55 protein-coding genes (1 of these 55 running past the window's edge) are annotated in these 54,979 nt (G+C 71.0%); 22 read left to right on the top strand and 33 right to left on the bottom strand.

The genetic code is table 11. The features are described from left to right. Positions 1-3: 3 nt before the first annotated feature. Positions 4-2,409: a DNA helicase PcrA gene (gene pcrA / locus ACQEUX_RS23290; protein WP_433052128.1), complete on the top strand. Its 2,406-nt coding sequence runs from the start codon at positions 4-6 to the stop codon at positions 2,407-2,409. Between the two features lie 139 nt (positions 2,410-2,548). Here pcrA and ACQEUX_RS23285 read toward each other — a convergent pair whose 3' ends face one another. Both ACQEUX_RS23285 and ACQEUX_RS23280 read right to left on the bottom strand, forming a co-directional pair. Further along, on the bottom strand, positions 2,549-3,319 hold the full coding sequence (locus ACQEUX_RS23285; RefSeq protein ID WP_433052125.1) for a M23 family metallopeptidase: 771 nt from the start codon (positions 3,317-3,319) through the stop codon (positions 2,549-2,551). A gap of 273 nt (positions 3,320-3,592) precedes the next feature. After that, positions 3,593-4,300, bottom strand: coding sequence for a M23 family metallopeptidase (locus tag ACQEUX_RS23280; RefSeq protein ID WP_433052122.1), 708 nt, complete (start codon positions 4,298-4,300; stop codon positions 3,593-3,595). A 478-nt stretch (positions 4,301-4,778) separates the two neighbouring features. Between ACQEUX_RS23280 and ACQEUX_RS23275 the strand changes: the two genes are divergently transcribed. From ACQEUX_RS23275 to sucD, 3 genes are all read left to right on the top strand, one after another. After that, positions 4,779-5,183 carry a cobalamin B12-binding domain-containing protein gene (locus tag ACQEUX_RS23275; protein ID WP_030491849.1) on the top strand — a complete coding sequence of 135 codons (405 nt, stop codon included), beginning with the start codon at positions 4,779-4,781 and terminating at the stop codon, positions 5,181-5,183. A 456-nt stretch (positions 5,184-5,639) separates the two neighbouring features. After that, entirely contained in the window at positions 5,640-6,818 is a 1,179-nt protein-coding gene (gene sucC, locus ACQEUX_RS23270; protein WP_433052118.1) for an ADP-forming succinate--CoA ligase subunit beta, read from the top strand. Between the two features lie 2 nt (positions 6,819-6,820). Further along, on the top strand, positions 6,821-7,708 hold the full coding sequence (gene sucD / locus ACQEUX_RS23265) for a succinate--CoA ligase subunit alpha (RefSeq protein ID WP_393140653.1): 888 nt from the start codon (positions 6,821-6,823) through the stop codon (positions 7,706-7,708). Between the two features lie 75 nt (positions 7,709-7,783). Here sucD and ACQEUX_RS23260 read toward each other — a convergent pair whose 3' ends face one another. After that, the gene (locus ACQEUX_RS23260) at positions 7,784-8,050 is read right to left on the bottom strand and encodes a DUF4190 domain-containing protein (RefSeq protein ID WP_433052114.1); all 267 of its coding nucleotides are present in this window, start codon (positions 8,048-8,050) and stop codon (positions 7,784-7,786) included. A gap of 198 nt (positions 8,051-8,248) precedes the next feature. Here ACQEUX_RS23260 and ACQEUX_RS23255 point away from each other — a divergent pair, with 198 nt between their 5' ends. Beyond that, positions 8,249-9,538 carry a cell division protein PerM gene (locus ACQEUX_RS23255; protein ID WP_433052111.1) on the top strand — a complete coding sequence of 430 codons (1,290 nt, stop codon included), beginning with the start codon at positions 8,249-8,251 and terminating at the stop codon, positions 9,536-9,538. A 107-nt stretch (positions 9,539-9,645) separates the two neighbouring features. On the opposite strand, the gene ACQEUX_RS23250 is transcribed toward ACQEUX_RS23255, so the two are convergent. Continuing rightward, entirely contained in the window at positions 9,646-10,251 is a 606-nt protein-coding gene (locus ACQEUX_RS23250; RefSeq protein WP_433052108.1) for a DUF4190 domain-containing protein, read from the bottom strand. A 26-nt stretch (positions 10,252-10,277) separates the two neighbouring features. Continuing rightward, complete coding sequence (locus ACQEUX_RS23245; RefSeq protein ID WP_433052105.1) at positions 10,278-10,574, bottom strand: CD225/dispanin family protein; 297 nt, start codon at positions 10,572-10,574, stop codon at positions 10,278-10,280. Between the two features lie 180 nt (positions 10,575-10,754). Here ACQEUX_RS23245 and purN point away from each other — a divergent pair, with 180 nt between their 5' ends. Further along, on the top strand, positions 10,755-11,375 hold the full coding sequence (purN, locus tag ACQEUX_RS23240; RefSeq protein WP_433052102.1) for a phosphoribosylglycinamide formyltransferase: 621 nt from the start codon (positions 10,755-10,757) through the stop codon (positions 11,373-11,375). Further along, the gene (purH, locus tag ACQEUX_RS23235; protein ID WP_433052099.1) at positions 11,372-12,943 is read left to right on the top strand and encodes a bifunctional phosphoribosylaminoimidazolecarboxamide formyltransferase/IMP cyclohydrolase; all 1,572 of its coding nucleotides are present in this window, start codon (positions 11,372-11,374) and stop codon (positions 12,941-12,943) included. Before purN ends, purH begins: the two co-directional genes overlap by 4 nt. Before the next feature lie 89 nt (positions 12,944-13,032). Here purH and ACQEUX_RS23230 read toward each other — a convergent pair whose 3' ends face one another. From ACQEUX_RS23230 to ACQEUX_RS23210, 5 genes are all read right to left on the bottom strand, one after another. Further along, positions 13,033-14,070: an ABC transporter ATP-binding protein gene (locus tag ACQEUX_RS23230; RefSeq protein WP_433052096.1), complete on the bottom strand. Its 1,038-nt coding sequence runs from the start codon at positions 14,068-14,070 to the stop codon at positions 13,033-13,035. Further along, positions 14,051-15,091 carry an ABC transporter ATP-binding protein gene (locus ACQEUX_RS23225; protein WP_433052093.1) on the bottom strand — a complete coding sequence of 347 codons (1,041 nt, stop codon included), beginning with the start codon at positions 15,089-15,091 and terminating at the stop codon, positions 14,051-14,053. The genes ACQEUX_RS23230 and ACQEUX_RS23225 overlap by 20 nt, the downstream gene beginning before the upstream one ends. Positions 15,092-15,156: 65 nt before the next feature. Next, positions 15,157-16,113 carry an ABC transporter permease gene (locus ACQEUX_RS23220; RefSeq protein WP_433052090.1) on the bottom strand — a complete coding sequence of 319 codons (957 nt, stop codon included), beginning with the start codon at positions 16,111-16,113 and terminating at the stop codon, positions 15,157-15,159. A 72-nt stretch (positions 16,114-16,185) separates the two neighbouring features. After that, entirely contained in the window at positions 16,186-17,124 is a 939-nt protein-coding gene (locus ACQEUX_RS23215) for an ABC transporter permease (protein WP_433052087.1), read from the bottom strand. Between the two features lie 194 nt (positions 17,125-17,318). Beyond that, complete coding sequence (locus ACQEUX_RS23210; RefSeq protein WP_433052084.1) at positions 17,319-18,920, bottom strand: peptide ABC transporter substrate-binding protein; 1,602 nt, start codon at positions 18,918-18,920, stop codon at positions 17,319-17,321. A gap of 447 nt (positions 18,921-19,367) precedes the next feature. On the opposite strand from ACQEUX_RS23210, the gene ACQEUX_RS23205 reads away from it, so the two are divergent. Together ACQEUX_RS23205 and ACQEUX_RS23200 are read left to right on the top strand one after the other, a co-directional pair. Next, positions 19,368-20,228, top strand: coding sequence for a bifunctional methylenetetrahydrofolate dehydrogenase/methenyltetrahydrofolate cyclohydrolase (locus tag ACQEUX_RS23205; protein WP_433052081.1), 861 nt, complete (start codon positions 19,368-19,370; stop codon positions 20,226-20,228). Positions 20,229-20,323: 95 nt separating this feature from the next. Next, positions 20,324-21,274: a malate dehydrogenase gene (locus ACQEUX_RS23200; RefSeq protein WP_433052078.1), complete on the top strand. Its 951-nt coding sequence runs from the start codon at positions 20,324-20,326 to the stop codon at positions 21,272-21,274. Between the two features lie 169 nt (positions 21,275-21,443). Here ACQEUX_RS23200 and ACQEUX_RS23195 read toward each other — a convergent pair whose 3' ends face one another. Beyond that, positions 21,444-22,241 (bottom strand): MBL fold metallo-hydrolase, encoded by a 798-nt coding sequence (locus ACQEUX_RS23195; protein ID WP_433052075.1) that lies wholly within the window; start codon positions 22,239-22,241, stop codon positions 21,444-21,446. A 138-nt stretch (positions 22,242-22,379) separates the two neighbouring features. Here ACQEUX_RS23195 and ACQEUX_RS23190 point away from each other — a divergent pair, with 138 nt between their 5' ends. Further along, the gene (locus tag ACQEUX_RS23190) at positions 22,380-23,597 is read left to right on the top strand and encodes an NADP-dependent isocitrate dehydrogenase (protein ID WP_433052072.1); all 1,218 of its coding nucleotides are present in this window, start codon (positions 22,380-22,382) and stop codon (positions 23,595-23,597) included. Between the two features lie 296 nt (positions 23,598-23,893). Here the strand turns inward: ACQEUX_RS23190 and galT are convergent, their stop codons facing one another. From galT to ACQEUX_RS23170, 4 genes are all read right to left on the bottom strand, one after another. Continuing rightward, on the bottom strand, positions 23,894-24,967 hold the full coding sequence (gene galT / locus ACQEUX_RS23185) for a galactose-1-phosphate uridylyltransferase (protein WP_433052069.1): 1,074 nt from the start codon (positions 24,965-24,967) through the stop codon (positions 23,894-23,896). After that, the gene (locus ACQEUX_RS23180) at positions 24,964-25,788 is read right to left on the bottom strand and encodes a DeoR/GlpR family DNA-binding transcription regulator (protein ID WP_433052066.1); all 825 of its coding nucleotides are present in this window, start codon (positions 25,786-25,788) and stop codon (positions 24,964-24,966) included. The genes galT and ACQEUX_RS23180 overlap by 4 nt, the downstream gene beginning before the upstream one ends. Positions 25,789-25,901: 113 nt before the next feature. Beyond that, the gene (gene cysC / locus ACQEUX_RS23175; protein ID WP_433052063.1) at positions 25,902-27,431 is read right to left on the bottom strand and encodes an adenylyl-sulfate kinase; all 1,530 of its coding nucleotides are present in this window, start codon (positions 27,429-27,431) and stop codon (positions 25,902-25,904) included. An 88-nt stretch (positions 27,432-27,519) separates the two neighbouring features. Beyond that, positions 27,520-29,025 (bottom strand): glycosyltransferase family 2 protein, encoded by a 1,506-nt coding sequence (locus tag ACQEUX_RS23170; protein ID WP_433057083.1) that lies wholly within the window; start codon positions 29,023-29,025, stop codon positions 27,520-27,522. 240 nt (positions 29,026-29,265) lie between these two features. Here ACQEUX_RS23170 and ACQEUX_RS23165 point away from each other — a divergent pair, with 240 nt between their 5' ends. From ACQEUX_RS23165 to ACQEUX_RS23145, 5 genes are all read left to right on the top strand, one after another. After that, positions 29,266-30,180: an ABC transporter ATP-binding protein gene (locus ACQEUX_RS23165; RefSeq protein WP_433052060.1), complete on the top strand. Its 915-nt coding sequence runs from the start codon at positions 29,266-29,268 to the stop codon at positions 30,178-30,180. Continuing rightward, the gene (locus tag ACQEUX_RS23160) at positions 30,173-31,078 is read left to right on the top strand and encodes an ABC transporter permease (protein ID WP_433052057.1); all 906 of its coding nucleotides are present in this window, start codon (positions 30,173-30,175) and stop codon (positions 31,076-31,078) included. The genes ACQEUX_RS23165 and ACQEUX_RS23160 overlap by 8 nt, the downstream gene beginning before the upstream one ends. After that, the gene (locus ACQEUX_RS23155; RefSeq protein ID WP_433052054.1) at positions 31,078-31,989 is read left to right on the top strand and encodes an ABC transporter ATP-binding protein; all 912 of its coding nucleotides are present in this window, start codon (positions 31,078-31,080) and stop codon (positions 31,987-31,989) included. Before ACQEUX_RS23160 ends, ACQEUX_RS23155 begins: the two co-directional genes overlap by 1 nt. Before the next feature lies 1 nt (position 31,990). Beyond that, a complete protein-coding gene (locus tag ACQEUX_RS23150) occupies positions 31,991-32,701 on the top strand; it encodes an ABC transporter permease subunit (RefSeq protein WP_433052051.1) in 711 nt (236 codons plus the stop codon). A 93-nt stretch (positions 32,702-32,794) separates the two neighbouring features. Then, positions 32,795-33,439 (top strand): hypothetical protein, encoded by a 645-nt coding sequence (locus tag ACQEUX_RS23145; RefSeq protein WP_433052048.1) that lies wholly within the window; start codon positions 32,795-32,797, stop codon positions 33,437-33,439. Between the two features lie 43 nt (positions 33,440-33,482). Here the strand turns inward: ACQEUX_RS23145 and valS are convergent, their stop codons facing one another. The 7 genes from valS to ACQEUX_RS23110 all read right to left on the bottom strand — a co-directional run bounded on the left by valS (position 33,483) and on the right by ACQEUX_RS23110 (position 44,330). Further along, positions 33,483-36,047, bottom strand: a complete 2,565-nt coding sequence (gene valS / locus ACQEUX_RS23140) for a valine--tRNA ligase (RefSeq protein ID WP_433052045.1) — start codon at positions 36,045-36,047, stop codon at positions 33,483-33,485. Positions 36,048-36,140: 93 nt separating this feature from the next. Next, positions 36,141-38,021: an ABC transporter ATP-binding protein gene (locus ACQEUX_RS23135; protein WP_433052042.1), complete on the bottom strand. Its 1,881-nt coding sequence runs from the start codon at positions 38,019-38,021 to the stop codon at positions 36,141-36,143. Next, positions 38,018-39,874 carry an ABC transporter ATP-binding protein gene (locus tag ACQEUX_RS23130; RefSeq protein ID WP_433052039.1) on the bottom strand — a complete coding sequence of 619 codons (1,857 nt, stop codon included), beginning with the start codon at positions 39,872-39,874 and terminating at the stop codon, positions 38,018-38,020. The genes ACQEUX_RS23135 and ACQEUX_RS23130 overlap by 4 nt, the downstream gene beginning before the upstream one ends. Before the next feature lie 37 nt (positions 39,875-39,911). Beyond that, the gene (locus ACQEUX_RS23125) at positions 39,912-40,421 is read right to left on the bottom strand and encodes a methylated-DNA--[protein]-cysteine S-methyltransferase (RefSeq protein ID WP_433052036.1); all 510 of its coding nucleotides are present in this window, start codon (positions 40,419-40,421) and stop codon (positions 39,912-39,914) included. Next, complete coding sequence (locus ACQEUX_RS23120; RefSeq protein WP_433052033.1) at positions 40,418-41,932, bottom strand: DNA-3-methyladenine glycosylase 2 family protein; 1,515 nt, start codon at positions 41,930-41,932, stop codon at positions 40,418-40,420. The genes ACQEUX_RS23125 and ACQEUX_RS23120 overlap by 4 nt, the downstream gene beginning before the upstream one ends. A gap of 95 nt (positions 41,933-42,027) precedes the next feature. Beyond that, positions 42,028-43,434 carry an FAD-binding protein gene (locus ACQEUX_RS23115; protein ID WP_433052030.1) on the bottom strand — a complete coding sequence of 469 codons (1,407 nt, stop codon included), beginning with the start codon at positions 43,432-43,434 and terminating at the stop codon, positions 42,028-42,030. Beyond that, entirely contained in the window at positions 43,431-44,330 is a 900-nt protein-coding gene (locus tag ACQEUX_RS23110; RefSeq protein ID WP_433052027.1) for an LLM class flavin-dependent oxidoreductase, read from the bottom strand. Before ACQEUX_RS23110 ends, ACQEUX_RS23115 begins: the two co-directional genes overlap by 4 nt. Positions 44,331-44,394: 64 nt before the next feature. On the opposite strand from ACQEUX_RS23110, the gene ACQEUX_RS23105 reads away from it, so the two are divergent. After that, a complete protein-coding gene (locus ACQEUX_RS23105; protein ID WP_433052024.1) occupies positions 44,395-44,790 on the top strand; it encodes a winged helix-turn-helix transcriptional regulator in 396 nt (131 codons plus the stop codon). A gap of 195 nt (positions 44,791-44,985) precedes the next feature. Here the strand turns inward: ACQEUX_RS23105 and ACQEUX_RS23100 are convergent, their stop codons facing one another. Continuing rightward, positions 44,986-45,477 carry a hypothetical protein gene (locus ACQEUX_RS23100; RefSeq protein ID WP_433052021.1) on the bottom strand — a complete coding sequence of 164 codons (492 nt, stop codon included), beginning with the start codon at positions 45,475-45,477 and terminating at the stop codon, positions 44,986-44,988. Then, positions 45,474-45,983 (bottom strand): SigE family RNA polymerase sigma factor, encoded by a 510-nt coding sequence (locus tag ACQEUX_RS23095; protein ID WP_433052018.1) that lies wholly within the window; start codon positions 45,981-45,983, stop codon positions 45,474-45,476. The genes ACQEUX_RS23100 and ACQEUX_RS23095 overlap by 4 nt, the downstream gene beginning before the upstream one ends. Positions 45,984-46,122: 139 nt before the next feature. On the opposite strand from ACQEUX_RS23095, the gene ACQEUX_RS23090 reads away from it, so the two are divergent. Together ACQEUX_RS23090 and ACQEUX_RS23085 are read left to right on the top strand one after the other, a co-directional pair. Then, positions 46,123-46,626, top strand: coding sequence for a hypothetical protein (locus ACQEUX_RS23090; protein WP_433052015.1), 504 nt, complete (start codon positions 46,123-46,125; stop codon positions 46,624-46,626). Between the two features lie 135 nt (positions 46,627-46,761). Next, positions 46,762-47,496, top strand: a complete 735-nt coding sequence (locus tag ACQEUX_RS23085) for a Type 1 glutamine amidotransferase-like domain-containing protein (RefSeq protein WP_433052012.1) — start codon at positions 46,762-46,764, stop codon at positions 47,494-47,496. Positions 47,497-47,503: 7 nt separating this feature from the next. Here ACQEUX_RS23085 and ACQEUX_RS23080 read toward each other — a convergent pair whose 3' ends face one another. Genes ACQEUX_RS23080 through ACQEUX_RS23055 form a run of 6 tightly spaced genes read right to left on the bottom strand, consistent with a single transcriptional unit; the run spans position 47,504 to position 50,239 of the window. Continuing rightward, positions 47,504-47,851, bottom strand: coding sequence for a hypothetical protein (locus tag ACQEUX_RS23080; protein ID WP_433052009.1), 348 nt, complete (start codon positions 47,849-47,851; stop codon positions 47,504-47,506). Between the two features lie 29 nt (positions 47,852-47,880). Further along, positions 47,881-48,378 carry a nucleotidyltransferase domain-containing protein gene (locus tag ACQEUX_RS23075; protein WP_433052006.1) on the bottom strand — a complete coding sequence of 166 codons (498 nt, stop codon included), beginning with the start codon at positions 48,376-48,378 and terminating at the stop codon, positions 47,881-47,883. Positions 48,379-48,431: 53 nt separating this feature from the next. After that, positions 48,432-49,001 carry an exonuclease gene (locus ACQEUX_RS23070; protein WP_433052003.1) on the bottom strand — a complete coding sequence of 190 codons (570 nt, stop codon included), beginning with the start codon at positions 48,999-49,001 and terminating at the stop codon, positions 48,432-48,434. Then, a complete protein-coding gene (locus ACQEUX_RS23065) occupies positions 48,998-49,489 on the bottom strand; it encodes a hypothetical protein (RefSeq protein ID WP_433051999.1) in 492 nt (163 codons plus the stop codon). The genes ACQEUX_RS23070 and ACQEUX_RS23065 overlap by 4 nt, the downstream gene beginning before the upstream one ends. An 8-nt stretch (positions 49,490-49,497) precedes the next feature. Then, entirely contained in the window at positions 49,498-49,815 is a 318-nt protein-coding gene (locus ACQEUX_RS23060; protein WP_433051997.1) for a hypothetical protein, read from the bottom strand. A 4-nt stretch (positions 49,816-49,819) separates the two neighbouring features. Then, a complete protein-coding gene (locus tag ACQEUX_RS23055) occupies positions 49,820-50,239 on the bottom strand; it encodes a YbaB/EbfC family nucleoid-associated protein (protein ID WP_433051994.1) in 420 nt (139 codons plus the stop codon). 161 nt (positions 50,240-50,400) lie between these two features. Here ACQEUX_RS23055 and ychF point away from each other — a divergent pair, with 161 nt between their 5' ends. Beyond that, positions 50,401-51,486 carry a redox-regulated ATPase YchF gene (gene ychF / locus ACQEUX_RS23050; protein ID WP_433051991.1) on the top strand — a complete coding sequence of 362 codons (1,086 nt, stop codon included), beginning with the start codon at positions 50,401-50,403 and terminating at the stop codon, positions 51,484-51,486. 137 nt (positions 51,487-51,623) lie between these two features. On the opposite strand, the gene ACQEUX_RS23045 is transcribed toward ychF, so the two are convergent. After that, positions 51,624-52,430 carry a hypothetical protein gene (locus ACQEUX_RS23045; RefSeq protein ID WP_433051988.1) on the bottom strand — a complete coding sequence of 269 codons (807 nt, stop codon included), beginning with the start codon at positions 52,428-52,430 and terminating at the stop codon, positions 51,624-51,626. A gap of 438 nt (positions 52,431-52,868) precedes the next feature. Between ACQEUX_RS23045 and ACQEUX_RS23040 the strand changes: the two genes are divergently transcribed. The 3 genes from ACQEUX_RS23040 to ACQEUX_RS23030 are packed head-to-tail and all read left to right on the top strand — an operon-like array spanning position 52,869 to position 54,120. Further along, on the top strand, positions 52,869-53,327 hold the full coding sequence (locus ACQEUX_RS23040) for an SRPBCC domain-containing protein (RefSeq protein WP_433051985.1): 459 nt from the start codon (positions 52,869-52,871) through the stop codon (positions 53,325-53,327). Then, positions 53,324-53,674, top strand: coding sequence for an ArsR/SmtB family transcription factor (locus ACQEUX_RS23035; RefSeq protein ID WP_433051982.1), 351 nt, complete (start codon positions 53,324-53,326; stop codon positions 53,672-53,674). Before ACQEUX_RS23040 ends, ACQEUX_RS23035 begins: the two co-directional genes overlap by 4 nt. A gap of 2 nt (positions 53,675-53,676) precedes the next feature. Continuing rightward, complete coding sequence (locus ACQEUX_RS23030; RefSeq protein WP_433051979.1) at positions 53,677-54,120, top strand: SRPBCC family protein; 444 nt, start codon at positions 53,677-53,679, stop codon at positions 54,118-54,120. Positions 54,121-54,409: 289 nt separating this feature from the next. On the opposite strand, the gene ACQEUX_RS23025 is transcribed toward ACQEUX_RS23030, so the two are convergent. Together ACQEUX_RS23025 and ACQEUX_RS23020 are read right to left on the bottom strand one after the other, a co-directional pair. Further along, complete coding sequence (locus tag ACQEUX_RS23025) at positions 54,410-54,784, bottom strand: VOC family protein (protein ID WP_433051976.1); 375 nt, start codon at positions 54,782-54,784, stop codon at positions 54,410-54,412. Between the two features lie 36 nt (positions 54,785-54,820). Continuing rightward, positions 54,821-54,979, bottom strand: partial view of a hypothetical protein gene (locus ACQEUX_RS23020; protein ID WP_433051973.1) — the 3' portion only. 420 nt of this gene lie beyond the right edge of the window; 159 of the gene's 579 nt are visible here — the last part of the coding sequence; its start codon lies beyond the right edge, outside the window — the gene reads right to left on this strand; the stop codon is at positions 54,821-54,823.

Here is a 54,979-nt window from a genome sequence, read left to right as displayed (position 1 = left end):
GCGATGCATCCTCTCTTCGACATCCCCGCGTCCCCGCCTGCGCCGGAGTCCGCGCCGGCCCGCCCGCACCGACCCGGGCCGGCCGCTGCCCGACTCGATCCGCAGCAGCTGCTCGCCGGGCTGAACGGGCCACAGCGCGACGCGGTCAGTCACGCCGGCTCGCCGCTGCTGATCGTGGCCGGCGCCGGGTCCGGCAAGACCCGGGTGCTCACGCACCGGATCGCCTACCTGCTCGCCGCACGGGACGTCCATCCCGGGGAGATCATCGCGATCACCTTCACCAACAAGGCCGCCGGCGAGATGAAGGAGCGCGTCGCCGCGCTGGTGGGGCCCCGAGCCCGCCTGATGTGGGTGTCGACGTTCCACTCCGCCTGTGTCCGGATCCTGCGCGCCGAGCACCAGCACGCAGGCCTCAAGTCGACGTTCTCGATCTACGACGCGGACGACTCCCGCCGGCTGATGCAGCTGGTCACCCGCGAGCTCGATCTCGACCCGAAGCGCTACCCGGCGCGCGGGCTGGCCGCCCAGGTCTCCAACCTCAAGAACGAGCTGGTCGACCCGGAGCAGTTCGCGGCGCGGGCCACGGGGCCCAACGAGCGGGCGCTGGCCGAGGCGTACACGCTCTACCAGCGCCGGCTGCGTGAGGCGCACGCGCTCGACTTCGACGACCTGATCATGACCACGGTGCACCTGCTCCAGTCCCACCCGCACGTCGCGGAGAGCTACCGCCGGCGGTTCCGGCACGTGCTGGTGGACGAATACCAGGACACCAACCACGCCCAGTACGTCCTGATCAAGGAGCTGGTCTCCGGCACCGACGGGCTGGAGCCCGCCGAGCTGTGCGTGGTCGGCGACGCCGACCAGTCGATCTACGCGTTCCGGGGTGCGACGATCCGCAACATCCTGGAGTTCGAACGGGACTTCACCGACGCGCGGACGATCCTGCTGGAGCAGAACTACCGCTCCACCCAGACCATCCTCAACGCGGCCAACGCGGTGATCGACCGGAACACCTCCCGCAAGCCCAAGCGGCTGTGGAGCGAGGCCGGCGCCGGCGAGCGGATCGTCGGCTACGTGGCCGACACCGAGCACGCCGAGGCCGACTGGGTGGCCCGGGAGATCGACCGGTTGGTCGACGCCGACGAGACCCGCCCCGGCGACGTCGCGGTCTTCTACCGCACCAACGCCCAGTCCCGCGTCTTCGAAGAGGTGTTCATCCGCGTCGGCCTGCCCTACAAGGTGGTCGGCGGGGTGCGCTTCTACGAGCGCAAGGAGGTCCGCGACGCACTCGCGTACCTGCGTTCGGTGGTCAACGACGACGACACGGTGAGCCTGCGGCGGGTGCTCAACACCCCCCGCCGGGGGATCGGCGACCGTGCGGAGGCGTGTGTCGAGGCGCTCTCCAGCCGGGACCGGATCTCGTTCGGCGCGGCGCTGCGCCGGGCCCGGGAGGCGCCAGGCATCTCCAGCCGGGCGGCCAACGGCATCGCCGACTTCGTGGCGCTGCTCGACGGCGCCCGGGAGCTGGCCGAGACCGGCACCCCGGAGGAGGTGTTGGAGGCGCTGCTGACCCGCTCGGGCTACCTCACCGAGCTGGAGGAGAGCCTGGACCCGCAGGACGCGGGCCGCGTGGACAACCTCCAGGAGCTGGTCAGCGTCGCCCGGGAGTACACCGAGCGGATCGAGGCGCTGGGCGAGGAGGGGGAGCGGGCCACCCTGGCCGGTTTCCTGGAGCAGGTGGCGCTGGTCGCCGACGCCGACCAGATCCCGTCCGACGACCCCGACCACCAGGGCGTGGTCACGCTGATGACGTTGCACACCGCCAAGGGGCTGGAGTTCCCGGTGGTCTTCCTGACCGGGCTGGAGGACGGCGTCTTCCCGCACCTGCGCTCACTGGGCGACACCCGCGAGTTGGAGGAGGAGCGCCGGCTGGCGTACGTCGGCATCACCCGGGCCCGGCAGCGGCTCTACCTCTCCCGGGCGGTGACCCGCTCGGCCTGGGGGCAGCCGTCCTACAACCCGCCGTCGCGTTTCCTGGAGGAGCTGCCGTCGGAGTTGGTGCACTGGGAGCGCACCGAAGGGTCGTACACCTCGTGGGCCGGCGGGGGCGGCGGCGTCGGCGGTCGTGCCGACCGCGCACCCGGCGGTCGGGGCACCTTCACCGGGGGCACGCCGAAGGCGGCGCAACTGGCCCAGCGGCTCGGCGTGGACGCCAGCCGGCTGACCACGGCCAGCGAGTTGCCGCAGGGGCCGAAGGTGTCCGCCGGCGACCGGGTCAATCACCAGCGGTACGGGCTGGGGCGGGTGCTCGCCGTCGAGGGGCACGGCCCGGGCGCCCGTGCGCAGATCGACTTCGGCGACCAGACCATGTGGCTGGTGCTCCGGCACGCCCCGGTCGACAAGCTCTGACACCGCCGGTCCGGGTGGCTTCCGCCGCCCGCCAGCGGGCTGATGTACGAAGAGAGTGGCCTCCGGCAGTACGGAGGCCACTCTCTTCGTTGACGTCGCGCGGATCAAGCGGAATACGCGGATCGACAGACGCGCCGGCTCAGCAGCCCAGATCCACGCCACGTGCCCGCATGAACGGGGCCGGGTCGATCTGGTTCCACATGCCCTGGTGCACCTCGAAGTGCAGGTGCGGGCCGGTGGCGTCGCCGGTGGCGCCCTCGTAGCCGATGACCTGGCCGGCCTTGACCTTCTGACCGACCGTCACCGCGATGCGGCTCTGGTGGGCGTAGTGGGTCAGGTACCCGTTGCCGTGGTCGATGAAGACGGAGTTGCCGTACCCGTCGGAGGCGTCACCGGCCTGGGTCACGGTGCCGGCGGCGGCGGCGCGGATCGGCGTACCGGAGGGCAGCGCCAGGTCGATACCGGCGTGCAGGGTGCCCCAGCGCGGCCCGTAGCAGGAGGTGACCGCGGCGCCCGGCATCGGGTCGACCCAGGCGGGCGCGGGCTTGGTGGTCTTCGTGGGCTTCGGCTTGGCCTTCGCGGTGGCCGTCTTCGTCGGTGTCGGGCTGGCGCTGGCCGCCGACGGGCTCGGCGTCGGGCTGGCCGCGGGGACGACCGGAGCGCTCGACTCGCGGGCGGAGCGGTCCGCCCGACTGGCGTCCTCGGCCCGGGACTGCGCGTCGAAGGAGACGGCGGCGGGTGCCGGGCGGTCGGTGCCGGTGGCGGCGACGGCGGCACCACCGAGGCCGAGAGCGACCAGGGCGGCGGCGCCGAGCACGATGAGGCGGTTCCGCCGGCCGGCGCGCTGCGGCTGCTCGGTCTGGGCGGCGTCGGGGGTGTTCTCGTTCTGGACGGGGCTGTCTTCCTGCACGGCGGACCTTCACAGTCGAGGGGCACTTGACCTCGAAATACTGGGGTCGGGCCGAGCCGGGGCCGGTACGGGGACCGCGTGGCCCGGCGCTGCGGGGTGGGCCACGTGCCCGGATATGACCCGCTGTGCGGCGCTACATCCGGAAAAGTGATCATGCGGTCTGGTGTCGCCGGTCACAATCCCCGGTGTGACCCGGCAGACATCGGCCGGAACCGCGCAACGAAAAACCGCCCGGATCGACAGATCCGGGCGGTCAACGGTCGGTACGCAGCGTCAGGAGGCCGCTACCTCGCTGTAAATTGCCTCGACTTGCAGCTTGATGTCCACTCCGCGCTCCTGGAGGAAGGGCACCGGGTCGATCGGCTTGCCCTTGACATGGATCTCCAGGTGCAGGTGGGTGCCGTAGGCGTGGCCGGTCTGGCCCACCAGGCCGAGCTGGTCGCCCGCCTTGACCTGCTGGCCTTCCTTGACGCTCACCGCGGAGGAGTGGCCGTAGATGGCCTCACTGCCGTCGGCGTGCTGAACGATCACGGCGTTGCCGTACCCGCCGAACCAGCCGGCCTTGGTGACCAGCCCGTCGTGGATCGCCACATAGGGCGTGCCCTCGCCGGCGACCAGGTCCACGCCGGTGTGCATCTTGCCCCAGCGCATCCCGTACGGGGAGTTGAAGTCGTAGCCCTGCAGCGGCAGCAGCCAGACCTCGGGCTCGGCGCTGTCCTTGGTGCGGCTGTCCCGGGAGGCCCGGTCGGCGTTGTCCGCGCGGGCCGCGACGTCCTGGCTGGTGACCGACGCCTGCTTGAGCTCGTCGAGCACCGTCGGGCTGACGTCCTTGGCGTCCGGCAGGGCGCTCGCACCGAGTGCGACGATGCCCGCCCCGACGAACGCGGTGGTGACCACAGCGGCGTAACGGCTACGCGGTGGGGTGGGTACGCGGCGGCGACCGCGATATCGATCGGGCTCAGACGACAGGCGCTGGCGCACGCACACCCTCCGTTGTCGGGGTTCCGAAGCGGCCGGTGGACGTTCGTGAAGCTCGAATGAACGTCCGCTGACCGCGTCGTCACCCGTCCATGGACCTGATGACAACCGTGGACACGTTAGCCAACCACCAGGCGAGTCACAAGCTAGACCGCGAAATTGGCGTGTCGATGTGTCCGTTTGCGTCCATGATTGTCATGCATCGAGACGCCGAACGGTGCCCTCGTTGCTGCCCGTTCGTCGCCGAGCGTGACCGGTCCGGCGGAGTCGTCCGGCTTGACTGCGGGCAGTGCCTCGGGGCGCTACCGGAGCCTCGGCAGGCATCCCCGGGCTGCCCGGCGTGTCGTACGGCGGTGCTCGGTGGCCGCGCGGGGTTGACTGGCGGTGGAACCAGGTTCCCGGCCCGGATTTCCCGGGCTGGCTCCGGCGGGTTACCGTTCGTTCAGGTGAAGGCCGTGGAGCCGGTGAAAGGTGTGCGCTGATGAGCTCTCGTATTCGGGTCGTCGTCGCCAAGCCCGGCCTGGACGGCCACGACCGGGGCGCGAAGGTGGTCGCGCGCGCCCTGCGGGATGCCGGTATGGAGGTCGTCTACACCGGCCTGCACCAGACTCCCGAGCAGATCGTCGAGACCGCCATCCAGGAGGACGCCGACGCGGTCGGCCTGTCCGTCCTCTCCGGGGCGCACATGACGCTCTTCCGCCGGGTGCTGGAACTGCTCGGTGAGCGGGACGCCCGCGACATCGTCGTGTTCGGTGGCGGCATCATTCCGAACGGCGACATTCCCGAGTTGGAAAAGCTGGGCGTCGCGAAGATCTTCACGCCGGGCGCCACGACTCAGGCGATTGTCGAGTGGGTCCGACAGAACGTCGCGCAGCCGGTTTCCTGAGGCACGCCGCGAAGGTTTCGCCGGGCAGGCCGCGACGGGTCGGCAACCGGGCCTGGGCACGGGGGAGGGGCCGGACGCACCCCTCACACGTCCGGCCCCTCTATGCACGATGCCCCGCCGCCACCCCTCGACCGACAGGGCATCGGCCGTCTCCCGTCATCGCGCTGTTCAGCGCTCCGACACCTGACTCAACGACGCCCCCACCAGCGGGTTACGCACCCCGGGCAACATCGCCCGGACGGTGGATGCCGCCCGTGTCCTGGACGGAATCCGGCCGTGCCCGATGTCCGGTTGTGCATTACCGCACACCGTGCACCCGCTCGGTTGCCGGTGGTGCCGGCCTCGCTAGGCTGCGGCCAATGGCCTGTTTCAACTGATGACAGGCGTCAAACTGTTTTTCTGAACGCTGGTGGCGGCGCGACGGCGCGCCGCGGAGACGGGACGGGACGCGCAATCGTGGACCTGTACGAGTACCAGGGGCGGGACCTGTTCGAGCGGCACGGTTTGCCCGTGCTGGCCGGCGGCGTCGCCACTACCCCCGAAGAGGCCCGCGCGATCGCCGAACGCCTCGGCGGTCGGGTGGTCGTCAAGGCGCAGGTGAAGGTCGGCGGCCGAGGCAAGGCCGGCGGCGTCAAGCTGGCCGAGGGTCCGGATGAGGCGGTGGCCAGGGCCACGGACATCCTCGGCATGGACATCAAGGGTCACACCGTCCACAAGGTCATGATCACGGTGACCGCGGACGTGGTCGAGGAGTTCTACTTCTCGTACCTGCTCGACCGGGCGAACCGCACCTTCCTCTGCATCGCCAGCGTCGCCGGCGGCATGGACATCGAGCAGGTCGCCGCCGAGACCCCCGACAAGGTCGTGAAGGCCCCGATCGACGCGGTGAAGGGCGTGGACGAGGCCAAGGCCCGCGAGATCGTGACCGCCGCCGGGTTCCCCGCCGAGGTCGCCGACCAGGTCGTCGAGATTGCGGTCGGCCTGTGGCAGGCGTTCGTCGCCGAGGACGCCACGCTGGTCGAGGTCAACCCGCTGGCCAAGAACGGCGACGGTCGGCTGCTGCTGCTCGACGCCAAGATCAGCCTGGACGAGAACGCGGCGTTCCGGCACCCGGACCACGAGGCGCTGGTCGACCAGGCCGCGGTGGACCCGCTGGAGCAGGCCGCCAAGGCCAAGGACCTCAACTACGTCAAGCTCGACGGCGAGGTCGGCATCATCGGCAACGGTGCGGGTCTGGTCATGTCGACCCTCGACGTGGTCGCGTACGCCGGTGAGCGGCACGGCAACGTCAAGCCGGCCAACTTCCTCGACATCGGTGGCGGCGCGAGCGCCGCGGTGATGGCGAACGGGCTGGAGATCGTGCTCTCCGACCCGGCCGTGAAGAGCGTCTTCGTCAACGTCTTCGGCGGCATCACCGCCTGCGACGAGGTCGCCAACGGCATCATCCAGGCGCTGGCCCTGCTGGAGCAGCGCGGCGAGCAGGTCACCAAGCCGCTCGTCGTCCGTCTCGACGGCAACAACGCCGAGGCTGGCCGGGCGATCCTGGACAGCGCGAACAACCCGCTCGTGCAGCGGGTGGACACCATGGACGGTGCGGCCGAGCGGGCCGCCGAGCTGGCAGCTGCGGGGGTCTGATCATGGCTATCTGGCTGACCAAGGACTCGAAGGTCATCGTCCAGGGGATGACCGGTTCCGAGGGTTCCAAGCACACCCGGCGGATGCTCGCCGCCGGCACCAACGTGGTGGGCGGCGTCAACCCGCGCAAGGCGGGCCAGAAGGTCGACTTCGACGGCACCGAGCTGCCGGTCTTCGCGTCCGTCGCGGACGCCATGGCCGAGACCGGGGCCGACGTCACCGTCATCTTCGTGCCGCCGCAGTTCACCAAGGCCGCCGTGGTCGAGGCGATCGACGCCGCGATCCCGCTGGCCGTGGTGATCACCGAGGGCGTCCCGGTGCACGACACCGCGGCGTTCTGGGCGTACAACGTGGCGCAGGGCGAGCAGACCCGGATCATCGGGCCGAACTGCCCGGGCATCGCCTCGCCCGGCGCGTCCAACGCCGGCATCATTCCGGCCGACATCACCGGCTCCGGCCGGATCGGCCTGGTCAGCAAGAGTGGCACGCTGACCTACCAGATGATGTACGAGCTGCGCGACATCGGCTTCTCCACCTGCGTCGGCATCGGTGGCGACCCGATCATCGGGACCACCCACATCGACGCGCTGGCGGCGTTCGAGGCCGACCCGGAGACCGACGCCATCGTCATGATCGGTGAGATCGGCGGCGACGCCGAGGAGCGGGCCGCCGAGTTCATCAAGGCCAACGTCACCAAGCCGGTGGTCGGCTACATCGCCGGCTTCACCGCACCTCCCGGCAAGACCATGGGTCACGCCGGGGCGATCATCTCCGGTTCGGCCGGCACCGCCGAGGCGAAGCAGGCGGCGCTGGAGGCGGTCGGCGTCAAGGTCGGCAAGACGCCGACCGAGACTGCCCGCCTGATGCGGGAGATCATGTCCGGCAGCTGAGCCGGTCAGGCAACACCGAAGGGGGTCGACCACAGCCGGTCGGCCCCCTTCGGCGTACGTGCGCCGCCGGCCCGCTCAGTCGTTGTTCCAGAACGGGTAGTTGCCGGTCGCGCTCAGGATCGCTCCGCCGATGATGTTGATCACGCCGAACACGACGGCGAGGTAGCCGAGCAGCGGTGACTGCCCATACCGCCGGGCGTCGCGGATGGACAGGTAGCCGAAGATGATGCCGAGAATGCCGCAGCAGATCAGCCCCAGCACGATGCCCAACACGCCCCAGAGCGTGGTCCGGTCGCGTCCCCGGGCCGGTGGGGGCGGGGGCGGCGGGTATGGCGTCGTCACGGCTTCCTCCGGGCGGTCGTGGGCGGCGTGCTGGCCCGGACCGCGACCGGCGGACCCGACCCGGGCGGCGGCTCGCGCCCCCCTCTGGCCCGAGGCTAGACCGGAGCGGGTGGCCTGGACCCCGGTTCGGTCAACTCGCCGCACTCCGGGCGGGTTAACGGACTGCCACCGCCCGCGCGACGTGCCAGAGTAGAGCGGATGTCCCCCGTCACCCCTGACCGTCCCAGCCGTCCCGGCGGTGTGAGCGCCGACGACCGGCCGGTCGACCGTGCCGCGCCGGCCCGACGGGTGCCCGCGCCCCGCGCGGGCGGGTCGCCACGCGGGCGTGCACCGTTGCCCGTCGCCGCCGGGGTGGCCGCCGGCTGGGCCGCCCTCACCTCCTACCTGCCGGTCGCCATCGTGCTCGGCCTGGTTCAGCTCGGCGCGGATTCCACCACCCTGACCGGCACCCTGCGCACCGCACTGGCCGGCTGGCTGCTCGGGCACGGCGTGCCGCTGCACACCGAGTCCGGTCCGCTCGGGCTCGCTCCACTGGCGTTGACCGTGCTCGCGCTCTGGCGGCTGACCCGGGCCGGCGTGCACGTCAGCCGCGCGATGGGTGCCCGCGACACCCGCTCACCGCGCCGGGCGCTGGTCGCCGCGGGCACGGTCGGCATCGCGTACGCGCTGCTCGGCGCGCTCGCGGCACTGCTGGTCAGTGCCGGTGGGCCGGATGTGTCCCCGATCCGGGCGGGAGTCACGTTCGCTGTGGTCGGCACGCTCGCCGCACTGGTCGGCGCCACCCGCATCACTGCCGTGACCCGGATGCTCGTCGCCCGGATGCCGGGCCCGGTACGGGACGGCGTCCGCACCGGTCTGGTGGCCGGGCTGCTGCTGCTCAGTGCGGGTGCCGGGGCGGCCGGCCTGGCGGTGGCCACCGGCGGGGGCGACGCGGCGGACATGATCGGGGCGTACCGGACCGGGGTCGCCGGGCAGGCCGGGATCACCCTGGTCAGCGTGGCGTACGCGCCGAACGCGGCGATCTGGTCATCCAGCTACCTGCTCGGGCCGGGCTTCGCTGTCGGCACCGACACCGCGGTTCGCACCAGCGAGGTGTCCGTCGGCGCACTGCCGGCCGTACCGTTGCTGGCTGGCCTGCCGCGTGGCCCGGTGGACGGCCTCGGCGCCCTGCTGCTCGCCGTGCCGGTGCTGGCCGGGATGGTCGCCGGTTGGCTGCTTGCCCGCCGGGTGGCCCGGCTCGCCGGGCCGGAGCGCGCCCCACAGCGCTGGGTCGAGCTGCTGGCACCGGCGGCGCTGGCCGGACCGGTGGCCGGCGTGCTGCTCGGCGTGGCCGCCGCGATCTCCGGGGGGCCGCTCGGTGCGGGCCGGCTGGCGCAGGTTGGGCCGGTGGGCTGGCAGATCGGGGCGGTGGCCGCTGGTGTCATCGCGGCCGGCGCACTGCTCGGCGCCGCCGCCACGCGGGCGCTCACCCGCACCCCCGCGCGGTAGATCCGGGCGCTCGCCCGCGTGGTGGGTCCGGGCGCGCGGTTTCGCGCGGTAGACGAGCGCGGGGCACCCCGGACGAATCCGGAGCGCCCCGTCGACTACCGAGCCGGTCAGGGCTGGGTCGGCAGGTTGACCTGCGCCACGACGACCAGGATGAGCAAGAGGATGCCCAGCCCGACGCCGACCGCGCCGCAGATCAGGCCGGCCTTGGCCTGCCCGGCGTTGCTGGCCTGGCCCTGGGCGACCTTCTGCCGGGCGAGGTAACCGGTCACCACGCCCGCGATGCCGACCGGGATGCCCAGGTAGAGGCAGCAGACCAGCGGGATCGAGGCGATACCGAGGATCAGCGACACCAGGCCGAGGGTGTTGTTCTGCCCCTGGGCCTGCGGGTAGCCGGCGTTCGGGTACGTCGGACCGCCACCGTACGGGGGCTGCTGCTGTCCGTACGGGTCCTGGTACGGCTGCTGCTGGCCGTACGGCTGCCCCGAGGTGGGCTGCTGGCCGTACGGGGGCTGCGGCTGCTGGCCGTACGGGGCCTGCGGCGGTTGGCCGTACGGCTGGCCGGAGGTCGGCTGCTGGCCGTACGGCGCCTGCGGCGGTTGGCCGTACGGGGCGGCCGGCGGCGGGGCGTACGGGTCGTGCGGCGGCTGGGGAGCGGTCGGGTCCTGGTTGTGCTGCTGGCCGTACGGGTCCTGACCGGGGTTACCGGGCTGCATTCGAGAAGCTCCTTGGACTGGTTCCGTCAGTTGCTGCTGCTGTTCCCACTCATGATCGCGCCCAGACCACCCAACGCACAGCACAGCAACAGCACGACATACCAGCTAATGCCCACGATAAGGGCCCATTTCGACCACTTCCGTGACTCGGCGGCAGCCGCCTGGGCCCCGGCGTGGTCGCCCTGCTGGAGCAGCGGGTTGACCTTCGACGCGCTGATGATCGCCGGAATGGCCAGCGGCCAGAAGAGGAAGATCGCGACGATCGACATCGTCATGTTGTTGTTGATCGGCGGCTGCTGTTGGGGGTGGTGACCGGGCTGCATGGGGGTGCTCCTCATTCGAATGACACGGCTGGCGTGCCGGATCAGTGACAGGGGTGCGGGCCGGCACGGCGTCCGGTCCGAGCGACCGGCAGCGTACCGGGTCGATGCCCGTCGGCACTGTCAAAGATCGGCGTGCCGCCCAGCCGAAGGGTGTCCTGACCTGCCCGATAGGGTGGCCCGGTGACCGAGCCTGCGTCTGTCGCCCGAATCGTCGTCCTCATCTCCGGCTCCGGGAGCAACCTTCAGGCGCTGCTGGATGCCGCAGCCGACCCCACGTACGGCGCACAGGTCGTCGCGGTCGGCGCGGACCGCGACGGCATCGCGGGCCTGGACCGGGCCGAAGCGGCCGGGGTGCCGACCTTCGTCGAGCGGGTCAGCGACCACGACACCCGGGAGGACTGGGACCGCGCGCTCACCGCGCACATCGCGAAGCACCAACCCGACCTGGTCATCTCCGCCGGTTTTCTCAAGCTGGTCGGCCCACACTTCCTCGCCGCCTTCGGCGACCGCTACCTGAACACCCACAACACCCTGCTGCCGGCGTTCCCCGGCATCCACGGCCCGCGTGACGCCCTCGCCTACGGCGTGAAACTCACCGGGGCCACCCTCTTCTTCGTCGACGCCGGCATGGACACCGGGCCGATCGTCGCGCAGGTCGCGGTGCCGGTGCTCGACGACGACGACGTGGACGCGCTCACCGAGCGCATCAAGGAAGCTGAGCGGCGCCAGCTCGTCGAGCAGGTCGGTCGCCTGGTCCGCGAAGGCTGGACCATCACCGGAAGGAAGGTCACGGTTCCGTGAGTCCCACTCAGGACGGGCGCCGCCCGATCAGGCGGGCGCTGGTCAGCGTCTACGACAAGACCGGGCTGGTGGAGCTGGCTCAGGCCCTGCACGCGGCCGGTGTGGAGATCGTGTCCACCGGCAGCACGGCGGGCACCATCGCCGCCGCCGGGGTGCCGGTGACGCCGGTGGAGACGGTGACCGGGTTCCCCGAGGTGCTCGACGGTCGGGTGAAGACCCTGCACCCGAAGGTGCACGCGGGTCTCCTCGCGGACCTGCGTAAGGACACCCACGTCGCGCAGCTCGACGAGCTGGGAGTGGCGGCGTTCGACCTGCTGGTCTCCAACCTCTACCCCTTCCAGGCGACCGTCGCCTCCGGCGCCGGCGTCGAGGAGTGCGTGGAGCAGATCGACATCGGTGGCCCCGCCATGGTGCGGGCCGCCGCCAAGAACCACGCCTCGGTCGCCGTGCTCACCGACCCGACCGGTTACCCGGCGCTGATCGGCGCGCTCGACGAGGGTGGCTTCACCCTGGCCCAGCGCCGCGCGCTGGCCGCCCGGGCGTTCGCCGACATCGCCGAGTACGACGTGGCGGTCGCCCAGTGGTGCGCCCAGGAACTGGCCCCGGCCGACGACTCGTGGCCGGCGTTCACCGGGTCGGCGCTGCGCAAGTCGACCGTGCTGCGCTACGGGGAGAACCCGCACCAGCCGGCCGCGCTCTACACCGACCCGGACGCCCCGGCGGGGCTGGCCCAGGCTGAGCAGTTGCACGGCAAGGAGATGTCGTACAACAACTACGTCGACGCGGACGCCGCCTGGCGGGCCGCGAACGACTTCGCCGACCAGCCGGCCGTGGCGATCATCAAGCACGCCAACCCGTGCGGCATCGCGGTGGGCGCGGACGTGGCCGAGGCGCACCGCAGGGCGCATGCCTGCGACCCGGTGTCGGCGTTCGGCGGCGTGATCGCGGTCAACCGGCCGGTCTCGGTCGAGTTGGCCCGGCAGGTGGCTGACATCTTCACCGAGGTGGTGGTCGCCCCCGGCTTCGACGAGGGCGCGGTCGAGGTGTTGCAGGGCAAGAAGAACATCCGGCTGCTGCGCGCGCCGGCCTGGAACCCGGCGAAGGTCGAGTGGCGGCCGGTGACCGGTGGCGTGCTGACCCAGGTCGCCGACCGGGTGGACGCCCCCGGTGACGACCCGGCGAGTTGGCAGTTGGCAACCGGCGAGGCCGCGGACGAGGAACTGCTGCGTGACCTCGCGTTCGCCTGGCGGGCGGTGCGGGCGGTGAAGAGCAACGCGATCCTGCTCGCCAAGGACGGCGCCACCGTCGGGGTCGGCATGGGGCAGGTCAACCGGGTCGACTCAGCCCGACTGGCGGTCAGCCGCGCCGGTGCCGACCGGGCCCGCGGCTCGGTCGCCGCCTCCGACGCGTTCTTCCCGTTCGCCGACGGCCCGCAGATCCTCATCGACGCCGGCGTCCGCGCCATCGTGCAGCCCGGCGGCTCGATCCGCGACGAGGAAGTCATCGCAGCGGCGAAGCAAGCCAACGTAACGATGTACCTGACCGGAACCCGCCACTTCTTCCACTGAGCCGACTCCCGTCGATCATGAAGTTATTGCCCTGACCCGCCCAGCGGGCGGGCAATAACTTCATGATCAATGGCGGAGGGTCGCGCGGCTCAGGCCGGGGTGACCGGGCGGAGTTCGGCGAAGTGACAGGCTGAGGGGTGCGGGTCCGCGGCTCTCGGCACGGTTTGCGGGTCCTGCACGGCGCAGATGTCCTGCGCCTTCCAGCAGCGGGTCCGGAAGTGGCACCCGCTCGGCGGGTCGGCCGGGCTGGGCACATCGCCGACCAGCCGGATCATGGTGCGCTGGTCGCGCGCCTCGGGGTCCGGCACGGGCACCGCGGAGAGCAGAGCCTGGGTGTACGGGTGGGTCGCCCGCTCGTAGATCTCGTCCTCGGTGCCGATCTCGACGATCCGGCCGAGGTACATCACCGCGACCCGGTCGGCGATGTGCCGCACCACGGACAGGTCGTGGGCGATGAAGACGTACGAGAGCCCGAGCTCGTCCTGTAGCTGCTTCAACAGGTTGATCACCTGGGCCTGGATGGAGACGTCCAGCGCCGACACGGGCTCGTCGCAGACGATGATCTCGGGCCGAAGCGCGAGGGCACGGGCGATGCCGATGCGCTGGCGCTGACCGCCGGAGAACTGGTGCGGGTACCGGTTGATGTGCTCCGGGTTGAGCCCGACCAGGTCCAACAGTTCCTGGACCCGCTTCTGCTTGCTGCCCTTCGGCGCGGCGTCCGGGTGGATCTCGAACGGCTCGCCGATGATGTCGCCGACGGTCATCCGCGGGTTCAGCGAGGTGTACGGGTCCTGCATCACCATCTGCATGTTGCGGCGGAGCCGGCGCAGCTCGCCGCCGGAGGCCTTGAACAGGTCCCTGCCCTCCAGGGTGGCCTTTCCGGAGGTGGGCGTCTCCAGCCGCATCAGCAGCCGGGCGAGGGTCGACTTGCCGCAGCCGGACTCACCGACCACGCCCAGCGTCTCGCCCCGACGCAGCTCGAAGCTCACCCCGTCGACGGCCTTCACCGCGCCGATCTGCTTCTGGAACAGCACGCCCTGAGTGATCGGGAAGTGCTTCACCAGGTTGTCGACGGAGAGGATGGTCTCGCCCCGGACCTTGGTGGAGTTAGCGGGCGACGCTGTCATCACGGACCTCCTGCGCGAAGTGGCAAGCGCTGGTCCGGCCATCGCCGAGGACCAGGTCGTGCGGCACCACGTCCACGCAGACCTGCTGGACGTACGGGCACCGCGGGTGGAACGGGCAGCCGGACGGGATGCGCATCAGGTTCGGCGGCAACCCCTTGATCGTCGACAGTTCCTGGCCGCGGACGTCCAGGCGCGGGATCGACTCCAACAACCCCTTGGTGTACGGGTGGGCGGGCGCCTTGTAGAGCGAGCGGACGTCGGCGTGCTCGACGATCCGGCCGGCGTACATGACCGCGATGCGGTCCGCGACACCGGCGACGACACCCAGGTCGTGGGTGATCAGGATCATCGCCATGTTGAGTTCCCGGCGCAGGTCGGCCAGCAGGTCCATGATCTGGGCCTGCACGGTCACGTCGAGTGCCGTGGTGGGCTCGTCGGCGATCAGCACCTTCGGGTCCAGCGCCAGCGCCATGGCGATCATGACGCGCTGCCGCATGCCGCCGGAGAACTGGTGCGGGTAGTCGCCGATCCGCTTCGCGGCGCCCGGGATCTTGACCAGGTCCATCAGCTCGATGGCGCGGCGCCGGGCGTCGCCCCTGGACATGCCGGCGCGCTGGCGCAGCGTCTCGCCGATCTGCCAGCCGACCGGAAAGACCGGATTCAGCGCGGAGAGGGCGTCCTGGAAGATCATCGCGATCTCCTTGCCCCGTACCTGCCGGCGCTGCTCCTCGGAGCGGGTCAGCAGGTCCTGACCCTGGTAGAGGATCTGGCCGGAGCGGACGAACGCGGGCGGGGTGTCCAGGATGCCCATGATCGCCTGGGCGGTGACGGACTTGCCCGAGCCGGACTCGCCGAGCACCGCGAGGGTCTCCCCTGCATCCAGGTGGTACGACACGCCGTTGATCACCCGGGCCACACCCTCGTTGGTGCGGAACTCGACGTGCAGGTCCCGCAACTCCAGCAGGTGGCCGCCCTCGGGCGTGGCGGAGGCGGGCGTGGGTTGGACGGTGGAGTGGGTCATGATCGGGCCTGCCTTTCGCTCGCGACTGCGGGGCTCGCTTCGCTCACTCCTCGCGCTCGCATGTGTCACCGCAGCTTCGGGTCGAAGGCGTCACGGATCGCGTCGCCGAGCATGATGAACGCCAGCACGGTCAGCGCGAGGAATGCGGACGGGACGATCAGCGGCGTGGCCGCCTCCCGCATGTGGATGCGGCCGGTGTCGATGTCCTGACCCCAGGAGATGGTCGGCGCCTTCAGGCCGATGCCCAGGAACGAGAGCGTCGCCTCGGCCGCGATGAACGAGCCGAGCGCGATGGTCAGGACGACGATGGCCGGGGCCAGCGAGTTCGGCAGGATGTGCCGCCACATGATCCGGCTGTTCCCGGCGCCGAGCATCCGGGCCGCCGCGACGTAGTCCTGCTCCTTGGCGGTGATCACCGAGGAACGGACGACGCGGGCGGCGGTGGTCCAGCCGAGGAGCGCCAGCACGAAGACGACCGCGCCGATCCGTGCCCACTGGCTGTCGCTGGACACCCGCTTGAGCAGGACGATCGCGGCCAGCAGCAGCGGGATGCCGAGCACCACGTCGATCACCCGGGAGAGCACCGCGTCGACCCAGCGGCCGAAGTAGCCGGCCAGCATGCCGACCACCAGCGCGATGATGCCGGTGCCGAGCGCGGCGAGCGCGCCGACCAGCAGCGAGGCGCGCGTGCCGTAGACCGCTCGGGAGTACGTGTCGCAGCCCTGGAAGTCGTACCCGAAGATGGCCCCGCCGGACGGCCCGGCGTGCTGCCGGGAGAGCAGGCAGTCGTTCGGGTTGTTCGCGGTGAACACCCCGGGGAGCAGCGCCATCAGGGTGAAGATGACGACCAGTGCCAGCGAGATCCAGAAGATCGGGTTGCGGCGCAGGTCGCGCCAGGCGTCCCCGGCCAGGCTGCGAGGCTTCTGAGCGGCGCCGATCTGGTTCGGTGTGCCCGGCTCGCCCGAGGGGCCACGTCGCGCGGCCTGGTTCTCGGTGGCCGCCACAGTTTCAAAGTCACTCATGCCTGCACCTCGCTGCGCTCGGCGCCGGCATGAGAGCCCAAGCACGCTGCGCTGATGATTCGTTCGCTGCGCTCACTCATAGCGGATCCTCGGGTCGAGTACGGCGTACAGGACGTCCACCACCAGGTTCGAGACCAGGTAGACCACGACGAGCACGCTGACGATGCCCACCACCAGGGGGCCGTCCTCGGTGCGGATGCCGCGGAAGAGGTTGAAGCCCACGCCGGGGATGTTGAAGACGCCCTCGGTGATGATCGCGCCGCTCATCAGGTTGCCCAGTTCCACACCGAGGAAGGTGACCACTGGGATCAGCGAGTTGCGCAGCACGTGGACGACGACGATGCGGCGCTTGACCAGGCCCTTGGACCGGGCGGTCCGGACGTAGTCCGCGCGCAGGTTCTCCGCCACCGAGGCCCGGGTGAGCCGCAGTGCGGTGGCCAGCGACAGCGAGCCGAGCACGATCCCCGGCAGCAGGAGCGCGTAGAACGTCGGGTCGGAGCCGGCGGTGGGTGGGAAGAGCTGCCACTTGACGCCCAGGAAGAACTGCGCCAGCGGCGCCAACACGATGGTCGGGATACCCAGCACCAGCAGGGTCAGCACCAGCGTCGAGTTGTCGAAGATGCTGGCCCGGCGGATGCCGGCGATCACGCCGGCGCTGACACCGAAGATGATCGCCACGGCGAGCGCGATGAGCGCGAGCCGCACGGTGACCGGCCAGGCCTGCTGGAGGATGTCACCGATGTTCCGACCGGTGAGCGACTCGCCCAGGTCGCCCTGGAGCAGGTTCTTCACATAGTCGAAGTAGCGGTAGAAGAAGCCGCCGACGCCCGTGGCGTCCAGGTGGTACTTCTCGGTCAGGTAGGCCCGTTGGGCTGGCGTCACCGGCCGCTCGCCGGCAAGCGCCTGGATCGGGTCGCCCTGCCCGGCGAATGTCAGCGCGTAGACGATCAGGGTGGTCCCGAAGAACGCCAGGACCATCTGTAGTAGGCGCCGCAAGATGTAGCGGAACATGCTTAGCAGTCTCTCCGGAAATGTGCGAAAGGGTCGCAGGACGGCATCTCTGGTCGTACCCGAAATATCCGAGACGTTCCGTCCGGCCCGGGGGAGCCGGCACCACCGACGCCGGGTCCGCTTCTGCGGCCCGGCCCGGTGGTGCGGTCGGGCCACCCGGGCATCGTCGCCCGGGTGGCCCGCACATGGTCAGCTCAGCTGGCCGCTTCGATCTTGACGAGGTTGACCCGCTGGAACAGGTCCATCTCCACGTTCTTGACCTTGGACGAGTGGCCGAACACGTTCTCGCCGAAGCGGAGCGGGATCACCGGCATGTCCTTGGCCAGGATGTCCTCCGCCTGCTGGTACTTGGCGATCGCCTCGTCCTGCGTCTTGGCGGCAGAACCCTCCTTGACCAGCTTGTCGAACTCCGGGTTGCTGTAGCCGTAGTAGTTCGACGAGCCGTTCGTGCTGTACAGCGGGCCGAGGTAGTCCTCCATGGTCGGGTAGTCCATGACCCAACCCATCCGGAACGCACCCACCGGCTGCTTCTTCTCGACCTTGGTCAGCAGGTCGGCGAACTTCGGCTCGGCCGAGCCGACGGCGTCGACACCCAGGTTGGCCTTGAGCTGGTTGACCGTGGCGTCGACCCAGTCCTTGTGACCGCCGTCGCCGTTGTACGAGATGACGATCTTCGACGGACCACCGGCGGCCTGGTAGAGCTTCTTGGCCTCGGTCGGGTTGAACTCGCCGGCCTTGCCCGCGGTGTTCTCCCGGTAGCCCGGCAGGACCGGCGAGACGAAGGAGCGCGCCGACTGCTGCGAGCCCTTGAAGACCGACTTGGTGATCTCGTCACGGTCGATCGCCATCGAGATGGCCTTACGCACGTCCGGGTTGCTGTAGTCCTTGTCGAACGTCGGGAACGCGAGGAACTGGAACGACGACATCGGGCTGGTCTGGTACCGGTCGCCCAGATCGGTCGGCGCGGTGCTCAGGCTCTCGGTCGGGATCGTCGGCAGCACGTCCAGGTTGTCCGCCAGGACGTCCGCGTAGGCCGCGGTGAGCTGCTGGTAGATCCGGAACTCGACGTTCTTCACCTTGGGCTTCTCGCCCGGGTACGCGTCGTAGCGCTCGACATCGATCTTGCTGTCGTGCTGCCAGGCGCCCTTCATCTTGAAGGGGCCCTGCCCGATCGGCGCCTGCTCGTAGGAGTCCTTGAGCACGCCCGGGGCCGAGAACGCGGCGTCCGGCAGCGGGTAGAACGCGTTGTAGCCGAGCACGGTCTTGAAGTCGATGTACGGCTCGGACAGCGTCACGGTGAAGGTGAGGTCGTCGACCTTCTTCAGACCGGACATCTCCTTGGCCTTCGGCTCCTTGCCCTGCAGGTCCGCGTAGCCAGCGATCTTCTCGAAGAAGTAGTTGCTGTCCTGACCGTTGGGGGCGTACGCGCCGTAGTTCCAGGCGTTGATGTAGTCCTCGGACGTGACCTTCTCACCGTTGTGGAAGGTGAAGCCGTCCTTGAGCTTGATCGTCCAGACCTTGTTGTCGGTCGAGGTGACCGACTGCGCGGCAACCTCGTACGGCTTGTTCTGGGCGTCGTAGTCGACGAGCGGGCTGAACAGGCCTGCGAGCACCTGCGACCCGGACGTCTCGGTGGTGTTGGTGGGAACCAGGTGCTTCGGCTCGGCGATCTGAATGCTGACCGCCGAACTGTCGCTGCCGCCGGATCCACCGTCGCCGCCGCTGCCGCAGGCCGCGAGGCCCAGCGTCACCGCGAGCGGGAGGGCGGTCCAGGCGGCGAGTCTACGAACTCGCATTGAGCCTCCTCATCTCCTCACGCTGCGCAGTCAGGCCCGACGCTGGGTTACGCTGCGCAACAAGCGGCAACGGTAGGTCGCCGGCGGGCCTTCGGCAACGACGCGGTTGCGGGTGGGTAACGGTCCGGGCTCACCTCCCTTGGCGAAGCCCCGCAACTCTGGTAATGGAAGTCGGCTTAAACCTCGCCCGCCTGCGAATATTCAGGCGATCGGAGGGCTGGCTGTGCCAGCCTGAGTGGGGATGCCGCCCTCTGGGGTCGTCGTCCGGTCTCCGTCCCGCGCGGCCACCGTGTCTGGTTCGATGGTGACCGAATCCACATGCAGTGACCGAGAGTGACTAGCGACACGTCACACATGGTCACGTCCGACAGTGGTGATCTGGACGGCGGCGGGCGGTCCGAGTGAGGTCGTCTGAACCGCGGGCGGTGGCCGTGAGACGATTTGGTCGTGACGGCGACGCTTCTGGACGGCAAGGCAACCGCAGCGGAAATCAAGGACGAGCTGCGGATACGGGTGAAGGCACTCGCGGAACGCGGGATCATCCCCGGGCTGGGCACGGTCCTGGTCGGGGCGGACCCGGGCAGCCAGGCGTATGTCAACGGCAAGCACCGGGACTGCGCCGAGGTGGGCATCGCCTCGATCCGCCGGGAACTGCCGGCCGACGCCACCCAGCAGCAGGTCGACGACGTGCTGGCCGAGCTGAACGCCGACCCTGCGTGCCACGGCTACATCGTCCAGCTGCCGCTGCCGGCGCACCTCGACACCCAGCGGGTGCTGGAACTGATCGACCCGGACAAGGACGCCGACGGGCTGCACCCGGTCAACCTGGGCCGGCTCGTCCTCGGCTACGACGGCCCGCTGCCCTGCACCCCGCGCGGCATCGTCGAGCTGCTCCGCCGGCACGACGTGGCACTGCGCGGCGCCACCGTCGCGGTGGTCGGTCGGGGCAACACCGTCGGCCGTCCGCTCGGCCTGCTGCTCACCCGCCGCAGCGAGAACGCCACGGTCACCCTCTGCCACACCGGCACGCTCGACCTCGCCTCGCACACTCGGGCCGCCGACATCGTCATCGTCGCGGCCGGCGTACCGGGCCTGCTCACCGCCGACATGATCAACCCCGGCGCGGTCGTGGTGGACGTCGGCATCACCCGCGTGATCGGCGCCGACGGCAAGGGCCGCTACACCGGCGACGTGGACCCGGAGGTGGTCGAGACGGCCGGTGCGCTGGTTCCCATGCCCGGTGGCGTCGGTCCGATGACCCGGGCCATGCTGCTCACCAACGTGGTGGAGCGCGCGGAGCGCGGCTGAGGTGTAAGGCCGTAACCGTCCGCCCCTGACCGGATCGGTGCCAGGATGACTGATACGGTCCGGAAAACCGACTGGTATCAGGGAGTGGGACGACCATGGGTAAGAAGGTCACTGTCGTCGGGGCTGGCTTCTACGGCTCCACCACCGCACAGCGCCTGGCCGAGTACGACGTCTTCGACACCGTAGTGATCACCGACATCGTGGAGGGCAAGCCCGCGGGCCTCGCGCTCGACCTCAACCAGTCGCGGGCCATCGAGGGCTTCGAGACCAAGGTGGTCGGCGTGACCACCGGCACCAACGGTGAGGGCTACGAGGCCATCGAGGGCTCCGACGTCGTCGTGATCACCGCCGGTCTGCCGCGGAAGCCCGGCATGAGCCGGATGGACCTGCTGGCGACGAACGCCAAGATCGTCCGCCAGGTCGCGGAGAACGTCGCCAAGTACGCCCCGAACGCCGTCGTCATCGTGGTCTCCAACCCGCTGGACGAGATGACCGCGCTGGCGCAGCTCGCCACCCAGTTCCCGAAGAACCGGGTGCTCGGCCAGGCCGGCATGCTGGACACCGCCCGGTTCACCAACTTCGTCGCCGAGGCGCTGAACGTGCCGGTGGCGTCGGTGCGCACGCTGACCCTGGGCTCGCACGGCGACACCATGGTTCCGGTGCCGTCGAAGAGCACCGTCAACGGCAAGCCGCTGCGTGAGGCGATGCCGGCCGAGCAGATCGAGGAGCTGGTCGTCAAGACCCGCAACGGTGGCGCGGAGGTGGTCGCGCTGCTCAAGACCGGCTCGGCGTACTACGCCCCGTCCGCCGCCGCGGCCCGGATGGCGAAGGCCGTCGCCGAGGACTCCGGCGAGGTCATGCCGGTCTGCGCCTGGGTCGACGGCGAGTACGGCATCTCGGGCGTCTACCTGGGTGTCGAGGCCGAGATCGGCGCCGAGGGCGTCAAGCGGGTCGTCGAGACCGACCTGGACGCCGACGAGCGCGCCAGCCTCCTGGCGGCCGCCGAAGCCGTCCGCGCGAAGCAGGGCGACATCTCCAGCATGTGATCCCCCGAACCACCGTGCCAGGAGGGGCGCGCCGGCACCGCCGGCCCGCCCCTCCTGCATGTCCACCAACCCCCATCTGTCCTGGTGATCAAGAAGTTTGCGTCACCGGGAACGCGATTCCTGACGCAAACCTCGTGATCAACACGGGGGAGGGCGGGCGGGGGAGGGCTTAGGTCTGGGTGAAGGGGGTGGCCAGGTGGGGGGTGGCCAGCAGGGTGGGGGAGAGGGTCTGTAGGAGGTTCGTTCGGGAGCGGCGGGCTTCTTCCGGGTCCTCCTCGTGGGCGTAGGCCAGGCCGGGGTCGACGAGCTGCACCATGTGCACCAGCAGGTCGCCGGTGATCAGCATCCGTTCGTCGGCGGAGGTCAGCAGCACCGACTGGTGGCCGGGGGTGTGGCCGGGGGTGGGCAGCAGACGTACCGCCGGGGTGAGGGTGGTCTCACCGTCGACCACCCGCAACTGGCCGGCGGCGCGCAACGGCGCGATCAGGCCGGCCGGTAGCCCTGGGTTGAGCGTCTCCGCCGCGTCGACTTCGGCGCGCTGCAGCAGGTAGCTGGCGTTCGGGAAGTACGGCCGCCTCGGTGTGCCGGTGACCGCCCAGCCGATGTGGTCGCTGTGCAGGTGGGTCAGCACGACCGTGTCGACGTCGGCCGGGTCGATGCCCGCGGCGGCCAACTCGGCGGGCATCCGGCCGGGCACGGGTGCCCAGCTCGCGGCGGGCGCGTCGGCCGGGCCGATCCCGGCGTCGACCAGGGTGACCGGCCCGTCACCGGCGCGGATCGCGAAGCTGCGGAATGGCAGCCACCACTGCCCGTCGGCGGTGACCGCGCCGGGGTCGCGCCGGTCGGCCTCCCGCCAGTGGGCTGCCGTGGCGTGCGGAAACGCCTCGCCACGGGGCTGGAAGAAGGCACCCTCCCCGTCGGTCAGGGCGGTCACCGTGATAGACCCGAGGGTGCGGCTCAGTGGCATCGGGCGATGATGCCAGGCAACTCCTGCGCCGTGCAGCCCGGTTTCCGCCGGCCGGTCGAGGCCGGCTGGGGGCTGCCGGCCCGATTGCAGTACGCTCGTACTGCTTGAGCACGTGTCCCCCGAGAGGAGCGCCGGCCGATGGCGAAGATCAAGGTAAACAACCCGGTCGTAGAACTCGACGGCGACGAGATGACCCGGATCATCTGGAAGCAGATCCGGGAGCAGCTGATCCTGCCCTACCTCGACGTCGACCTGCACTACTACGACCTGTCGATCCAGCACCGCGACGAGACCGACGACCAGGTCACCATCGACGCCGCCAACGCCATCAAGGAGCACGGCGTCGGCGTCAAGTGCGCGACCATCACCCCGGACGAGGCCCGGGTGGAGGAGTTCGGCCTGAAGAAGATGTGGCGGTCGCCCAACGGCACCATCCGCAACATCCTCGGCGGCGTCGTCTTCCGTGAGCCGATCATCATGTCCAACGTGCCGCGGCTGGTCCCCGGCTGGACCAAGCCGATCATCATCGGCCGGCACGCCCACGGTGACCAGTACAAGGCCACCGACTTCGTCGTCCCCGGCCCCGGCAAGGTGACCGTCACCTACACCCCGGCCGACGGCGGCGCGCCGATGGAGATGGAGGTCGCCAACTTCTCCGGCGGCGGCATCGCCATGGGCATGTACAACTACGACGACTCGATCCGGGACTTCGCCCGGGCGTCGTTCCGGTACGGCCTGGACCGCAACTACCCGGTCTACCTGTCCACCAAGAACACCATCCTCAAGGCGTACGACGGCCGGTTCAAGGACATCTTCGCCGAGGTGTTCGAGGCCGAGTTCAAGGCCGAGTTCGCCGCCGCCGGCATCACCTACGAGCACCGGCTGATCGACGACATGGTCGCCGCCGCGCTCAAGTGGGAGGGCGGCTACGTCTGGGCCTGCAAGAACTACGACGGTGACGTGCAGTCCGACACCGTCGCGCAGGGCTTCGGCTCGCTGGGCCTGATGACCTCCGTCCTGCTCTCCCCGGACGGTCGCACCGTCGAGGCGGAGGCCGCGCACGGCACGGTCACCCGGCACTACCGGCAGTGGCAGAAGGGTGAGAAGACGTCGACCAACCCGATCGCGTCGATCTACGCCTGGACCCGGGGCCTGGCGCACCGGGGCAAGCTGGACGGCACCCCGGCGGTCACCGAGTTCGCCAACACCCTGGAGCAGGTCATCGTCGACACCGTCGAGGGTGGCCAGATGACCAAGGACCTCTCGCTGCTCATCTCGCGTGACGCCCCGTGGCTGACCACCGACGAGTTCATGAACGCGCTCGACGAGAACCTGGCTCGCAAGCTCGCTGCCTGATTCAGGCGTACGCATCATCGGAGCCCGCCGGCACCCGCCGGCGGGCTTCGGCGTGTCCGGCGGCGGCGCGCCGTCCGGCGTCACTCCGGTCGGCGCGCCTCGTTGACCAGGATGGACGAGATGCCAGTCGCGTCCAGGAAGGTTGACCACGGTCGACCCGCGGCACCCGTGCGCCGATCAGCCAGCCTTCCCGGCTGTGCCGCGCACAGCCAGCCGTCCCTTCCCTGCGGGGGGCCCTGTCCCGGGCCCCCCGCGCCCTGTCTCCCGCCCGTCTCAGGCGGCGCTGCCCACCCGTCTCAGGCGGCGCGCAGCAGCTCGGCGGCCCGCTCGGGAGAGATGTCGTTGATGAAGACACCCATCCCGGACTCGGAGCCCGCCAGGTACTTCAGCTTGTCCGTGGCCCGCCGGATGCTGAACAACTGCAGGTGCAGGTGGCCCAGTTCCCGGTCGATCCGCACCGGGGCCTGGTGCCAGGCCGAGATGTACGGCATCGGCATGTCGAACAGGCCGTCGAAGCGGCGCAGCAGGTCCAGGTAGAGCGGCCCGAAGGCGTCCCGCTCGCTGTCGCTGAGCGCCGGGATGTCCGGCACCACCCGGCGCGGCGCCACGTGTACCTCGAACGGCCAGCGGGCCGCCGCCGGGACGAACGCCGTCCAGTGCTCGTTCTCGGTGACCACCCGGTCACCGGTGGCGCGTTCGGCGGCCAGCACGTCCGCGTACAGGTTGCCGCCGGTCCGCTCGGCGTGCCGGCGCGCCGCGGCCAGCAGCGCGCGGGTGCGCGGCGTCACGAAGGGGTACGCGTAGATCTGCCCGTGTGGGTGGTGCAGCGTGACGCCGATTTCGACGCCCCGGTTCTCGAAGCAGAAGATCTGCTCCACGCCGGGCAGTTCGCCGAGCACCTCGGTGCGGTCGGCGAGCGCGTCCAGCACGGTGCGGACCCGACGCGGGGGCAGGCTGGCGAAGGAGGCGTTGTGGTCCGAGGTGAAGCACACCACCTCGCACCGCCCGAGGCCCGGCCGGACCGGTGTGAACGGGGTGATCTCCCCGGGCTCGTCGGCCACCCGGCCGCTCAGCGACGGGAACCGGTTCTCGAAGACCACGACGTCGTAGTCGGGCGCGGGGATCTCGGTCAGCCGGTCGCCCACCGACGGGTCGAGCGGGCACTCGTTCGCCGGCGGGAGGAAGGTGCGGGTCTGCCGGTGCACGGCGACCGCCACCCACTCGTCGGTCAGCGGGTCGTAGCGCAGCTGGGACGCGGGGGGCGGCGGCGGCAGGTCCCGGCGGTCGGGCTGGTCGCGGACCGCATCGTCGCGCTCGTCGAAGTAGATCAGCTCCCGGCCGTCGGCCAGGTCGATCGCGGTGCGCTTCACTGCGCCGTCCCCTCACTCGTCGGCGTGCGCGTCCCGCGGCCCGCCCCTGTTGCCTTCACCATGATCAATTCGCCCACCTGTTCGCCGAGTACCCGTCGTGCGTGCGGAGGCAACCGGTCGTCGCTGACCAGTACGTGTGCCGCAGCCAGCTCGATGATCGAGGAGATGCCCACCGTGCCCCACTTTGTGTGGTCGGCGAGCACCACCAGTCGGTCCGCCGCGGCGACCAGCGCCCGGTCGGTCTCCGCCTCCATGAGGTTCGGCGTGGTGAAGCCGGCCCGCTCGGTGATGCCGTGGACGCCCAGGAAGAGCAGATCCAGGTGCAGTGACCGGACGGCCCCGACCGCGAGTGGGCCGACCAGCGCGTCCGACGGCGTGCGGACGCCACCGGTGAGCACCACCGTCTGGTCCGGTCGACCACCGGCGTGCAGGATCTCGGCAACCGGCAGCGAGTTGGTCACCACGGTCAGGCCGGGCACGTCCACCAGCCGCCGGGCCAGCTCGGCCGTGGTGGTGCCGGCCGAGAGTGCGACCGCCGCGCCAGGCCGGACCAGTTGGGCCGCCCGGTCCGCGATGGCGGCCTTCTCCGGCAGTTGGCGGACCGACTTCGCGTGGAAGCCCGGCTCGTCGGTCGAACTCGGCCCGGCCGTCGTGGCGCCGCCATGCACCTTGGCCAGCAGGCCGCGCTCGTGCAGCGTCTCCAGGTCGCGCCGGATGGTCATGTCGGAGACACCGAACTCGGCGGCCAACTCACTCGCCCGGACGCCGCCGGTCGACCGGACCCGCTCCAGGATGGCCGCCTGCCGCTGCTGAGCGAGCATGTGCCGTGCCTCCCAGGGGTCCACGTACTCTCACGCGGTCAAACGTGTTCCAACAAAGATGAACACTAGCGCGTAGCGGGCAGCGGTGGAAGGAACGGGGTACGGCGACGCCGTCAGGCGGACGGGGCCTTCAGCTCCACCCAGCCGGTCTCGGTCAGATGGTGCAGCACGGCCTGCACCGCGTCCGCCACACTCAGGTCGGTGGTGTCGAGCACCAGGTCGGCGTCGGTCGGCTCCTCGTACGGGTCGTCGATACCCGTCATCCCGGTGAGCAGGCCGGCCCGCGCTCTCGCGTACAGGCCCTTGCGGTCCCGCCGCTCGCACACCTCCAGCGGAGTGGCGACGTGCACCAGCACGAAACCCGCACCAGCGGCCAGAGCCATGTCACGGGCGGTGGCGCGAGCCGCCGCGTACGGGGCGATCGGGCAGCAGATACCCACCCCACGGTGCCGCGCGATCTCGGCCGCCACCCAGCCGATCCGCCGGACGTTGAGATCCCGGTCGGCCTTGCTGAAGCCCAGCCCGGCGGAGAGTTCCCGGCGCACCACGTCCCCGTCGAGCAGGGTCACCGTGCGGTCGCCGCTCTCCCGCAGCGTGTCCGCCAGCCCTCGTGCGATTGTCGACTTGCCGGAACCGGAGAGGCCGGTCATGAAGACGACCAGCCCCCGGTGCCGGCGCGGCGGCCGGACCCGGGCCAGCTCCCTCGCCACGGCCGGCGGGGTGTGCCACTCCGGCAACGGGAAACCCCGGTCGAGCAGGTCGTCGATCTCCTGCTGGGTCAGCGCGAGCCGACGATTGCGCGGCGGGATGTCCTCCCGCCAACGCCACTGCCCGTCCCGGTTGTCGTACGCGAGCTCGCGCGGCACCAACACCCGCAACCCGGCACCGGAGAGCATCTCCCCCGTGGAGAGCAGGTGGGTGACCCCGTACGCGGCGGAGACCCGGGCGCGCAGCAGCGCGTCGCTGATCTCCTCCCGTCGGTGCGACAGCGGCACCGCGACCAGGGTGGCGGGCGGCATCCGGTCCCGGGCGGCGAAGACGGTGCGTACCAGTGCCTCCGGCGGGAGCCCACCGGCGCCGTTCTCACCGACCGGGATCATCACGAGCAGGTGCGCGGCCAGGGTGCGGGCGGCATGCGCGATCTGGGCGAGCTGCGGGCGATGCAGCGGCCGGTCGGCGATCACCCCGAGCACCCGGCCCGGGGGCAGCAGCGCGCGGACCTCGGCCGGGCTGCGGCGCAGTCGCTGGAACGGGCCGTGGCCACCGTCGCCCAGCCGCCGGACCTGGCCGCCCACCCCGGCCACGCCCTCGCGTACCGGCCAGACGTCCGCCACGTCCAGGGCGGCCGCCGGCGCGCCCTCGCCGTCGGTCAGCACCAGCGCCCGACGGGCCGGGTCGCGCGGATCGAAGCTCTGCGCCAGCGCGGCCGGCACCTGGAGGGTCACCGCGACCTGCCACGGTGCGCCGTCGGCCAACCGGCCACGTCGGCTGACCGAGACCAGGTCGGCGCGGGTCATGAAGCCGGTCAGAGGGGCGTACGCGCCGGTCAGCAGCAGCTCCAGATCCGCGAGCTCGTTGGGACGCGGCGTGTACGCCGGTGCGTCCCGCAGCACCTCGTCTGGCAGCACCCAGCCGTTGCTCATCCACACCCCCCACTCGCTGACCGGCACACAGTTTCGCAGCCGACCGCCGATCGGTCGAGGGCGCCACTCCACGACCCGGACGGGTAGATCAGCGCCGGATCCGCCGGCCCACCGCCGACCGCAGGCGGTTCCACACCTTCCGCTCGTCGCGGATCCGGGGCCGCGAGCCGTCGGCCCGGCAGATGAACACCAGCGGCAGCCGCGCGTCCTCGGTCCAACCCGCATTGGTGATCCGGGCCTTGAGCAGCCAGCTACCCCTGGTCCGGCCGCCGTTGAGGACGCCGAAGTCGATCGTGGTGGTGGCCCGGTGCACCAGGTGGACGGTGTCCGCTGCGGTGATCCGCTCGGTCTGGAAGGTCACCGGAAGGAAGATCTCGTCTCCGGTCTCCCGGCGGCGGGCCACCATGTCCACCCGGGCCTTGCGGACCTGGGCGGTGGAGTCGAGCACCTCGGGGGCGATCTCCTCCATCGGGAGCACCAAGACGTCCCGACCGTCGTCGGCGCGGAAGCCGACCGGCTGGTCCGCGGAGCGCAGTTCGGCGGCGACGGTCACCGTGACCGCGCGGTCGGAGCGTTGGAGTTCGTCGATCCTGCCGTGCGCGGCGATGCCCGCCTCCCAGCGGGCCAGCCGGCGCAGGTCCGCGACACGACCCCGCTCGGCCAGGTACGCCACGGCCCGCAGCAGGGGCGGCAGCCCAGCGGCGACGCCAGGGGCGAACCGGTCCTGGATAATTTTCTGGGTCTCCAGCGCGACCTGCTCCAGCCAGTCCTCGGGGGCGTCCAGCAGCCGCTTGCCGCGCAGTCGGCTGAGCATCTCGTTGCGCAGCCACCGCCGGTGCAGCCGGTCCCGCAGCGGGCCAGGCTCGGTGTGGGCGTCCACGATGTCCAGGGCGTCCCGCACGCTGGCGAAGTAACTCGACGGGTCCAACTGGGCCGCGGTGACGTTGCGCGCGTCGCCCCGCTGGATGTGGTGGTAGCAGGTGTAGTCGGACAGCACCGAGGTACGCCGGGACAGGAAGTAGGCGCGAACGACAAGCGAGTGGTCCTCCAGCCGACGCTTACCGCCCTCCGGGAACCGCAGATCGTGCTCGTTCAGGAACGACCGCCGGAACAGCTTGTGGCAGGTCAGGCTGTCGATCAGCGGGGAGTTCTCCAGGGTGGCGGCGAACCGGTTCTTCCGGAACAGCTCCCGTGGCACGGAGCGCCCGTACCCGGCCATCTTCCCGACCACGATGTCGGCGTCGTGCGTCTTCGCGCAGGCGTAGAGCCGCTCCAGCGCCTCGTCGGCGAACCAGTCGTCGTCGTCGGCGAAGAAGACGTACTCGCCGCGGGCGTGCTCGATGCCCAGGTTGCGCGGGCGCGACGGCCAGCCGGAGTTCTCGATGTGCAGCACCCTGATGTGTGGGTGTTCGGCGGCCAGCCGGTCCAACCGGCTGGCCGTGTCGTCGGTCGAGCCGTCGTCGACGAAGATCGCTTCGAACTCGTCGGCGGGCAGTGACTGGCGCAGCAGCGAGGCGGCGAGTTTCTCGATGTGCGGGCCGCAGTTGTACGCCGGCACCACGACGCTTACCTTGGGGATGCCCACCTCGACCATCACGATCCCTCCCGCGTCGTCAGTCGATCACCTGCCTGATTGCTGCCCGGTGAACGGGAAGTGAATGGTGTCACCTCGGACCGGCCTTTCCAGAGGCGGGGTCGAGCCGAACGCGGGACCGGCGAAAACGTCGGAACACCTGCGGCGGCGGACCTTAGGGGTCCGCTGCGGCAAGGATCAGGGAAGCGCCGGGGGCGCGCCGGTGTCGGCGCTGCGCATCGACTCCCTACGCTGGGCAGCGTGACACTGATCGCGACCCAGTCGCTCACCAAGACGTACGGAGGTCGGGTCACCGCGCTCGCCGACCTCACCGTCGCCGTCGAGCCCGGGATCATCGGCCTGGTGGGCGCGAACGGCGCCGGCAAATCCACCTTGATCAAGATCCTGCTCGGCCTGATCGCCCCAACCAGCGGCCAGGTGTCGGTGCTCGGTATCGACCCGACCGTCGAACCGGCGGCGGTCCGCGCCCGGGTCGGCTACATGCCCGAGCACGACTGCCTCCCGCCGGACCTGTCCGCCGCCGAGCTGGTCACCCACCTCGGCCGGATGAGCGGCCTGCCCCGCACCGCGGCCCGCGAGCGGGCGTCGGAGGCGCTGCGGCACGTCGGGCTCTACGAGGAGCGCTACCGGCCCGTCGGCGGCTACTCGACCGGCATGAAGCAACGCGTCAAGCTGGCCCAGGCGCTGGTGCACGACCCCGACCTGCTGTTGCTCGACGAGCCGACCAACGGTCTGGACCCGGCCGGCCGCGACGCCATGCTGGCCCTGGTGCACCGGATCGGCACCGAGTTCGGCATCTCCGTGCTGGTCTGCTCGCACCTGCTCGGCGAGGTGGAGCGGATCTGCGACACGCTGATCGCCATCGACGGTGGCCGGCTGCTGCGCGCCGACAACATCTCCGCGATGACCTCGGCAACCGACGTGCTCGCCGTGGAGGTCAGTGAGGGCACCGAGGAACTCGCCGCCCGGCTCGCCGAGCTCAAGTTGCCGGTGGCGCGGGACGGGCGACTGCTCCTCGTACCGCTCGCCGACGACAGCACCTACGACCTGATCCTCGGCGCGGTCGCCGAACTCGACCTGCCGCTGCACCGACTGGACCAGCGTCGGCACCGGGTGGCCGAACTCTTCGCCACGAGGGAGCTCACTCATGCCTGAGCCGTCTTCCGCCGCCGTGCGCCCCGCGCCGACCGGCGTCATCCACGACATCGGCTACCAGCGCTACCGCGGCCCGCGGCTGGGCCGGCGGCACGTCTTCGGCGCGCTCTACCTGCACGCGCTGCGCACCGCGTTCGGGTTCGGGCGCAGCGCCAAGGCCAAGATCTTCCCGTGGCTGGTGGTCGGCATCGTCACCCTGGTCGCGGTGGGCCTGGCCGCGGTACGCAGCCAGATCGGCGAGCCGGTCGCCACGTACGCCCAGTTCGCCGACAACATGAGCTGGCTGGTCATCTTCTTCGTCGCGGTGGCCGCGCCCGAGCTGGTCTCCCGGGACCTGCGCAGCGGCGTCCTACCGCTGTACTTCTCCCGGCCCCTGCCACGCGCCGACTACGCGCTGGCCAAGCTGCTGGCGCTGGTCACCGCGCTCTGGCTGCTGCTCGGCGGGCCGCAGCTGGTGATGTTCCTGGGCGCCGCGTTCACCACCAAGGACGGCATGCGTGGGGTGTGGAACGAGCTGCTCGACCTGCTACCCGGGCTGCTCTACGCCGGGCTGTGGGCGGTGGTCTTCGCCTCGGTCGGGCTGCTGGTCGCGTCGCTGACCGGCAAGCGCGCCTTCGCCGCCGGCGGCGTCGTCGCGGTCTTCCTGATGACCACCCCGATCGTGGGCACGCTGAGCATCCTGCCGTCGCGCACCGCCAACGAGCTGGCCGGGCTGGCGTCGCCTCCCACGCTGGTGCGGGGGACGGGCATCTGGTCGCTCGGCGATCTGCTCGTCGAGGATGGCCAGGCGGGCCTGTCCATTGGTCGGTTCGGCCCGGTCTACGCCCTGGTCGCGGTGTTGCTGGTCGCTGGCGCGACCGCCCTCCTGCTGGCCCGTTACCGGAAGGTCGCCTCCTGATGAGCACGCTGAGCCTGACCGGGGTGTCCCGGTGGTATGGCAACGTGGTCGCGGTCAACGACATCAGCATGGCCCTGGGGCCGGGCGTGACCGGGCTGCTCGGCCCGAACGGTGCCGGCAAGACCACCCTGCTGCACATGATGGCCGGGTTCCTCGCTCCGTCGCGCGGCACGGTCACCCTCGACGACCAGCCGACCTGGCGCAATCCCGACGTCTACCGGCGACTGGGGCTGGTCAGCGAACGGGAGGCGGTGCAGGGCTTCCTCACCGCGTACGAGTTCGTGCTGGCCAGCGCGAAGCTGCACCGGCTGGCGGACCCGGCGGCGGCGGCCCGGCGCGCGATCGACCTGGTCGAGTTGGAGTCGGCGCAGGACCGCCGGATCGGCACGTACTCCAAGGGCATGCGTCAGCGCGCCCGGGTCGCCGCCGCGTTGGTGCACGACCCGCAGGTGCTGCTGCTCGACGAGCCGTTCAACGGGATGGACCCGCGCCAGCGGCTGCACATGATGCAGCTGCTGCACACCCTGGGTGACGCCGGCCGGACGATCCTGTTCAGCTCGCACATCCTGGAGGAGGTCGAGCAGGTCTCCGGGACGGTGCAGGTGATGGTGGCCGGCCGGCTGGCCGCCTCCGGTGACTTCCGGACCATCCGCCGGCTGATGACCAACCGCCCGCACGTCTTCGCGGTGCGCTCCACCGACGACCGGGCGTTGGCCGTCGCGCTGATCGCCGAGCCGTCGGTGAGCGGGGTCGAGCTGGACCCGACGGGCCTGACCGTGCGGGCCGGTGACTACGGCGCCTTCACCCGGGCGCTACCCCGGATCGCGCTCAAGAAAGGCATCCGGGTGCGCCAACTGGTGCCGTCCGACGAGTCTCTGGAGAGCGTCTTCTCCTACCTGGTGGAGGCCTGACATGTCGACCGTTACCTGGATCACCGCGCGCGGGCTGTTCGGCCGCCGCAGGTTCCTGCTGCTGCTTCCGCTGCCGTTGGTGCTGCTCGGGCTGGCCGTGCTCTGCCGGTCGCTGGGGGTGGACCCGCGCGAGTGGGGGCCGCCGGTGCTGGTCGGCCTGGGGCTGGCCGTGGTGCTGCCGGTGGTCGCGCTGATCATCGGCACCGGTGTGCTGGGCGCCGAGATCGACGACGGCACGGTGGTGCACATCCTGACCAAGCCGCTGCCGCGCTGGCAGATCGTGCTGCCGAAGCTCGCGGTGGCGGCCGGGGTCACCGCGGCCACCGTCGCGGTGCCGCTGTACGTCGCGGGCGTGCTGGCCGCTTCGGTACGCCTCGGTCTGGCGCTGGCGGTCGCGGCGACGCTCGGCGCGCTGGCGTACTCCGCGTTGTTCCTCGCGCTCAGCCTGGTCACCAGGCGGCCGGTGCTGCTCGGCCTGGTCTATGTGCTGATCTGGGAGGGGCTGCTGGGCAACTTCGTCAGTGGCACCAAGGTGCTCTCCATCCAGCAGTACGTCATCGCCCTCGCCGACCGGCTCGCCCCCACCGGGCTGCTGGAGACGACCGTGTCGGTACCGGTGGCGTCGGTGATGACAGCGTTGGTCAGCGTCGGCTTCACCGTGTTGGCCATCGACCGCCTGCGCTCGTTCAGCGTGGCCGGCGAGACGAGCTGAGACCGGTGCGGGACGGTGTTCCGGCCAGCCACCGCACGGCGGTAGGGCTGGCCGGATGGACCGGTCGGGTCACACCGGGCCAGGCTGGTGGGCGTGAGCGTGGAAGCGGAGCGGACGTCGTTGGCTGAGCCGTACTCCCGGAGCAGCAGGCCGTGGCTGACCAGCCTGGCGGTCGCCGGGCTGGCCTGCGCCACGGTCGCCACGGCCGCTCAGGGCAGCGGCCAGTTCCACTGGTGGGCCGTGTTCATCCTGATCCCGACCGCGTTGATCGCGGCCAGCGGCGGGCCGTTGCTGGCCCGCGGCGGTGGCCGGGCCTTCGCCGGGTACATGCTGGCGTGCGTCGGCACCATGGGGTTCGCGGTGGGCGCGCTGCTGATGTTCGGCGTGATGGGGCGGGGCTGGCCACTGCTGGTGGTGCTGCCCTGCCTGGCGGTCGCCGGCACCTACGGCTGGCGGGCGGCCCACCCGCTGGCCCGGGGCCTGCACCGGGCGGTGGCTCTGCTCGCGCTGACCGGTGCGTTGCTCGGCCTGACCCTGCAACTGATCCGGGTGGATCTGATCCACCTGGGGGCCGGCTGGTGGGGTGCGTTCCTGATGCTGGCCGGGGCCATCGTGCTGGGCAACGCCGGTGAGCTGACCCGGCACCGGATGCCGTACCGCCTTCAGGCGATCACCCTGCTGGTGGGGCCGGCCGTGGTCGCGTTTCTGCTCGGGTTGCGCTTCCTGCGCGGCTGGTGACGGCCCGTCCGCCGCCGCCGGAGAGGGCGGCGGCGGACGCGGATCAGAAGGCGCAGGCGATGACGAGCTCCGGGGTGCGGTCGGGGAGTAGGTCGAGTTTGCCGATCCGGCCGGCCGCGCGCAGGTCGTCGGCGACCAGGGTGAGCTGTTCCAGCAGCGCCGCCGGGCCGAGCGCCTCGGCCAGCGGCACCTCGGCCTTCATCGACAGCTTCCGCTCCGACTTGGCCCGCCGGACCTGGCTCAACGCGTCCCCGGCGAGCCGCAGCAGCGCCGGCTCACCCGACCCGTCGATCGTCCGGGCCACCTCGTGGGTGGTGGGCCACGGCGCACGGTGCACCGAGCCGTACCGCCACCAGGACCAGACCTCCTCGGTGACGTACGGCACGAACGGGGCGAACAGCCGCAGCTGCACCGACAGCGCCGAGGCCAGCGCCGCCCGCGCCGAGTCGGCCGCCGCGCCGGTGGCGTACGCGCGTTCCTTGACCAACTCGATGTAGTCGTCGCAGAACCGCCAGAAGAACGCCTCGGTCGCCTGCAGCGCCGCCGTGTGGTCGTACGAGTCGAAGGCGGTGCCCGCGGCGGTGACCACGGTGGCCAGTTCGGCGAGCATCGCCCGGTCCAGTGGAGCGGTCGCCGGGGCGCGCAGCGCGTCCGCCGCGCCCAGCCCGAGCGCGAACTTGGACGCGTTGAGCAGCTTGGTCGCCAGTCGCCGGCCGATCTTGATCTGCGCCGGGTCGAAGGCCAGGTCCATGCCGGGCTTGCCGCTGGCCGCCCAGTAGCGCACCGCGTCTGAGCCGTGCTGCTCCAACAGCGCCAGCGGGGTGACCACGTTGCCCTTGGACTTGGCCATCTTCTTGCGGTCCGGGTCGAGGATCCAGCCGGAGAGCACCGTGTCCCGCCAGGGCAGCACCCCGTGCTCGAAGTGCGAACGGACCACACTGTCGAAGAGCCAGGTGCGGATGATCTCCTGTCCCTGCGGGCGGAGGTCCATCGGGAAGACCCGGGCGAACAGGTCCGGGTCGGTCTCCCAGCCACCGACGATCTGCGGGGTCAACGACGAGGTGGCCCAGGTGTCCAGCACGTCCGGGTCGCCGATGAAGCCGCCCGGCCGGCCGCGCTGCGACTCGTCGTAACCGGGCGCCGGGTCGGTGGATGGGTCAACCGGCAGCGCCGACTCGTCCGGCGTGAGAGGGTGGGACCAGTCCGGCTCGCCAGTGTTGTCGAGCCGGTACCACACCGGCACCGGCACCCCGAAGAAGCGTTGGCGACTGACCAGCCAGTCCCCGGTCAGGCCGCCCACCCAGTGGTCGTAGCGGTGCTTCATGTGCGCCGGCACCCAGTGCAGCTCTCCGCCCCGGGCCAGCAGTGTCTCCCGCAGCGCGTCGTCCCGGCCGCCGTTGCGCAGATACCACTGTCGGGTCGAGACGATCTCCAGTGGCCGGTCGCCACGCTCGTAGAACTTGACCGGGTGGGTGATCGGGCGCGGTTCGCCGATCAGGTCACCCGCGTCGGCCAGCATGCCGACGATCTCCCGGCGGGCCCCGTTGACGGTCTGCCCGGCCAGTGCCGCGTACGGCTGCGCCGGCACACCGGCCGGCGGCTCGGGGAGCAGCCGGCCGTCCCGGCCGATCACGACCCGGGTGGCCAGCCCCAGCTCACGCCACCAGGTCACGTCGGTCAGGTCACCGAACGTGCAGACCATCGCGACGCCGGTGCCCTTGCCCGGGTCGGCGAGGGGGTGGGCGTACAGCGGCACCTCGACGTTGAACAACGGGCTGCGCACGGTGCCGCCCACCAGGTCGGCGTACCGCTCGTCGTCGGGGTGGCAGACCAGCGCCACACAGGCCGGCAACAGCTCGGGCCGGGTGGTGTCGATGAGCACCTCGCGCCCGTTCGACGCGATGAACCGCAGCCGGTGGTAGGCGCCGGGGCGCTCCCGGTCCTCCAGCTCCGCCTGCGCGACCGCGGTCGCGAAGCCGACGTCCCAGAGCGTCGGTGCCTCCGACTGGTACGCCTCGCCGCGGAGCAGGTTGCGCACGAAGGCCCGCTGGCTGGTGGCCCGGGCGATCCGGCCGATCGTCGTGTACGTCAAGGACCAGTCCACGGAGAGCCCGAGCCGCCGCCACAGCGCCTCGAACGCCTGCTCGTCGGTGACCGTCAGCCGTTCGCACAGCTCGATGAAGTTGCGCCGGGAGATCGGGGTGGGGTCACGGCGGGCCGCGTCGTCGACCGGGGCCGCCGGTGGCCGCCACACCGGGTCGTACGGCAGCGCCGGATCGCAGCGCACCCCGTACACGTTCTGCACGCGACGCTCGGTGGGCAGGCCGTTGTCGTCCCAGCCCATCGGGTAGAAGACGGCCTTGCCGCGCATCCGCTGGTACCGCGCGACCGTGTCGGTGTGCGTGTACGAGAAGACGTGCCCCATGTGCAGCTCGCCGGATACGGTCGGTGGCGGGGTGTCGATCGCGTAGACGTCCTTCCGCTCCCTTGAGCGGTCGAACGCGTACGTGCCCTCCTCCTGCCAGCGGCGCGCCCAGCTCTCCTCGAGCCCGTCCAGGGTCGGACGCTCGGGAATGCCGGCGCGGGCCGTCCTCGCCGTATCGGTCATCCTGCGATCGTAGGCACCTCCCGGGTGCCGGGCCACGTAGTTGCGGCCGAACACACCGGCCGGCGGGGATCGGCCACCGGCCGGGCGGCGTCGCTAGATCAGCGAGTCCCGCCACTGCCGGTGCAGGGCCGCGTACCGGCCGTCGGCCTCGGCGAGCACGCCGGGTGGGCCGTCCTCGACGACCTGCCCGCCGTCGAGGACGAGCACCCGGTCGGCGGTCTCCACGGTGGAGAGTCGGTGCGCGATGACGAGGGCGGTGCGGTCGCGCAGGATGGTGCCGAGTGCCCGCTGCACCAGCCGCTCGGTCGGCACGTCCAGCGACGACGTCGCCTCGTCCAGGATCAGCACGGTCGGATCGGCCAGGAACGCCCGAGCGAACGCGACCAGTTGCCGCTGCCCGGCGGAGAGCCGGCCGCCGCGTCGGTGCACCTGGGTGGCGTACCCCTCGGGTAGGGCGGAGATGAAGGTGTGCGCGCCGATCGCCCGCGCGGCGGCCTGGACGGCGGCGTCGTCGGCGTTCGGGCGGCCGAACCGGATGTTCTCCGCCACGGTCCCACTGAACAGGTGGTTCTCCTGCGTCACCAACACCACCGCACGGCGCAGGTCGGCGTCGCTGATGTCGCGCAGGTCGACCCCGTCGAGCCGGACCGTGCCCGTGTCCGGGTCGTGGAACCGGGCGACCAGCTTCGCGATTGTCGACTTGCCCGCGCCGGTCGGCCCGATCAGCGCCACGGTCTGCCCGGCCGGCACGGTCAGCTCCAGTCCGGCGAGGATCGGGCTGTCCGCGCGGTAGCCGAAGGAGACCGCCCGGAAGGTCAACTCGCCACGGCCCGGGCCGGTCGGCAGCGGTGTGGGCCGGGCCGGGTCGGCGACGGACGGCCGCTCGTCGAGCACCCCGGCCAGCTTCTCCAACGCGGCGGTGGCCGACTGTAGCGAGTTGTAGAACTGGCTCAGCTCCTGCATCGGCTCGAAGAAGCGACGCAGGTAGAGCAGGAACGCGGCCAGCACGCCGACCTCGGTCTGCCCGCCGAGCACCCGCCAGCCGCCGTAGCAGAGCACCACCGCCACCGTGACGTTGCCGATCAGCTTGATCGCGGGTGAGTACGTGGCGATCAGCCGGAACGCGTGCAGGCTGGTCCGTCGGTAGTCGTCGCCGAGCGCCACGAAGATCCGTTGGTTGCGCGGCTCGCGGCGGAACGCCTGCACCGCCCGGATGCCCCGCATCGACTCGACGAAATGCACGATGACCAGCGCGACAGCGTCCCGGGTTCGCCGGTACGCGCTGGCCGATGACCGGGCGAACCACCGGGACAGCCAGAACAGGAACGGGAAGGCGAACAGCGTCACGGCGGCCAGCGGCAGGTCCAGCCAGAGCAGGATGGCGGCCACCGACAGGATCGACAGCCCGGCCAGCACCAGGCTGTCGATCCCGCCGTCGACCAGTTCGGCGATCGAGTCCAGGTCACTGGTGAGCCGGGAGACCATCCGGCCGGAGGTGTACCGCTCGTGGAAGCCCACGGACAGCCGCAGGAAGTGCCCGAACACCCGCTGCCGCAGGTCCAGCAGGACGGCCTGGCCGATCTGGGCGGAGAGTGTGAGGAACCCGCGGCGGCTCGCGTACTCGGTCACCGAGGCGGCCACGAACGCCCCGGCGACGGCGACCAGCGGGCCGGAGTCGCCGTCGCGCAGCGGCGGGATGGCCCGGTCGATGCCGATCATCACCAGGTACGGGCCGGCCATCGCGGCGGCGTTCTGGGCCAGCAGCAGGCCGACCGCGGCGGCGAGTCGTCCCCGGTGCGGGCGGAGCAGGTCGGCCAGCAGGGCCCGGCTGAGCCGGCGCAGCCGGGCCACCGCCTCGGGTGCGGCGTCCTCGGCGCGGCTCCGGTCGGCCTCCGGGTCGGTGGCGGTTCCGCGCCAGCGGGTGAGCTCCGGCTCCTCCTCGGGTGGCGGGTCGGCCTGCTTCGGCACTGTCACGAGTGCACCAGCCCCCATCCGTCCGAAGGGGACGGTCGCGGCCCGGCGGCTCCGGCCGACGGGGGGTGCCGGGCGGGCGGCTCGGCGGCGAGCAGCGCCCGGTACGCCGGCACGCTGGCCAGCAGCTCGGAGTGCCGGCCGATGGCGGTGATCCGCCCGTCTTCGAGCAGGGCGACCCGGTCGGCCAGCGCGATCGTCGACGGCCGGTGTACCACCAGCAGCGCCGTGCTGTTGCGCAGGACCCGCCGCAGTGCCGCCTCGACCAGCGCCTCGGTGTGCACGTCCAGGGCGGAGAGCGGGTCGTCCAGCACTAGCACCGCAGGTCGGCCGAGCACGGCCCGCGCCAACGCGAGCCGCTGTCGTTGCCCGCCGGAGAGGGACAGCCCCTGCTCACCCACCCGGGTGGCCAAACCCCACGGCAGGTCGTACGCGAAGTCGGCCTGGGCCAGCGCGAGGGCCGCCCGGACGTCGTCGTCGCCCGCGTCGGGGCGGCCCAGGGTGAGGTTCTCCCGCACCGACATGGAGAAGAGCGTGGGCTCCTCGAACGCCACCCCGACCAGTCGGCGCAGTGCGGCCAGCCGCAGCTCGCGGAGGTCGTGCCCGTCCAGGGTGATCCGGCCGGCGGTCACCTCGTGCAACCGGGGTACCAGGGAGAGCAACGTGCTCTTACCGGAGCCGGTGGCGCCGACCAGGGCCAGCGTCTCGCCCGGCTCGACGGTCAGGTCGATCTCGCGCAGCACCGGTGCGGTGGCGCCCGGGTAGCAGAACGCGACCCGCTCGAAGCGGAGCCGGCCGTGGACCGCGTCGCGGGGCAGCGCGAGCGCGCCGGGGGAGTCCACGATCTGGGGTGGGGTGTCCAGTACCTCCTGGATCCGGTCGGCGGCGGTGGCGGCCTCCTGACCGTTCGCGATGATCCAACCCAGCGACTGCACCGGCCAGATGAGCATCAGTTGGAGACTGACGAACGCGACCAGCTCGCCGATGGTGAGCGCGCCCCCGGCGGCGGCCGCCGCCCCGGCCACCAGCACCACGCCCAGGGTCACGTTGGGCACCAGGTCGAGCAGTGCCGAGGTGTTGGCCAGTAGCCGCCCCTTGTCGACACCGGTGTCGTGCAGCCGCCGGGCGGCACCGGCGAAGCGCGCGGCCAGTTCGGGCCCCCGGCCGTACGCCTTCATGGTGCGCAGGCCCTGCGCGGTCTCCTCGACCAGGGTCGCCACGTCGCCCTGCTGATCCTGCATCCGTCGGGACGCGGCATGGTAGTGCCGCCCGAACCGGCGGCTGATCAGCAGCAGCGGCACCGCGCTGGCCGCGACCAGCACCCCGAGTGCCGGGTGCAGGCTGATCAGCAGCACGACCACGACCACGTAGGTGGTCAGGTTGAGCACCAGGAAGAACACGCCGAAGGAGAGGAAACGGCGGATCACCGACAGGTCGCTGGTGATCCGGGACAGCAACTGGCCGGATTGCCAGCGGTCGTGGAAGCTCGTCGGCAACCGTTGCAGGTGGGCGTAGACGTCGGCGCGCAGCGCCGCCTCCATGCCCACCGCCGAGGAGGACTGCACCCATCGGCGGATGAAGATGAGCGCCGCCTCGACCACGCCGAGCAGCAGCGCCAGGCCGCCGAGCTGGAGCAGCCCGGCAGGTTCGTGTCGGGCCACCGGCCCGTCCACCACCCGCTGCACGACCAGCGGTACGGCGATCCCGGCCGCCGTGCCGGCGAGCCCTGCGACGAGCAGCCAGGCGAACTCGGCGGCGTACGGGCGCAGGTAGGGGCGCAGCCGCCAGAGGTTGTGCACGGGGTGGGTGCCCGCGGCGGCCCGGGCGGCCGGGTCGCCGTCGCTCTCCACAGGCACTACCCGACGGTAGCGTCAATAGGTGTCGATGCCCCTGTCAGCTTGTTGTCAGGCGTCGTTCATGACCGAGAAGCCACTTCTTCACGTCCGGGCCCCAGCGGTAGCCACCGAGTGTGCCGTCGGTGCGAAGGACCCGGTGGCAGGGAACGAACAGTGCCGCCGCGTTGCGGGCGCAGGCAGCCGCGGCGGCCCGCACCGCCGGTGGTCGGCCGGCCAGTGCGGCGTACCCGGTGTAGGTGACCGGGGTGCCCGGCGGCACCTCGCGCAGCACCTGCCAGGCGTGGGCCATGAATTCTCCGCCGGTGAGTTGACGGACCGGCACCGCGTCGATGGCGGTGAGGTCACCGTCCAGGTAGGACCGGACCGCCGCGCTGACCGGGCCGAGGTCGTCCCGCTGCCGCAGCGGTGCCCGCAGGGTCGGGTGGACCAGGGGCAGCAGCGCCGCCGGGTCGGGGGTGAAGCCGGCCGCCCGTACATCGCCGTCCGGGCCGGCGAGGATGCTCAACGGGCCGGTCGGTGTGTTCAGCACGGTGCTGTCGATGCTCATGCCGCTCTCCAGAGTCTGATCGTGGCGTAGGACCGCCAGGGACGCCAGCGGTCGGCGTACGCGGCGAGGGTTGTCGGGGTGTGGGGCAGGCCGAGCGCGGCGGCGCCGCGCCGGACCGCGAGGTCGGTGCTGAGTAGGACGTCCGGGTCACCGAAGGTGCGCATGGCCAGGTAGTTGGCGGTCCACGGGCCGATGCCGGGCAGCGCGAGAAGTCGTCGTGCGGTCTCCTCCCGATCAACACCCGCCGCGAGGTTCACGGCCCCGTCAACCACCGCCCGTGCCAGCCCACGCAGAGTCTCGCGCCGCCCAACGGGCATTCCGAACCCGGAGTCCGGCAGGGACAACAACTCCTCCGCGCTCAAGAACCCCCGCAGTTCCCCCGGCCCACCGAATGGCCCCCCTTCGCCCCGGTGATCATGAAGTTGTTGTCGCGACACGCCGACGCCGGTGACAACAACTTCATGATCGACCTGTGGAGCGGTGGTGGTCAGGAGGCGGGTGAGGGTTGTCCGGGCGGAGGCCACCGAGACCTGCTGGCCGATGATGGCGCGGACGGCCATCTCGAAGCCGTCCACCGCGCGGGGGACGCGGATGCCGGGTTCGGCGGCGACCGCCGGGGCGAACGCCGGGTCGGCGGCGAGCGTGGCGTCCACGGCGGCCGGGTCCGCGTCCAGGTCGAGCAACCGGCGGCAGCGGGCCACCGCCGGCGCCAGGTCACGCAGGTCGGCCAGGCGCAGCGTCGCCGCCACGTGCCCGTCCGCCGGGGTCAGCGCCACCTGGCCGGTGCCGTGTGGCAACCGCAAACCCCGGTGGTACGTCCCGTCGCGAACCTCCTCCACGCCGGGCAGCGCCCGTACCGCGAAGAAGTCCAGCAGCGCTCGGGCGTGCAGCGGCGGGCGGTACGCCAGCCGGAGCGCGATGGTCCCCGACCCGGCCGGCGCCTGCTGGCGGCCACGGGCCGTGCGCAGGTCGGACGGGGCGCTGGCGTACACCTCGCGGAGCGTGTCGTTGAACTGCCGCACGCTGCCGAAGCCCGCCGCGAACGCGATCTCGGCCATACCGAGGTCGGTTGTCTCGATCAGGATCCGGGCGGTCTGTGCCCGTTGGGCCCGGGCCAGCGCGAGCGGCCCGGCGCCCATCTCGGCGCTCAACATCCGGTGCAGGTGCCGCTCGGTGTAGCCCAGGCGGGAGGCCAGCCCCGGTACGCCGTCTCGGTCGACCACCCCGTCGGCGATCAGCCGCATCGCCCGACCGACCACGTCCGCACGAACGTCCCACAGCGGTGATCCGGGTGTGGCGTCCGGCCGGCAGCGACGGCAGGCGCGCAACCCGGCACCCTGTGCCGCGGCGGCGGACGGGAAGAACCGGACGTTCTGCCGCTTCGGGGTGATCGCCGGGCAGGACGGCCGGCAGTAGATGCCGGTGGACGTCACGCCGGTGTAGAACCAGCCGTCGAACCGCTGGTCACGGCTGTCCACGGCCCGGTAACACCGCTCGAAGTCCATCTCCATGTCACCGATGATGCCCCGCTCGGCCAGCGGTCGGCTGGCGGGAATCGGACCTGAGCGTGCGTCGGACGCGTGTTGAGGGCCGGGTGGGCCGAAGGTCAGCGGCGGCGCCGGTGCGGTTGACCGGACCGGGCGGACTGGCCCGATCGGGCGGCTTGGCCAGACCTGGCGGGTTGGCCGGGCCGGGCGGCTTGGCCGGTCAGCAGGGCCGACCGGAACACGCCGTCCGGGTCGTACCGCTTCCACAGCCGCCGCACCCGGGCCCCGGTCTCGCCCGGGTAGATCCGGGCGAACGCGGCCTGGTCCGGCCGGCTCTCGAAGTTGACGTACGCGCCGTCGGCGCGGGCGCCGGCGGCCCGCCACGCGGCGTCCAGGGCCGCGCCGCCCTGCGGCGGGAACACCGAGGCCACGACCAGCGTGTCCTGGTGTCGGTGCGGGTACGCGGTCGCGTCGGCAGCGACGTCGTTGACCGCCCCACCCAACGAGCGGAGCTGGATGACCGCCCGCCCCGGCCCGGTCGCCGCTCGCATCACGGCCCGCGCGCTGCCGTCGTCCAGCCCGGTGAACAGACCGTTGGTGGTCGTGCTGCGTTGCTGTCCGAGGTTGGGGTGCAGGTGCGCGGTCGGCACCAGGGCCGGGTACGGCAGCAGGTCGGTGCGGTGTTCGAGCACCTTCCCGATCGCGAGCAGCGGCTCCACCACGGGCCGGGCCCGGCGCAGACTCTCGGCGGCCACCACGGCGGTGATGGACATCAGGGCCGAGCGACCGTCCGAGAACACCACCGCGGCGGCGGACAACTCCCGTGGAGCCTGCGCGAGGTAACTCGCCCACTCCCGGATGGTGCGGCCGTCCGGGTGCGCCTCGACGACCAACTGCGCCACGCCGACGTTGCGCTGCTCGGCGGCCTCGATCTCGAAGGCCACCACGATTCCCGCACCAGCACCCGCGCCCCGGACCAGCCAGAACAGCTCCGGCTCGTGCTCAGCGTCCGCGCGTACCAGCGTCCCGTCCGCGAGCACCACCTCGACCGCGCGGACGCGGTCGATGGTGAGGCCGTGGGCACGGACCAGCCAGCCGACGCCGCCGCCGGTGGCCAGGCCGCCGACGCCGACATTGCCGTGGTCGCCTGAGCTGATCACCAGGCCGTACGGGGCCAGCGCCTTCGCGACGTTCGCCCAGCGGGCACCGGCCTCCACCCGGACCAGCCTGGCCCGCTCGTCGAGCACCTGGACCCGGTTGAGCATGGAGAGGTCGATGACCACGCCACCGTTGTTGGAGGACGCCCCGGAGAGGCCGTGCCCGCCACTGCGGACGGCGATGGGCAGCCGCTGCTCCCGTGCGTAGCGGATCGCGTCGACCACCTGCGCGGTGGTCTTCGGCAGCAGGACGGCGGCCGGCGACGCCTGCGTGGTGTAGGTCGAGCGCAGCTGCGCGTACCGGCGGTCACCGGGTGTGACGATCTGCCCGGTGAGTGAGTCGGGCACCCGGGCCATGGCGGTGCTCATCGCTGTCCCCTCTCCTCGTTTACCTGCGCACGGACCGCCGGCACGATCAGCTCGGTGAACGCGCGGAGCTGACTGCGCGGCGAGGTGGTCGGCCAGAAGATGAACATGTCGAAGCCGAGGTCGACCGCCCATCGGGTGAGGGTGTCGACCCAGAGCTGCGCGCCGCCGACCAGCCCGGTGCCGCCGCCGGACGCGCCGATCGCGCCGATGACGTTGTAGATCCGTCGGATCTCGGTGGGCTCCCGCCCTGCCGCTCGGGCCGCGTCGTCAATGATCTTCTGGCGGGACGGCACCTCCTCCGGCGGGACGTAGATGTTGAGCGGGGAGATCCAGCCGTCGCTGTGCTGGCCGGCCACGGCCAGCATCCGAGGCTTCTGACCGCCCAGCCAGAGCGGCACCGGCGTCGGTGGCACCGGGCCGCCCGCGTACCCCTCGACGGTGTGCTGGGCGCCGTCGAACCGCACCACGCCGCCGGTCAGCGCCTGGCGCATGATCTGCAACGCCTCCGCGGTGTACGCGACGGTGTCCGGGCCGCTGCGCCGTGGGCCGCCCATGGCGGCGATCGCGTCCGCGCTGGCCCCACCGCCGACACCCAGCGCTATCCGGCCGCCGGTGAGGACGCCGAGCGACGCCGCGGCCTTGGCCAACATCGTCGGGGGACGTAGCTGTAGGTCGGCCACGTCGGTGAGGAAGGTGATCCGGCTGGTCTCGGCGGCCAGGTGACTGATCATCGTCCAGGTGTCGAGGTAGCCGGGTTGGTAGGGGTGGTCCTGGATGGCGAGGTACGACAATCCGCCGTCTGCGGCAGCCTGGGCCAGGTGTCGTGTCTCGCCCAGTTTGTCCACAGACGGATCGAGGCTCAGGCCGAAGCTGATCGGCTGTCCGTAATCGGTCATGGCCCAAGAGTGGATGGCGGCAATGGCCTTGGCAAACCCCAGGTTAGCTACTAATCTTTGGTAAGTGACAAACGATGAGCAAGCGGCCGCCATCCGCCGCTACCAGGGGATCGACGACTCCGGTTGCCGCACCTTCCAGGGAGCGCTTGAGCTGGTCGGCCGACGGTGGACCGGGGCACTCCTGCTCGCCGCGATGCGCGGTGCGCGCCGGTTCGGGGAGTACCGGGCCGCAGTGACCGGGATCTCCGACCGACTGCTCGCCCAACGGCTCAAGGAGTTGGAGGCCGACGGGTTGATCGAGCGGACGGTGATACCCACGTCTCCGGTGCAGATCCAGTACGCCCCAACCCGAGACGGCCGTGAGTTGATGATGCTGCTCCAGCCACTGATCGACTGGAGCCACCGCCGGTACGGCGCCGAACCAACCACCACCACCGCCAACCCCCCAACCACCCCCTAACCCTCCCCGCCCCCGCCCCACCCACCCCGCCTGCCCGCGGGCGCTCGCGCCCCGCCTGCCCGCGGTGATCAAGAGGTTTTGCGTCACGACACGGCGCGCCGCATGACAGAAACCTCTTGATCACCGGGGCGAGTGGTGGGTGGGGTGAGCGGTGGTGGTGGGGGGTGGGGGTGGGGGTGATCTGGCCGGTTGGGGTCAGGTTGTGGGGGTGGGTTTCACGGTCGGTCCGGACGGGCTCGGCAGGCCCGGGGCCCCGCCCGGGATGCCGGGTGCTCCGCCCGGGACGCCGGGCACGCCGGGCGGGCCCGCATCGCCCGGTCTGCCGGGCACCCCGGGCGGCCCTGGCGGGCTCGGCTTGACCGTCGGCTGTACCGGGCTTGGCAGGCCGGGCTGGCTGGGCACCACGCTCGGCCCGGACGGGCCGGGGGTGGGCGGGCTGGGCTGGACCGCCGGTCCCGCCGGACTGGGCGCGGCCGGTCGGGGCTGGTCCGAGCCGGTCGCGGCGAGGGCGAGCGGGGTGGCGATGAGGATCGCCGCGAGGGTGCCCACCGCCCCCAACGTCACCGTGGCGCGGCGCCGGTGGCGCACCCGCCGCTCCGCTCGGTTCAACTGGTCATGCACGATCGGTGCCTCCTGGGCCAGGTCGGTGAGGGTGGAGCGGATGAGGTGCTCGAAGGGGTCCGTCATCGCCGTACCTCCAGCAGTTCGACGTCCGGCAGCAGTTCGCGCAGGCGCTTCACCGCCCGGTGGGTACGGCTGCGTACGGTGCCCACCGAGCAGCCCAGCAGTTCGGCCACCCGGGCTTCGGGTAGGTCCTCGTAGTAGCGAAGGACCACCACCGCCCGCTGCGCCGGCGGCAGGTGGCCCAGCGCGGCGCGCATCGCCAACCGCACGTCCGAGCCGCCGCTCGGGTCGGCGCCGACCGGTTCGTCCGCTGGGTTGAGTGGCGTCTCCCGCCACCGTCGCCATCGCCGCCACCAGCTGATCTGCTGGCGATACATCACCACACGTAGATACCCCTCGGGATCGGCGTGCCGAATGGTTCCCCACTTCGGGATGGTCCGCGCCAATGCCGACTGGAACAGGTCCTCGGCAGCGCCGCGGTCCCCGGTCAGTAGGTACGCGACCCGCATCAGCGCTGGAGTCCGGCTGCCGACGAACTCGGCCAGCCGGGCCCGCTCGTCCTCGTCCACCTACCACCCCCGTTTCGTTGTCACCCGTACAGACGCCCCAGGTCATCGTCGCTATCCACGATCCGAGGGGTTTTTCCGCCCGGAAGTGTCGGTCGGGACGGGTAACGTCCGGCCACCAACTGAAGAAGGGGTGCGGCGAATGGCGAGCGTGACGGGTTGGGCGGCGGCGTCGACACAGGGTGCTTATCCGCCGCTGCCCCGCGCGGTGGCGCAGTCCTTCTACCGCCGGATGCGGGCGGTCGCGCCGGCCGCCGTCGGTGCCATCGAACGGGACCGGGCGGGCGACCCCGAGCAGATCTTCTCCGACACCGCCTGCGGCCGGTTGGCCGGTTCCCTCGACGACGCGGGCCTGCGGGCGCTCGGGATGTGGACGCATCACTGGTGCATGCGCTTCTACGACGACGACACCCGCGTCGGCCGGCGGTTGGTTCGCGAGATCGCGGCTCGGCCGGGGCTGGGCTGGACGGCCGACGAGGTGCGTTGGATGCTGCGCGAGTCGGTCTCGGTCGGCCCGGCGGCCGCCGATCGGTTCACGCTGCCCCGGGCCGCCGCCGCGCAGCTGCCCCCGGCCGACCGGCCGCCCCCCGCGCAATGGTCCGAGGCCCAGGTGCCCCGCCAGCGACGCCCTGGCCTATCCGGTTGATCGTGGGGTTGGCGGGTGCTCGATCGACGAAGCCGTCGCCAGCCTCATGATCAAAGTTGTCGGGCGGGCCGGAGATCGGCTGCTGAGTGGCTGCGGCAGGATGGACGCGCACCGCCCCGACGGAAGGACGCCCCGATGCCCGCCAGCGCACCGACCATCCTCGCTACCAGCATGGGCTTCTTCCGCGGCGACCGCGGCCCCGCCGACCTGCGCCCCAGCCCGGTCTTCGAGCTGGCGGCCGAGCTGGCCGAGGCCGGTCCGCAGCCGCGGGTCTGCTACCTCGGGCAGGCCGTCGGCGACCAGCCCACCTCGCTGAGCGCCGTCTACGGCGCGTTCGCCGACACCCGGTTCCGGCTGTCGCACCTCGCCCTGTTCCCCATGCCGAACGTCGAGGACGTCCGCGCCCACCTGCTCGCCCAGGACGTGATCTGGGTCGGCGGCGGCAGCGTCGCCAACCTGGTCGCCGTCTGGCGGGTGCACGGGCTCGACGAGATCCTGCACGAATGCTGGCAGGCCGGCGTGGTGCTGGCCGGCGTCTCCGCCGGCTCGATCTGCTGGCACGTCGGCGGTGCCACCGACAGCTTCGGCCCCCGGCTGCGGGGCTTCACCGAGGGCCTGGCCTGGCTGCCGTACGGCAACGGGGTGCACTACGACAGCGAGGGTCAGCGTCGGCCGCTCATGCACGAGCTGGTGGGCGACGGGACGCTGCCGACCAGCCACTGCACCGACGACGGGGTCGGCCTGGTCTACCGGGGCACCCGGCTGGTCGAGGCAATCGCGGACCGCGAGGGCGTTTCGGCGTACGAGGTGAGTCGCGGCGTGGACGGCAGCGTCCGGGAGGCGGTCATCGCTCCCCGCCTGCTCGGCTGAGAACCGGTCAGACCCGGTCCTCGAACGCGGCGCACACGGTCGCCCGCGCCTGCGGCCCCTCGATCGCCCGCAGCAACTCCCGGGCGAGGGCGATCTGGTGCCCCTCGTCAACCGCCTTGTCCATCGGGGTCAGCTCCACCCGCCACCGGAAGTAGAGGTAGTCGTCCTCATCGGTGGCGGCCAGTCGCGGGTCGGCGTCCTCGTTGGCATTGATCTCCAGCAGGTTGCCGCGTACGTCCACCGAGTCCCGTCGGTAGGGCACCGCGTCGGGCAGCCGGGTGCGGATCAGGTCCAGCAGCTCCGCCGCCGTCAGCGGGCCGTCGACCATGATGAGGAACTGCAACGTCGTCTGCACGTCTGCCACCTTGCCAGATGCGGAACCGCTCAATCGAGCGGGAGGAACGGGCCGTTGTCGAACTTGCCGCCCCGGCGCAGCACCGAGAACTGCACCTTGTGCGGCACGTGCGTGTCCATCAGCTCGCGGCGCAGGTGGGTGAAGTCGGTGCCCAGGTCGAAGCTGGCGAGCTGACCGTTCTCGTTGATCCGGCGCAGCATCGTCTTGCGTAGCCGGGTCCCGTCCGGCGCCCGCGACAGGGAGCGTTCGGCCAGGTCGAAGAAGGTTTTGTCGTCGACGATGAGCGCCACGTCGATGTCGGAGTCCGGGCGGGCGGTGCCGCGTACCCGGCTGCCGTGGGCGACCAGGTCCCCGTCGGGCAGCCCGGCCTGCCGTTGAGTCTGCCGGGCGCCCCGGGCGAACCGGGTCCACTGTCGTTCGGTGAAGCCCTGCGGTATCTGGCGGGCGGCCCGGGTGGTCGCCGCCTCGGCCGCCTCGCCGGCCACGTCGTCGGCCCGCCGCATCATGCTCCGGGCGGCCTGCGCCACGATGCCCCGGGCAGCCGTCGTGGCGCCGTCCGGCAGGTCCCGCCGACGCCCGGTTACGCTGGCTCGCCCGACTGCCGGCGGCGCAGCACGGCGTCGAAGACCTGCGCCAGCTCGGCGGCGTCCTCGCCGGCATGGTGTGTGTGCGGCACGTCGTGCAGACCCAACTCGTGTTTGATCTTGCCCTTGCGGGTCTGGACCCACTCGCTGCCGGTCAACCCCATCCAGTAGCTGCGCAGGTCGACCCCGGAGCCGGTGGCACCGAACGGGCTGTGGCCGACGAAGCGCACGAAGTACCAGTGCACGAACATGCCGTCCCAGACCGCGGGTGCGGCGAGGAAGACCGGCCGGCCGATCCGGCGCAACCCGTTGACCCAGGCCGCCGCCGCGGACATCGCCTCCGGCGCGGTGGGTGCCTCGCGGAGCAGGCGGTCCCGGTCCAGACCCGACACAGCCAGCGCGGCCGGGACGAACTCGTCGGAGATGGGCCGCAACTCGGTGTAGAACGTCAGATCCGGGCGACCGGCCACGGCCATGCCCAGCGAGATCATGCTGTACGGCCCGGGGATCGGCCCGTCCGCCTCCACGTCGACGCCGATGTACAGCTCGGGCAGGGGAGAGGTCATCCCAGCACCACCCCGATGGCCTGGTCGATCAACATGTTGAGGACGATGTCGGTGAGCTTCTTGAAGACCGGGATCTCCAGCAGTGAGGCACCGAACGTCGGCGCGGCCGTCGCGATCGCCTGGATGATCTGCACCAGCAGGATGATCAGCTGGACGATCACGTTGATCTTCAGGGCGAGGACGATCAGCGCGCACACGAAGAGCGTCGCGGCGACCATCTGCGCACCGGTGCCACCGTCGCGGAGCACCGATATCGCCGAGCCGCCCGCCTCCCAGCGCTGCTGGAACGCGGCCAGCGCGTCGCCCTGGTTGCCGTCCAGCACCCGCTGCGCGGCCGCGGTGCCCTCCGCCGCCGCGTTGTTCAACGAGTCGGCCATCTCCATCCACATCTGGCCGAGCTCGAACATCTTCGTCTCGTCCGACTTGGGCCAGGTGTAGCCCAGTTCGTTGAGCAAGCCGGCGAGTTCGCCGGGCAGCATGATGCCCATCGATCCGCCTACCAGCTCATCGTCGTGAACTGGGCGTCGTTGTCCTGCTCGACCAGGTCGTACTGGTCGGCCATCAGGCTCAACCCGTCACCGAAGCCGCGCAGCCCGTCGACGACCGACCCGAGGCACTCGGCCGCGATCTCCTCGGCCACCTGGTACGACATGCCGATCAGACCGCCCACGTCGTCGTCACCGAAGATGTCGCCCATCGAGGCCGTCCGCGCGCGTAGCGCCTCCCACTGTCCGGCGATCTGCTCGGCCACCGTCGTCAGGTGGCTGCCGCCCTGCCGTAACGCGGGTGGATGCACCTGTAGGTCGTCGTGCATGCCGTCACCTCGCTGCCTGCTGGATGCGCCGCACCGCGTCGGTGAGCGCATCGGTCATCGCCGCCATGCTGCGAATGGACTCGTTCTGCAGCTCGTCGAGCTGCTGGCCCAGGGCCACCGGGTCCACCGGGGGCGCGTCCGCTGCCTCGCCCGCCTGGAGTCGCAGGTCGTCCAGCGCGGCGTTGACCGCCAGGGCGATCTGCTCGCCGAGCATCTCGGCGCCCATCCGCAGGGCCCGCGGGTCCACCGTCACCGACTCGACGCGCTGGCCGACCGCCACGACCTCGACCTGACCGCCCGCCGCGGAGCCGGTGCCCCGGGTCGGCTGGACGTCCAGGCCGTCGTCGGCGGGAGCCTGACCGGTCGACCGCATCGACGCCAGCGCCTGTCGGGTCTGCTGGAACAGTCGGTCGAATTCCGTCACCTGGTCCACAACGCCCCCTAACGCCGCACGCGACATCGAAGAGGGTAGCAACGGGACTCCAGCGCCAGGACCCGCCAGGACACCACCACGGCTGCCCCTGGTCCGGTCGAATCGGAGCCGCCTGGACCGGACCGGTCGCCACCGGCGTAAGCTGGCCCGTCGTGAGTCTCACCATCGGCATCGTCGGCCTGCCCAACGTCGGCAAGAGCACGCTTTTCAACGCGTTGACCAAGAACGACGTGCTGGCGGCGAACTACCCGTTCGCCACCATCGAGCCCAACGTCGGCGTGGTCGGGCTGCCCGACGAGCGGCTGGGCAAGCTGGCCGAGATCTTCTCCTCGCAGAAGGTGCTGCCGGCCCCGGTGTCGTTCGTCGACATCGCCGGTCTGGTTCGTGGCGCCTCGAAGGGGCAGGGTCGAGGCAACGCCTTCCTGGCCAACATCCGGGACGCCTCGGCCATCTGCCAGGTCGTCCGGGCCTTCTCCGACCCGAACGTGGTGCACGTCGACGGCAAGGTCTCCCCGGCCGACGACATCGAGACGATCAACACCGAGCTGATCCTCGCCGACCTGCAGACCCTGGACAAGGCGCTGCCCCGGTTGGAGAAGGAGGCCAAACTCCGCAAGGACCGGGCCGCCGCGGTCGCCGCGGCGAAGGCAGCCATCGAGGTTCTCGACGGCGGCACCACTCTCTACTCCGGTGCCGCCGCCGCCAAGATCGAGCTGGAGCACCTGCGTGAGCTGCACCTGCTCACCACCAAGCCCTTCCTGTACGTCTTCAACGTCGACGAGGCCGAGCTGGCCAACGAGTCGTTCCTCGACGAGCTGCGCGCCCTGGTCGCCCCCGCCGAGGCCGTCTTCATGGACGCCAAGATCGAATCTGAGCTGGTGGACCTGCCCGAGGAGGAGGCCCGCGAGTTGCTGGAGTCGATCGGGCAGAACGAGCCCGGCCTCAACCAGCTCGTCCGGGTCGGCTTCCGCACCCTCGGCCTCCAGACGTACCTCACGGCCGGCCCCAAGGAAGCGCGAGCCTGGACCGTCCCGGTCGGCGCCACCGCGCCGGAGGCCGCTGGTGTCATCCACTCCGACTTCCAGCGCGGTTTCATCAAGGCCGAGGTGGTCTCGTACCACGACCTGGTCGAGCACGGTTCGATGGCGGCAGCCAAGGCGGCGGGCAAGGTCCGCATCGAGGGCAAGGAGTACGTCATGCAGGACGGCGACGTGGTGGAGTTCCGCTTCAACGTCTGAATCCGGCTCGATCTGGCAGGCCATTCGGTTGAGCTGTCGCCTGCTCGGCTCCGCTCCGCCTTGGCAGGGGCGTGATCGACTCTGGTTCCTTGAAATGGGGTATCCGCGCGATCCTTCCTCAACGGCGTGGTGCAACGTCAGGGTCGGACGGCCTTCTCGCCATGTACGGCTGCGTACTCCGCTGCGAGCCATGGCCCAAGGTCGTCGATGAGTTGGCGTAGTACAGCCGGATCCGCCGAAGGCGCGCGCCCGATCTTGGCAGCTGAGCGCATCTGCTCGGCGCGTTCTGGATAGTAGAAACCAAACGCCTTGGCGGACTCGATGAGGTCGCTTGTCCAGCCTCCCCAACGAGGCATGATCAGAGTGAACCCCGTCCTGACGATGCGACGAGCGACGAGCCGGCTGAGACCCTTACGTTGGTTGTCGGTGTTCGCTTTGGCCGCCTGCCTGCGCCAATCTGGAAGCGCCAGGGACAGGTCGCCGTTTGTCTCGCGGGCGAGCAGGGGAGTGGGCCGGTAACAGGGGAGTTTTTCGGCGAGGTCGTCGCCCAGCAGGGGAGTGCACAGACAGGCGACGAAGAAGCCGAGATCGTGGCGTTCAAGCTCGCTGAGCAGGGTGCGTGCGCTGAACAGCAGGATGCCCACGCCGTCAATCTCGTCGAAGGACTGGTTGAGGGCTTGCTCGATTCGCCTGGCATCCAGCCGATCGGCCTCGGTTGGCTCGGCGTGCAGGGCGAGCAGCAGGTCAAGATCCGAGAGCCCGGAAATGGCGGTGCCACGCGGGATGCTGCCGTAGATGTAGGCGCTGTGCAGTCGGTCGCCGCCGAAAGCCTCGACTAGCCGAGCGCGTGCTGCGTCGACAACACCGGCGAATGCGTGTGGGACCCGACTCAGCGCACCTTCGCGGGCAATCGATCCATCGACGTTCAGTCCTCTTCCGGCCATGGGGTCACTCTGCCGGAGCATCCGATCTTTGCCGAGTGGCTTTTCCGGGCACGGACTTCTCAGGGCCATGGGAGTGCAGTGACCAGTTGGGTGGCGACCGACCCAGACAAAAGCGGGAGTAAGAGTAGGGAGGCTCAGGAGGCCTTTCTGCAGAACCTGCTCGGTCGAGCCGCAGGTCAGGACGCCGTGTTGGTTGCCTGCGGGGTGGTCAAGGAGCCCGAGGTGCAGGGTGAACATCGGGTCGAAGTCCTCCTTCGCCAGTCGGCGACCTCGACCGAGTGCGGGCGCAACGCAGCCTCAACTCGCCGAACCGTGTGATGCGTCAGGGACCCCGGCTCCGGGTTCATGGCTACCAACTGCGTCGCGCAACAAAAGGTTGCGCATGGCTGGTGAGTGTCATAGGTTGGGTGCAACCAAAGGTTGCGAAAGGTTGTGAGCATGGAACAGGGAACGATCGAACGGGACATCCACGTCGACGCGTCACCCGAGGTGGTCTTCGAGGTCGTCAGCCAGCCCGAGCACATGCGGGAGTGGTGGCCCGACGACGCGCGGTTCGAGTCGGTCGCCGGGGCACCCGGTGAGCTGGTCTGGCGTAACGCGGACACGGGCGAGACGACGACGGTCGCGCTCGCCGTCGTCGAGGTCGACCCCCCGAAGCGGTTCTCCTTCCGGTGGTGCTTCACCGGCCCGGACCGCAGTGGGCAGGCGCTGTTCGTCACCTTCGACCTGCTGCCGAGCGGTGCGGGGACGCTGGTCCGGATGACCGAGACCGGGTTCCGCGAGATGGGCTGGGAGGTCGCCGTCCTGGAGGAGCAGTACCGCGACCACGAGACCGGGTGGGACCACTACATCCCCAGGCTGGGCGCTTACGTCACGCGGCTGGTCTCGACGTCATGAGTACGGCGGTCGACGACGAGCTGTGGTCGGCGATCGGCGACCCCATTCGGCGTACGATGATCGATCTTCTTCTTTCCGACGGGCCAGGCACTGCCACGTCGTTGAGCAGGCGGCTACCCGTCACCCGCCAGGCGGTCTCGAAGCACCTGGCTGTTCTGGACCGGGTCGGGCTGATTCACGCCGAGCCGGCCGGTCGCGAGCGTCATTACCAGGTCGACGAGGCGCAGCTTGCCCGCGCGGTCGCCCAGTTGTCGGCGGTCGGCTCCACCTGGGATGCCCGACTCCGCCGGATCAAGCGCATCGCCGAGGCGATCGAACGCAACCGCCACACCAACGAAGGAGAATGACAATGGTCGACATCCTGCACCAGGTCGGTGTCGTCGCTTCGCTCGACGACGTCTATGCGGCGGTGGCAACTCCAGAGGGCGTCGCCGGTTGGTGGTCGATCGACACGACTGGCAAGAGCGAGGTCGGCGGAAGGTTGGCCGTCCGGTTCGGCGACGACGGTGGGTTCGACCTGGAGATCCTTGAGCTGGACCCCGCCGGCCGGGTGCGGTGGCGCGTCGTCGGCGGCCCCGAGGAGTGGATCGGTACCGAGATCAACTGGCGTCTCGACCAGCGCGGTCAGTACACGATCGTCCAGTTCGCGCACGCGGGCTGGCGGGAGCCGGTCGAGCTCATGCACCAGTGCAGCACCAAGTGGGCGATCTTCCTGATGAGTCTCAAGCAGCTGCTGGAGACGGGGCGCGGCAGGCCGGCGCCGGACGACGTTCAGATCAGCGACGGGCACTGATTTCGGGGACGGCTGTATCGCCGGGTGATCGCGCGCTCCGCCGTGAGATCGCGATCCCCCCGGCGAACAGGCGGAGGGTCACGCCGGCCGAACACGACCGTCTCGGCCGCGCTGGGCAGGGTGTACGCCGCCACGGCCACCGCGACCCAGGTGCCGCGCTGATCGTGCGGGGCGAGTGGGATGGCGAGCCACGTCACCGCGACTAACCTCCGCTGACGGCGCTCGGCTGCCACTGCCCGGGCGGTGGACGGCGAGCCGGCAGAGGCGCGGCAACCGGTGGGTCGCCGTGCTACCGCTCGGCCCAGACGCCCAGCTCGTTACCGCTGGGGTCGACGAAGTGGAACCTACGGCCACCGGGGAACTCGTACGGCCCGTTCACCACCTGACCGCCAGCGCTCTGCACAGCCTGGACGGACGTGTCCAGATCGCTTGAGTAGAGCAGCACGAGCGGGCCGCCCGCGCGGACCTCCTGGTCCAACCGGAGGCCGCCCACCTCGGGCGCGGACTCGCCGTGCGGGCTGCGAATGCCGGCGTACCCCGGACCGTAGTCGTTGAACTGCCAGCCGAACGCGTCGGTGTAGAAGCGCTTGGCCCGCTCCAGGTCGGTGACCGTGAGCTCCACGTAGTCGATGGCGTGGTGTCGCTGCGGAGAAGACTCAGACATGCGTCGGATTGTGCGCCCCGGGTACGACGGCACGGCTCAGTAGAGCTGTGGTGGCAGTCCCTTGCGGTCCACGACAGCCCGCACCTGCGCCTCCCACTTGAAGATCAGGTCGTTCCACTCGGGGGAGTCGAAGTAGTTCTCGATCGACCCGTCGAGGTCGAACTCGGGCATGTACATACCGACCACGCCCTTCTG

Origin of the sequence: Micromonospora sp. CA-259024, from assembly GCF_050936255.1 — a bacterium.
In the GTDB taxonomy this organism is placed as follows: Bacteria; Actinomycetota; Actinomycetes; order Mycobacteriales; family Micromonosporaceae; genus Micromonospora.
This window is presented reverse-complemented; position numbering and strand designations above follow the sequence as displayed.

What these genes read in the sequence shown, in the direction of transcription:
- ACQEUX_RS23275 (WP_030491849.1), top strand. Translation starts at nt 4,779, where the DNA reads ATGAGCTCTCGTATTCGGGTCGTCGTCGCCAAGCCCGGCCTGGACGGC.
- ACQEUX_RS23200 (WP_433052078.1), top strand. Translation starts at nt 20,324, where the DNA reads ATGGGTAAGAAGGTCACTGTCGTCGGGGCTGGCTTCTACGGCTCCACC.
- ACQEUX_RS23100 (WP_433052021.1), bottom strand. Translation starts at nt 45,477, where the DNA reads ATGACGGACCCCTTCGAGCACCTCATCCGCTCCACCCTCACCGACCTG.
- cysC (WP_433052063.1), bottom strand. Translation starts at nt 27,431, where the DNA reads ATGAGCAACGGCTGGGTGCTGCCAGACGAGGTGCTGCGGGACGCACCG.
- ACQEUX_RS23255 (WP_433052111.1), top strand. Translation starts at nt 8,249, where the DNA reads ATGTCCCCCGTCACCCCTGACCGTCCCAGCCGTCCCGGCGGTGTGAGC.
- ACQEUX_RS23220 (WP_433052090.1), bottom strand. Translation starts at nt 16,113, where the DNA reads ATGAGTGACTTTGAAACTGTGGCGGCCACCGAGAACCAGGCCGCGCGA.
- ACQEUX_RS23085 (WP_433052012.1), top strand. Translation starts at nt 46,762, where the DNA reads ATGCCCGCCAGCGCACCGACCATCCTCGCTACCAGCATGGGCTTCTTC.
- ACQEUX_RS23170 (WP_433057083.1), bottom strand. Translation starts at nt 29,025, where the DNA reads ATGGTCGAGGTGGGCATCCCCAAGGTAAGCGTCGTGGTGCCGGCGTAC.
- ACQEUX_RS23045 (WP_433051988.1), bottom strand. Translation starts at nt 52,430, where the DNA reads ATGGCCGGAAGAGGACTGAACGTCGATGGATCGATTGCCCGCGAAGGT.
- ACQEUX_RS23215 (WP_433052087.1), bottom strand. Translation starts at nt 17,124, where the DNA reads ATGTTCCGCTACATCTTGCGGCGCCTACTACAGATGGTCCTGGCGTTC.
- ACQEUX_RS23115 (WP_433052030.1), bottom strand. Translation starts at nt 43,434, where the DNA reads ATGAGCACCGCCATGGCCCGGGTGCCCGACTCACTCACCGGGCAGATC.
- ACQEUX_RS23060 (WP_433051997.1), bottom strand. Translation starts at nt 49,815, where the DNA reads ATGCACGACGACCTACAGGTGCATCCACCCGCGTTACGGCAGGGCGGC.
- ACQEUX_RS23225 (WP_433052093.1), bottom strand. Translation starts at nt 15,091, where the DNA reads ATGACCCACTCCACCGTCCAACCCACGCCCGCCTCCGCCACGCCCGAG.
- ACQEUX_RS23195 (WP_433052075.1), bottom strand. Translation starts at nt 22,241, where the DNA reads ATGCCACTGAGCCGCACCCTCGGGTCTATCACGGTGACCGCCCTGACC.
- ACQEUX_RS23190 (WP_433052072.1), top strand. Translation starts at nt 22,380, where the DNA reads ATGGCGAAGATCAAGGTAAACAACCCGGTCGTAGAACTCGACGGCGAC.
- ACQEUX_RS23025 (WP_433051976.1), bottom strand. Translation starts at nt 54,784, where the DNA reads ATGTCTGAGTCTTCTCCGCAGCGACACCACGCCATCGACTACGTGGAG.
- ACQEUX_RS23110 (WP_433052027.1), bottom strand. Translation starts at nt 44,330, where the DNA reads ATGACCGATTACGGACAGCCGATCAGCTTCGGCCTGAGCCTCGATCCG.
- ACQEUX_RS23180 (WP_433052066.1), bottom strand. Translation starts at nt 25,788, where the DNA reads ATGCTCGCTCAGCAGCGGCAGGCGGCCATCCTGGAGCGGGTCCGGTCG.
- ACQEUX_RS23070 (WP_433052003.1), bottom strand. Translation starts at nt 49,001, where the DNA reads ATGACCTCTCCCCTGCCCGAGCTGTACATCGGCGTCGACGTGGAGGCG.
- ACQEUX_RS23120 (WP_433052033.1), bottom strand. Translation starts at nt 41,932, where the DNA reads ATGGAGATGGACTTCGAGCGGTGTTACCGGGCCGTGGACAGCCGTGAC.
- ACQEUX_RS23250 (WP_433052108.1), bottom strand. Translation starts at nt 10,251, where the DNA reads ATGCAGCCCGGTAACCCCGGTCAGGACCCGTACGGCCAGCAGCACAAC.
- ACQEUX_RS23245 (WP_433052105.1), bottom strand. Translation starts at nt 10,574, where the DNA reads ATGCAGCCCGGTCACCACCCCCAACAGCAGCCGCCGATCAACAACAAC.
- ACQEUX_RS23065 (WP_433051999.1), bottom strand. Translation starts at nt 49,489, where the DNA reads ATGGGCATCATGCTGCCCGGCGAACTCGCCGGCTTGCTCAACGAACTG.
- ACQEUX_RS23090 (WP_433052015.1), top strand. Translation starts at nt 46,123, where the DNA reads ATGGCGAGCGTGACGGGTTGGGCGGCGGCGTCGACACAGGGTGCTTAT.
- ACQEUX_RS23035 (WP_433051982.1), top strand. Translation starts at nt 53,324, where the DNA reads ATGAGTACGGCGGTCGACGACGAGCTGTGGTCGGCGATCGGCGACCCC.
- sucD (WP_393140653.1), top strand. Translation starts at nt 6,821, where the DNA reads ATGGCTATCTGGCTGACCAAGGACTCGAAGGTCATCGTCCAGGGGATG.
- ACQEUX_RS23155 (WP_433052054.1), top strand. Translation starts at nt 31,078, where the DNA reads ATGAGCACGCTGAGCCTGACCGGGGTGTCCCGGTGGTATGGCAACGTG.
- pcrA (WP_433052128.1), top strand. Translation starts at nt 4, where the DNA reads ATGCATCCTCTCTTCGACATCCCCGCGTCCCCGCCTGCGCCGGAGTCC.
- ACQEUX_RS23040 (WP_433051985.1), top strand. Translation starts at nt 52,869, where the DNA reads ATGGAACAGGGAACGATCGAACGGGACATCCACGTCGACGCGTCACCC.
- ACQEUX_RS23210 (WP_433052084.1), bottom strand. Translation starts at nt 18,920, where the DNA reads ATGCGAGTTCGTAGACTCGCCGCCTGGACCGCCCTCCCGCTCGCGGTG.
- valS (WP_433052045.1), bottom strand. Translation starts at nt 36,047, where the DNA reads ATGACCGATACGGCGAGGACGGCCCGCGCCGGCATTCCCGAGCGTCCG.
- ACQEUX_RS23150 (WP_433052051.1), top strand. Translation starts at nt 31,991, where the DNA reads ATGTCGACCGTTACCTGGATCACCGCGCGCGGGCTGTTCGGCCGCCGC.
- ACQEUX_RS23160 (WP_433052057.1), top strand. Translation starts at nt 30,173, where the DNA reads ATGCCTGAGCCGTCTTCCGCCGCCGTGCGCCCCGCGCCGACCGGCGTC.
- ACQEUX_RS23030 (WP_433051979.1), top strand. Translation starts at nt 53,677, where the DNA reads ATGGTCGACATCCTGCACCAGGTCGGTGTCGTCGCTTCGCTCGACGAC.
- ACQEUX_RS23230 (WP_433052096.1), bottom strand. Translation starts at nt 14,070, where the DNA reads ATGACAGCGTCGCCCGCTAACTCCACCAAGGTCCGGGGCGAGACCATC.
- ACQEUX_RS23125 (WP_433052036.1), bottom strand. Translation starts at nt 40,421, where the DNA reads ATGAGCATCGACAGCACCGTGCTGAACACACCGACCGGCCCGTTGAGC.